Here is a 57,671-nt window from a genome sequence, read left to right as displayed (position 1 = left end):
ACGTGCGCGGCAAGGTGGGCGATGCGCTGCGGGCCAATCTGTCTGCCGTCCTGACCAACCGGGAACTGACCGAGTTGGTGCGCGACGTCGATCTGCCTGCCGGCCCGGAGGAACTCGCCCTCGCCGGCTGGGATCGCGAGCAGATCCACAAGCTCTTCGACGACCTCGAGTTCCGGGTGCTGCGCGACCGCCTGTTCTCCACCCTGTCCTCACCGGAACCGGAGGCGGATTCCGGGTTCGACCTCGACGGCGAGGCGCTCGCGCCCGGAGCGGTTCGCGCCTGGCTCGACGAGCATGCGCGCACCGGGCGCAGCGGAGTGATGATCAGCGGACCGCAGCGAGTGGTCGACTCCGACGTCGAGGGCGTCGCGATCGCCGCGGCCGACGAGGTCAGCGCATTCATCGACCCGACGACCATGACGCCCGACGACGAGCAGGCGCTGGGCGAATGGTTCGCCGACCCGTCGGTCGACAAGGCCCTCCACGACGCGAAGTGGGCGTTTCACGCGCTCCGCGGGCGCGGCTGGAAGCTCGCCGGCGTCAGCAGCGACACCGCTCTGGCGGCCTATCTCGCACGACCGGGACAGCGGAGCTTTAACCTCGACGATCTCGCCGTGCGCTACCTGCGCCGCGAACTCCGCGTCGACGCCGCCGTTCCCGACGACGGCCAGCTGTCCCTGCTCGACGGCGAGGAGAACGACTCGAAGCGGGCCGACGAGCAGATGCTCGCCGCGCGCGCGATCGCCGAACTCGCCACCGCTTTCGACGCCGAGCTGGAGCGCATCCACGCCCGCGACCTGCTCGCCGACGTCGAGTTGCCGTTGCTGTTCGTGCTCGCGGACCTTGAGGCCGTCGGCATTGCCATCGACACCGAGCATTTGGAGACGTTGGAGGCCGGGTTCGCCGAGCGGGTGCGCTCGGCCGCCGAGGCCGCCTACGACGTCATCGGCGAACAGGTGAACCTCGGCTCGCCCAAGCAGTTGCAGGCGATCCTCTTCGACAAGCTGGAGATGCCGAAGACGAAGAAGACCAAAACCGGCTACACGACGGACGCCGACGCGTTGCAGGGGTTGTACGAGAAGACCGGGCACCCGTTCCTCGAGCATCTGCTCGACCACCGGGATGCGACGCGACTGAAGGTCACCGTCGAGGGACTGCTGAAGTCGGTGGCACCCGACGGCCGGATTCACACGACCTTCCACCAGACGATCGCGGCGACCGGCCGACTCTCGTCGACCGATCCGAACCTGCAGAACATCCCGGTGCGCACGCCGGCCGGCCGGCAGATTCGCGGCGGGTTCATCGTGACCGGGGGTGGGGATCCCGACGCCGAGTTCGAGTGCCTGATGACGGCCGACTACAGCCAGATCGAGATGCGGATCATGGCCCACCTCTCCGAGGACGAGGGGCTGATCGAGGCGTTCAACACCGGCGAGGACCTCCACAATTTCGTCGGGTCGCGGGCTTTCGGCGTGCCGATCGACGGGGTGACGGCCGAGATGCGCCACCGCGTGAAAGCGATGTCGTACGGGCTGGCGTACGGGCTGTCGGCTTTCGGTCTCGCCGCTCAGCTCGGCATTAGTCGCGACGAGGCGAAGGAGCAGATGGAGGCGTACTTCGCCCGCTTCGGCGGGGTGCGCGACTACCTGCACAACGTCGTCGACGTCGCCCGTCGCAACGAGTACACGGCCACGGTCTACGGGCGTCGGCGATATCTGCCCGACCTCAACAGTGACAACTGGCAGCGGCGGCAGGCCGCCGAGCGCATGGCGCTCAACGCGCCGATCCAGGGGAGTGCCGCCGACATCATCAAGGTCGCGATGATCAACGTGCACCGCCGCCTCCTCGAGGAGAAGTTGCGCAGCCGCATGCTGTTGCAGGTCCACGACGAACTGGTGCTGGAGATCGCGCGCGGCGAGCGGGACACCGTGGAGAAGGTCGTGCGCGACGAGATGGGGAGCGCGATCAGCCTGTCGGTGCCCCTGGACGTGTCGATCGGCTACGGCCGGTCCTGGGACGACGCGGCGCACTGATGAATCGCGTCCGGCGGGTGGGCGGTCTAGCCGTCGCGGCATTGCTCGCCGTCGGAGTCATCGCGTGTACCAACGACGAGTCGGCGCTCGACACCAAGCCGATCACGGTCGACGTCGCCGCGCAGCCACAGATCGCGGCGCAGCTGCCCGCCGGTGTCCGCGACGGTGGTGTGCTGGTCGTCGGCACCAATCCGCCGTACCAGCCGAACGAGTTCAAGAACCGCGACGGCGAGATCATCGGCTTCGACGTCGACCTCGTCCGGGCGTTGAGCAAGGTGCTGGGTCTGCGGGTGCGCCTGGTCGAGTCGGAGTTCGCGAAGATCATTCCGGCCGTCCAGGCAGGCACCTTCCACGTCGGCATGTCGGCCTTCACCGACACCCTCGAGCGCGAGAAGCAGGTCGACTTCATCAGCTACTTCTCCGCCGGCGTGCAATGGGCACAGCGATCGGGTGACGCGATCGACCCGGACAACGCGTGCGGCAAGCGGGTCGGCGTCAAGTCGACGACGGTGCAGGACACTCAAGAGGTGCCCGCCAAGTCCGCGGCGTGCGACGCGGCGGGCAAGGAACCGATCCGCAAGATCAAGTTCAACAGCCAGGACGAGACCGTCAACGCACTGCTCCTCGGGCAGGTCGACGCGATGTCGGCCGACTCGCCGGTCACCGCCTACGCCATCAAGAAGACCGACGGCCAGCTCGAGCCGGTCGGCCCCGTGTACGACGCCGCCCCCTACGGAATGCCTGTCGCAAAGGGTTCCGGCCTGGCTCAACCGTTGCGCGACGCGATGCAGTACCTGATCGACAACGGTCAGTACGCGACGATTGCCCAGCACTGGGGCGTCAGTGCTGGAATGATTCGCACATCGGTCATCAACGGCGCAAAGGAGTAGCACCCTTGGGGCAACCCGCTGAACCAGCCGAACCGGACCCCGGCGACTCGGCGACGATCCGCGCGGTGCCGCTGCGCCACCCGGGTCAGTGGGTGGCCGCGGCCGTGGTGCTCGGTCTCGTCGGATTGTTCCTCTACGGCGCGGCGACGAACCCGGCGTATCGCTGGCACACCTACGCGGCCTATCTGTTCGACACCAGGATCCTGGCCGGTGTCGGCTACACCCTGGCGCTGACCGTGCTGGCCATGGCGATCGCCGTCGTCCTCGGTGTCGCGCTGGCGGTGATGCGGCTGACCGACAATCCGGTCCTGCGGTCGTGTGCCTGGGTCTACATCTGGATTTTCCGCGGCACGCCGGTGTACGTCCAACTGGTGTTCTGGGGTCTATTCGGATCGATCTACAAGCGGATCGACATCGGCATCCCGTTCGTGACGCAGTTCGCGCACATCGACATTCAGGCACTCAACGCGGCATTCTTCTTCGCCGTCATCGGCTTGGGTCTCAACGAGGCGGCGTATATGGCCGAGATCGTGCGTGCGGGCATCTCGTCGGTGGGCGACGGACAGACGGAGGCGTCGACGGCGCTGGGCATGTCGTGGGCGCAGACGATGCGACGCACGGTGCTGCCGCAGGCGATGCGCGTGATCATTCCGCCCACCGGCAACGAACTGATCAGCATGCTGAAGACGACCAGCCTCGTCGCGGCGGTGCCGTTCAGCCTCGAACTGTACGGCCGGGCGCGCGACATCTCCGGCGTGAACTTCCAGCCCATCCCGATGCTCCTCGTCGCGTCGACGTGGTACCTGGTCGTGACGAGTGTGCTGATGGTCGGCCAGCACTACCTGGAGAAGCACTTCAGCAAGGGCACGAGCAGGTCGGGAGTGCAGTGATGACCGCGATGGTGTCCGCGCAGGCGGTCGGGAAGTCGTTCGGGTCGCTGCGGGTCCTCAACGGGGTGTCGCTGGAGGTGCAGCGCGGCGAGGTGGCGTGCCTCATCGGACCGTCGGGGTCGGGAAAGTCTACGTTCCTGCGGTGTGTGAACCACCTGGAGCGGATCAACTCCGGCCGTCTCTACGTCGACGGGGAGCTGATGGGCTATCGCGAGCGGGGCGACAAGCTCTACGAGCTGAGTCCCAAGCAGGCCGCGCGCCAGCGCCGCGACATCGGCATGGTGTTCCAGCATTTCAACCTGTTCCCGCACCGAACGGCCCTGGAGAACGTGATCGAGGCGCCCGTGCTCGTGGCCGGCGTGTCCAAGTCGGAGGCCGTCGAGCGGGCCCGCGGCCTCCTCGATCAGGTCGGGCTGTCCGACCGTGCTGACCACTATCCCGCGCAGCTCTCCGGCGGGCAGCAGCAGCGCGTCGCCATCGCCCGGGCGCTAGCCATGGAACCGAAGCTGATGCTCTTCGACGAGCCGACGTCGGCCCTCGACCCGGAATTGGTGGGGGACGTCTTGGCGGTCATGCGCAAGCTGGCCGACGCCGGGATGACTATGCTGGTCGTGACGCACGAGATGGGCTTCGCGCGGGAGGTGGCCGACCAGTTGGTCTTCATGGACGCCGGTGTGGTGGTCGAGGCGGGAGACCCCCGCGAAGTGCTGGCCAACCCCCAGCACGAGCGGACGCAGGCTTTCCTAGCGAAACTGCTGTGAGTCGCGACGGAGATCCCGCACGAATCGACAGATCCCGACGAAGTAGCGTCGGGATCTGCGGGTTTCTGCGGGAGGAAGCTCTGACAGGAGGCAAGACGTGGCGGCTGACGTCCGAATCGGAATGATCGACGGCGACGGAATCGGGCCAGAGATCGTGCCGGTGGCAGTGGCCGTCGCCGGCGCTGCCGCCGCGCGCGTCGGGCTCGACGTCGAGTGGGTGCCGTTGTCCATGGGACAGTCCGCCATCGCGAATCATGGCGATCCACTGCCCGAGCAGACGGTCGCGGCCCTGGACGGACTGGACTGTTGGGTGCTGGGCCCGCACGACTCGGCCGGGTATCCGGAGGAGTTCCGCGGCCGCCTGACGCCGGGGGCGATCATTCGCAAACGGTATGGCCTCTACGCGAACCTGCGGCCGGCGCGCGCCTATCCGGGAGTGCGGGCGGTGCGGCCCGACATCGATCTATTGATCGTCCGGGAGAACAGCGAGGGGCTCTACGCCGATCGCAACATGGCCGTCGGATCGGGCGAGTTCATGCCGACACCCGATGTCGCGCTCGCCGTCGGCGTAATCACGCGCGCCGCGTCGGAGCGCATCGCCCGCATCGCATTCGAGCAGGCACAGACTCGACGCGGCCGGGTGACGGTGGTGCACAAGGCGAATGTTCTCGCCATGACGACGGGCTTGTTCCGCGACGCCTGCTTCGACATCGCGCGGGAGTTTCCCGATGTCGCGGTCGATGAGCAGCACGTCGACGCGATGGCAGCGCAGCTGGTCCGACGGGCAGGTGATTTCGACGTCGTCGTGACCGAGAACCTCTTCGGTGACATCCTGTCCGATCTGGCCGCCGAACTCGCCGGTTCGCTCGGCCTCGCGGCGTCGATCAACGCCTCCGACGTCAAAGCGATGGCGCAGGCCGCGCACGGTGCCGCGCCGGACATCGCGGGTCAGGACCGGGCCAATCCGGTCGCGTTGATCGAGTCGACGGCGATGCTCTTCGACTGGTGGGCACGACGATTCGACGACGAGCGCGGACGGGAGGTCGCGTCGCTGATGCGCACGGCTCTCGGCGATGCGCTGAGCGCCGGTGAGGCGACCCCGGATCTCGGCGGTTCGGTCGGGACCGCGGAGTTCGGACGGCGGATCCTCGCCCGGATCGCTGCGACGTAGACGACGTGGCTGCCCACTCGGTGAAGGTGAGGTGCCCACTCGGCGTAGGTGAGGTGCCCAGTCGGCGGGGGTGAGGTGCCCACTCGGCGGGGGTGGGGTGGGGTCGGTCAGGCGGGTTTGCGGCAGCTGAAGATCGCCGTGCCCGGGAAGTAGGCTCCGCGCAGCGGCGACCACTGACCCCATTCCTGCTCGAAGCCCTCCGGCCATTCCGGTTCGATCAGATCCTCCAGAACCAGTCCGGCAGAACGGATCTCGCGGATCCGATCGCCCATCGTGCGATGGTGCTCGACATAGGTGATCTCACCCGCGTCGTCGCGTTCTACGTACGGAGTCCGGTTGAAGTAGGGGATGGAGACCGTCAGCCCGGCAGGCCCCGGGTCGTCGAGGAACATCCACCGCATCGGGTGATTGACCGAGAACACCCAGCAGCCGCCGGGACGCAGCACGCGGGCGACCTCGGCCATCACGCCGGCGGAATCGGCGACGAACGGAACCGCGCCGAAGGCCGAACAGGCGAGATCGAAAGACTCGTCGGCAAAGGGGAGGTGCTCCGCGGTCGCTTGCACGAGTGGCACGCGTCGCTCGTCGCGGGCCATGGCGGCGACACCGTGGGCCAGCATGCCGCGCGACAGATCGATGCCAATGGGCGAGGCCCGCTGCGCGGCCAGCCAGCGCGAGCACGGCGCCGACCCGCACCCGACCTCGAGCACTACCTTTCCGGCCACATCGCCCAGCAGACCGATATCGGCTTCGCGCAGGTTCTCCGGGCACCAGACGAAGTCGCCCGCGGTGTTGTCGACGCCGAGGAAGCTCCCGTGCTCGTCGTGATAGGAGTCCGCGTCGGCGTCCCACCAGCCGCGGTTGGCACGGTCGCTGGTCGCCGAGTCGACCGGCCCGAGGATCGCCGGTGGCCGGGTTGGTTCGCTCACGTCGCCTCGTTTCGTGTGCGAGGCGCGCCGACCTCGTGGGACATCAGCACGCCCGGCCGGGAAGCACTGTCTCGGACTTCGTCTCGCCGTCCCATCGTCGAATCCCGGCGACGACGACATCGCGGTCGCGCTCGCCGGCGAGAAAGTCGATCGCCGCGGCGACTTGCTCACCGGACAAGCGGCGGGCGAGTGTCACGTGCGGCGACCACGATCCCGGACGGCTGTGGGCCAGCTCGCCGTCGATGTGGTCGGCGGCCAAGCGCACGACGGTGGCGTGAATGCCGAGCAGATCGGTCGACGGGACGACCGAGCGCGCGAGCACGTGGCCGCCGTGCGCACCCGCGGCGCCGTGGGAGAACACGATCGGGGCACCGAGGCGCACCGTGATCGGGAGCCGTTGGGCCACCGGCGCGAGGACGCTGAGCGCGGACTCGTCAACCGCTCGCGCGGCGACCAGGGTGATGTGCGGTCGCTGGTCTCGGTGCGGGTTGCGCAACCCGGCCGCGGCCAGGCGGTTCACCTCGGCGATCACGGCGGCGTCGGCCTCGTCGTCGAGGACGAGTTCGAGCGAGTGGACCACGGCGGACCCTTCCCTTGGGGGCGGAGGTGCATTTGTGCAGGACAGGGGCCCTGGCGTAGTGTTAGAAGCGCGTGTGGCCAGGGTTAGCTCAGCTGCCAATGCCACATTGTTGACCAGCAGGTTTGTGAAACATCCTGCCCGCTGGATGACCGCAAACCACAACCTGTACCTACTAGATACCTGTCCGGAGCAACCCAACACATGTCGTCCCCCACTATCTCCTCGCCGCAAGTAGCCGTCAACGACATCGGCTCGGCCGAGGATTTTCTCGCCGCCATCGACTCCACGATCAAGTACTTCAACGATGGTGACATCGTTGAAGGGACGATCGTCAAGGTCGACCGCGACGAGGTCCTGCTTGACATCGGCTACAAGACCGAAGGTGTCATCCCGTCCCGCGAGCTTTCCATCAAGCACGACGTCGACCCCAGCGAGGTTGTCAACGTCGGCGATGAGGTCGAAGCCCTGGTCCTCACCAAGGAGGACAAGGAAGGCCGCCTGATCCTGTCCAAGAAGCGCGCCCAGTACGAGCGCGCCTGGGGCACGATCGAAGAGCTCAAGGAGAAGGACGAGGCCGTCAAGGGCACCGTCATCGAGGTCGTCAAGGGCGGCCTGATCCTCGACATCGGCCTGCGCGGCTTCCTGCCCGCGTCGCTGGTCGAGATGCGTCGCGTCCGCGATCTGCAGCCGTACATCGGCAAGGAGATCGAGGCCAAGATCATCGAGCTCGACAAGAACCGCAACAACGTGGTCCTGTCGCGTCGCGCTTGGCTGGAGCAGACCCAGTCCGAGGTGCGCAGCGAGTTCCTGCACCAGCTGCAGAAGGGCCAGGTCCGCAAGGGCGTCGTGTCCTCGATCGTCAACTTCGGCGCTTTCGTCGATCTCGGCGGCGTCGACGGCCTGGTGCACGTCTCCGAGCTGTCCTGGAAGCACATCGATCACCCGAACGAGGTCGTCACCGTCGGCGACGAGGTCACCGTCGAGGTTCTCGACGTCGACCTGGACCGCGAGCGCGTCTCGCTGTCGCTCAAGGCGACCCAGGAAGACCCGTGGCGCCAGTTCGCCCGCACCCACGCGATCGGTCAGATCGTGCCGGGCAAGGTCACCAAGCTCGTTCCGTTCGGCGCGTTCGTCCGCGTCGAGGAGGGCATCGAGGGTCTGGTCCACATCTCCGAGCTGGCCGAGCGCCACGTCGAGGTGCCGGACCAGGTTGTCGCCGTCGGCGACGATGCCCTGGTCAAGGTCATCGACATCGACCTCGAGCGTCGTCGCATCTCGCTGAGCCTCAAGCAGGCCAACGAGGACTACACGGAGGAGTTCGACCCGTCGAAGTACGGCATGGCCGACAGCTACGACGAGCAGGGCAACTACATCTTCCCCGAAGGCTTCGACGCTGACACCAACGAGTGGCTTGAGGGCTACGAGGAGCAGCAGAAGGCTTGGGAGGCGCGCTACGCCGAGGCAGAGCGCCGTCACAAGATGCACACCGCTCAGATGGAGAAGTTCGCGAAGGCGGCCGCCGAGGCGGAGAACGCGCCGAGCGACTACTCCTCGTCGACCGACGAGGCCAAGGGTGGCAGTGCTCCGGCACCGAGCACCGGCGGCTCGCTGGCCAGCGACGAGCAGCTCGCCGCACTGCGCGAGAAGCTTGCCGGCAACGCCTAGCACTCGCTAGAACCGCGAACAGCTCCCCGGCCCGTGAGGGCCGGGGAGCTGTTTTCTTTGGTGGGAAATCTGTCCCGAATCAGCCGTGACGTTAGGAATCCCTATCGTCGCGTAGCCTAGCCAACGTTCTCTTAGTAGAGGCAATCTTTGCTGGTAGAGGCCATTTTTTGCACCTATCATCGAGCCTATGAAAATGACAGCAGGGCTTGAAAAGGCATTTATCAAGCAAATCATCAAGGAATACGAATCGGCAGTGCTTTACCGGCAGCTGGCCATCGAACTCGAGCTGATGAACCTGCCCGGTATCTCGAAGTGGCTCAAGAGCCAGTCGGCTGAAGAGCTCACCCACGCGGACAAGCTCATCAAGCACTTGACCGACCGGGACAACCACCCCGTCATCGGCGACATCAAGACGCCCAAGGTGAAGGTCACCAGCGTGACCGAGACCTTCGACGTCGCTCTGGAGGCCGAGCGCGATGTGTCGGCGTCGATCCGCGAGCTCTACGCCGCCGCGGACGAAGCGCACGACATCGACTCCCGCTCGCTCCTGGACTGGTTCGTCTCCGAGCAGATCGAAGAGGAAGCCACCGTGAGCGAGATCCTCGGCCGGGCCCGCCTGGTCAACGAGGACGGCTCGGGCATTCTCCGCCTCGACGCCGAGCTCGGCGCCAGCGCCTGAACCCCCTGAAATAGCCCTCAGGACAGTCGGCCCGCCGCATTCCACCCGGAGTGCGGCGGGCCGCCGCATTCGCCGGCCGCGCCTACCATTGGCCCTATGACGAGCAAGGCGCTGATCATCGTCGACGTCCAGTACGACTTCTGCGAGGGCGGGTCACTCGCCGTCGCCGGCGGGCTCGACCTCGCCGAGCGTTTGCGGTCGGCACTGCGCGACGAGCGGTTCCTCGCCGAGTACGACCTGGTCGTCACGACGCAGGATTGGCATATCGATCCGGGCGAGCATTTCGCCGCCGAGGGAGTCGAACCCGACTTTCGGACCTCGTGGCCGGTGCATTGCGTCGCGGAATCGGACGGGGCGCGCATCATCGACGACCTCGAAGACGAACTCGGCCGCATCGATTCCGTTCCGGTGATCCGGGTCTTCAAAGGCCACTACAGCGCCGCGTACTCCGGCTTCGAAGGAATCACGCCCGACGACGAACTGCTCGTCGAACGGCTGCGGGCGCACGGGATCACCGACGTCGACGTGGTGGGGATCGCGACCGACTACTGCGTGAAGGAGACCGCCCGGCAGGCGGCGGAAGCCGGTTTCCGCACCACCGTCCTCGAGAACTACGCCGTCGGCATCGACGAGGCCGCCGTGCGCGAGCTGTACGCAGGCGGATTCGCCGAACTCGGGGTCGCGGTGCGCTAGGCCCGGTCCGTCGCCGTCGCGATCGTCGTCTCCGGCCACAGACAGTTGCAGGCAATGCCGCGATCGGCCCATTCGGCCGCGAAACCCAGGGTCAGCAGCGACATCCCAGACAACCGATCCGTGCTTGTGCTCGGAGCACAACCGGGAAAGCCGGCGCGGGCATGCCACACTGGTGGGCGTGATTCGAGTGGGATTGACGGGCGGAATGGGTGCGGGGAAGTCGACGGTGGCGAAGACCTTCGTCGACCGCGGGGCGTACCTGATCGACGCGGACAAGGTCGCGCGCGAGGTGGTCGCCGCGGGCACACCGGGACTGGCGGAGTTGGCGCAGGCGTTCGGCGAGGACATCATCGGGCCCGACGGGGAACTGGATCGCCCCGCGCTGGCCGTACGGGCGTTCGCCGACGACGAGTCGCGAGCTACGCTGAACTCGATCACGCATCCGCTGATCGGCGCCCGCACCAACGAACTGTTGTCCGCTGCTCCCGCCGATGCGATCGTCGTGCAGGACATTCCGCTGCTCGTCGAGAACCACACGGCGCCGTTCTTTCACGCCGTGGTGATGGTGAACGCCGACGTCGAGCTGCGCGTGCACCGCCTCGTGACGTCTCGCGGCCTCGACGAGGCGGATGCGCGGGCGCGAATCGCCGCGCAGGCGACCGAAGAGCAGCGGCGTGCGGTCGCCGACGCGTGGCTGGACAACTCCGGGACGGAGATAGACCTCACCCGCAGAGCCATCGATCTATGGGATCAACGTCTCGTCCCCTATGAGGTCAACGTGCGCACCGGAGTCGTCGCCAAACCGGTTCCCGAGCTGATTGCCGCCGACCCCAACCCGGCGGCGTTGCCGAGCCGGCTGACCAACCGGCTCTGGGCAGTGGCAGGGGAGAAGGCGTCCGCGGTCGAGGTGGCGGCGGCCGACCCCATCCCGGAGTTGCGGATCACCGCGCGCGACGAGCAGGCGGCGGCCGAGCTTCCCGACCTCCTGTGCGCGGGCGGCTTCCCCCCGGAGGGGGACGGGACGTTCGCGGCCGCGGATCCCGGACGCCCGGCGCGCGTCAGCATCGTCGCGCCCTGATCGGCCGCGGTCAATGCAGCCAGGTGAGGGGTTCGCCGACCTCATCGTCGAGCCACGCCTGCACCCGATGACCGCGCCCGGCCGCCCCGACGAGCGCGCGCATGGCGATCTGCACGGCCCGTTCGCACTCGGCGGTGGTCAGATACCCCGCGGCTCGCGCGTCGAAGACCTCGTCGACGTCGACCAGCTCCAACGGCTTCCCGGGCACGTCGATCAGGTCCAGGTACCAATCGGTCGCGTGCCAACGGCCATCGGCGTCGGGACCGGAGAACTCGCCGACGTCGAGGTAGAGGCGCTGGCCGGGCCGGTAGTCGGCGTCGCGGAAGTGGAAGATGTTGGCGCGGAGGCCGAGCGACGGCAGCAGCCAGGTCTCCAAGTGGCCGAACCTGGGGTGATCGGCGGTGCGGGACATGTAGAGGCCGTAGTCGGTGACGCGGTATTCCTCGACGGGGCGAACGAATCCCTTGTTGTCGGTGTTGGTGCCCGCCGGGACGTCGAAGACCTCGATTTTCGGCCGGTGCGCGACTTCGCTCATGTTCTCAAACTAGCGTCGAGCCCCGTCGTTCGTGGTCGCCAACCGCTCCCGACCGACGTTGTCGGGGGGCGAGCCTATCCTGTCAGGTATGGCGTTTCCCGCAGAGAAACCAGTCCTCGCGCATTCCGAGTTCCGCCCGATCGGCGAGATCGAGCGGGCCGACGGACGCTTCGAAGTCGTCAGCGAGTACGAGCCCGCAGGTGACCAGCCGGCGGCGATCGAAGACCTGGAACGCCGGATCAACGAAGGGGAGCGCGATATCGTGCTGCTCGGTGCCACCGGCACGGGCAAGTCGGCGACCACCGCGTGGCTGATCGAGCGAGTCCAGCGCCCGACGCTGGTCATGGCGCCGAACAAGACTTTGGCCGCCCAGCTGGCCAACGAACTGCGCGAGATGCTGCCGAACAACGCGGTCGAGTACTTCGTCTCCTACTACGACTACTACCAACCCGAGGCGTACATCGCGCAGACCGACACCTACATCGAGAAGGACTCGTCGATCAACGACGATGTCGAACGCCTGCGGCACTCGGCGACATCGAGCCTGCTATCGCGCCGCGACGTCGTCGTCGTCGCGTCGGTGTCCTGCATCTACGGCCTGGGCACGCCGCAGTCCTATCTCGACCGCTCGGTGGAGATGTCGGTCGGTGACGAGATCGACCGTGACGCGCTGCTGCGCCTTCTCGTCGACGTGCAGTACACCCGCAACGACATGTCGTTCACCCGCGGCAGCTTTCGCGTGCGCGGCGACACCGTCGAGATCATCCCGTCCTACGAAGAGCTGGCCGTGCGGATCGAGTTCTTCGGCGACGAGGTCGAAGCGCTCTACTACCTGCATCCGCTGACCGGTGACGTGGTCCGGCAGGTCGACAATGTGCGGATCTTCCCCGCGACCCACTACGTCGCCGGTCCCGAACGCATGGAACGGGCGATGAAGGGGATCGAGTCCGAACTGGAGGAGCGGCTCGCCGAGCTGGAGGGCAAAGGCAAGCTCCTGGAGGCGCAGCGCCTGCGGATGCGGACCACCTACGACTTGGAGATGATGCGCCAGGTCGGCTTCTGCTCGGGCATCGAGAACTATTCGCGTCATATCGACGGTCGCGGGCCCGGCTCGGCGCCGGCGACGTTGATCGACTACTTCCCGGACGACTTCCTACTCGTCATCGACGAGTCGCATGTGACCGTGCCGCAGATCGGCGGCATGTACGAGGGCGACATGTCCCGCAAGCGCAACCTGGTCGACTACGGCTTCCGGCTGCCCTCGGCGGTCGATAACCGCCCGCTGACCTGGGACGAGTTCGTCGACCGGATCGGGCAGACCGTCTACCTGTCGGCCACCCCGGGACCCTATGAGCTGGGCCAGACCGGCGGTGAGTTCGTCGAGCAGGTCATTCGCCCGACCGGGCTGGTCGACCCGAAGGTCGTGGTGAAACCGACCAAGGGCCAGATCGACGACCTGGTGCATGAGATCCGGGAGCGCACCGAGCGCGACGAGCGGGTGCTGGTCACGACGTTGACCAAGAAGATGGCCGAAGACCTGACCGACTATCTGCTCGAGTTGGGGATCCGGGTGCGGTACCTGCACTCGGAAGTGGACACGCTGCGCCGCGTCGAACTGTTGCGGCAGCTTCGCCTCGGCGAGTTCGACGTGCTCGTGGGCATCAATCTGCTGCGCGAGGGCCTCGACCTGCCCGAGGTGTCGCTCGTCGCCATCCTCGACGCGGACAAGGAGGGCTTCCTGCGCAGCACGACATCACTGATCCAGACGATCGGCCGCGCGGCTCGTAACGTCTCCGGCGAAGTGCACATGTACGCCGACAAGATCACCGACTCCATGCAGAACGCGATTGATGAGACCGAGCGCCGCCGGGAGAAACAGATCGCGTACAACACCGAGATGGGCATCGATCCGCAGCCGCTGCGCAAGAAGATCGCCGACATCCTCGACCAGGTCTACAGCGAGGCCGAAGACGAGGTGACGGTCGGCGGATCGGGCCGCAACGCCACCCGCGGCCGACGTGCCCAGGGCGACAATCCGAAGGGGTCGTCCAGCGCCGGAGTCATTGAGCGCCGGGACATTTCGGCGATGCCGCGTGCCGAATTGGCCGATCTCATCAGCCAGCTCACCGATCAGATGATGTCCGCCGCCCGTGACCTGCAGTTCGAACTCGCCGGGCGGCTGCGCGACGAGATCGCCGACCTCAAGAAGGAATTGCGGGGAATGGATGCGGCGGGAATCAAATAGCGGCCCGACAGTGGCGGTGAACACCACCGCGCGAACTCAGACCCAGCCGGACCGAGAATCCGATAATGTGCTTATCGCACAAGCGAAATCTGGAGGGAATTGTCAATGGCTGCATACAGCACCGTGGTAGTGGGGACCGACGGCTCGGAATCCTCGATGAAGGCGGTGGAACGCGCCGGTGCGTTGGCCGGTGAGAACGCGACGCTGGTAATCGCCTGCGCCTACTTCCCGAACGAGGGCCGCGACATCAACGCGATGTCCGACGTTCTCAAGGACGAGGCCTACCAGGTTCACGGCTCCGCGCCCACCGAGGAGATCCTCCGCACCGCCAAGGAGCGCGCGACGGCGGCTGGCGCCAAGGTGATCCAGCAGCGCCCGGTCAAGGGTGCCCCGGTCGACGCGCTGCTCCAGCTCGTCGTCGACGTGAAGGCCGATCTGCTGGTCGTCGGTAACAAGGGTCTGAACACCCTGTCGGGTCGTCTACTCGGTTCGGTCCCCGCCGACGCGGCCCGCAAGGCCGATGTCGACGTGCTGATCGTCCACACCACGTAGGACAACACCGCGGCGCGAGAACTGTCAGCGCTGCTCCGCTTGCCACCCGGGTAGGTCCGCCAACTCGGGTGGCAAGTCGCATTCTGCGACCACGACGAGCCGCTGGGTTGCTCGTGTCAGGGCCACGTACAGGTCGTTGAGCCCGCGCGGCGACGCCGCGATGATCGTCGCCGGCTCTACGACGACGGTGTTGTCGAACTCCAGTCCCTTGCACCCGTTGACCGTGTGCACCACGATCTCCGGATGATCGGCTAGCGCGTCGACGGCCAGCTCGTAGTCGCCGTCGGCGACGATCAGGCCGGTGAGGCCCTCCCACCCGGCACCGACGGCGAGATCCACCGCGTCGAGAACGGCCCGGCCGAACGGAGCGCGCACCGCTCGCGGTTCCAGACCGTTCGATCGCAGCGATGTCGGCGGACTGAGCTCCGGGTTGATCCGGGCCAGCAGCCGCGCCGCGTACCGCATGATCTCGGCCGGAGTCCGGTAGTTGACCGTGAGTTCGTGCAGGCGCCACCGCTTCTGGACATACGGTTCGAACACCGCGCCCCACGAGGTGGCACCGGCCGGCGCCGACGTCTGCGCGGTGTCGCCGATGACCGTCATCCACCGGTTCGGGATGCGGCGCATCACCATCCGCCAGGCCATCGCCGACAGTTCTTGCGCCTCGTCGACGATGACATGGCCGAAGGTCCACGACCGGTCGGTATGGGCCCGCTCGGCGGTGGTGCGGTACTGGGTGACGGTCTGCCGCGCGGCCAACTGTTCGGCGTCGATGAGGTCGTAGGCCATCAGGATTTCAGGGTCGATCTCATCCTCGAGGTCCTGCGGAGCCGATCCCGTCAAGATGTCCAGCGCCTCCTGCGCTTCGGCGAGCTTGGCGCGCCAACTCGCCTCCTCGGCGGCCTTGTCGTCGGCGGTTCCCGCACCGATCAGCTCGGCGATCTCGTCGAGTAGCGGAACGTCGCCGACCGTGATCGGTTCGTCCGGGGAGCGTTCCAGGGCAGCGCGGTCGCGATCATCCCAACCGTGACAGGCGCGGCGGATCGCCGAGGACGAGGTTAGTAGATCGGTGAGGACCTGGATCGGTTCGAGCCGCGGCCAGAAGCTGAGAACCGCGCGGACGAGATCCTCGTCGTCGCGCATCTCGTCGCGGATATCGGCGATCTCGGAACTGCTCAGCATCTGCGACCCGTCGAGCAGCGACGAGCCGATGCGGCCGGCGTAGGCGGTGGCGAGGCCGTACAGCGCGGCCCGGAGAAACTCGCGCTGAGCCTGGTTGTGTGCTCGTCGGGTGCTGCGCGCCTTGGCGCGGGCGGACTTGACCAGATTCGAATCGATCGTCAGCGGGTAGCCGTCGAACTCGACGGTGACCGGGCCCTTCGGCAGCGACTGGTAGGCGCGCACATGCCGTTTGAGAACGTCGATCATCGTCAACGAGCCCTTGAGCGCCGCGGCGGCCGGGGGATCGACGGCGTCGGTGCCGACGCCGGGAAGCAGGTTGCCGATCGTCGAAAGGAGCACCCCGGTCTCGCCCAGCGAGGGGAGGACCTGCGAGATATAGCGGAGGAACTCGTCGTTCGGCCCGATGATGAGCACACCGCTGCGGGCCAGGATGTCGCGGTGCGTGTACAGCAGGTAGGCGGCACGGTGCAGCGCGACAGCTGTCTTTCCGGTTCCCGGACCGCCCTGCACGACGCTCACGCCGCGATGTGACGAGCGGATGATCAGATCCTGTTCGCGCTGGATCGTCTCGACGATGTCGTTCATCTCGCCGGTGCGAGCGGCGTTGAGTGCCGTGACCAGTGCGGCCTCGTTCACCACGTCGCCACCGGTCGCCGTGCCTTCGCCGGTTTCCGGAACCACCGACCCGTCGAGCACCTCGTCGTTGATCGCCTTCACCCGCCGGTTGCTGGTGCGGATGTGTCTGCGCACGTGGACCCCGTCGGGATCGGCGGGCGTCGCGAGGTAGAACGGGCGCGACAGGGGCGCGCGCCAATCGAGCAGGAGGGTCGTATCCTCGTCGTCGTCGTCGAGCACTCCGATGCGCCCGATGCGCCTGGTCTCCATCGTGCCGTCGCCGTCGCCGTCGACGTCGAGCCGTCCGAAGTACAGGTTGTGCTCGGCGGCATCGAGTTTGGCGAGGTCCTCGACGTAGAGCCGCTCGTAGGATTCCCGCTCGGATTGGGCCTGAGGAGTACCGCCGCTCTCGGCGAGAGTCTCGCGCAGCCGGCGGTTGGTCGTCGACCGCATCCGGTCGACGCGCCCGTAAACCGCGTCGAGATGCTGCTGCTCGTCGGCCATGCGGGAATCAGGATTCACAGTTGATCCAGTGTACGCGGACAATGCGGGTCCGGCTGGCCGGCGAACGGGCCCTCGGCTGCTACCAGCCGCGCGTCCTCCACTCGGCCAACTGCGGCCGTTCCGCGCCCAGGGTCGTGTCGCTGCCGTGGCCCGGGTACACGGCGGTGTCGTCGGGATAGACGTCGAAGAGCTTCGTCGTGACCCCGTCGAGGAGACGCTCGAAATCACCCGGCTGCCAGGTTTTGCCGACGCCGCCGGGGAAGAGGCAGTCCCCGGTGAACAGTTGCACCGAGATCGGTCCCGCCGCGTCGTCGCTGGGGTCGAGCAAGGCCAGGGCGATCGAGCCTTCGGTGTGCCCGACGAGGTGGATGGCGCGCAGGACAAGGTTGCCGACGGTGATCTCGTCGCCGTCGTCGAGCAGGCGGTCCGGGGTGACGGGCAACTCTTTCGTATCGTCGCGGCCGGCCAATGTCGGGACGCCGGTGGCCTTGGCCACTTCCTGCAGCGCCTGCCAGTGGTCGAAATGGCCGTGCGTGGTGACGATGCTCCGCAGTGTTCCGGGGAGTTCGCCCAGGAGCGCGAGAATCGCCGGGGCGTCGTTGGCCGCGTCGATCAACAGCTGGTCGCCGGTCTCCGTGCAGGTGAGGACGTACACGTTGTTGTCCATCGGGCCGACGGACATCTTCGTGATGGTCGCGCGGGCGGTGGTGCGGCGAATGGGCTGGTGCGGACCGGCAACCGTGCCGGTGTACGTGTCATCGACGGGGCTGATCGTTGCCATGCCTCCACGGTAGCGGCGCCCGGCGGCACATAGGCGACGCGGCATAGAATCGAGAAAGTGTCAGAGGTCGCCGGTATATGTGGACGCGACTGTCTCGACGAGGCGCCGGACAAGCTGGGCGTCGCAGAACCGTGAGGATGCTTTGCTGTGGTTGATCGCTTGATCGTGCGCGGTGCGCGCGAGCACAACCTTCGTGGGATCGATGTCGATCTGCCGCGGGATTCACTGATCGTTTTCACAGGACTGTCCGGGTCGGGGAAGTCGTCGCTGGCATTCGACACGATCTTCGCCGAGGGGCAGCGCCGCTACGTCGAGTCGCTCTCGGCCTATGCGCGCCAGTTCCTCGGTCAGATGGACAAGCCGGACGTCGACTTCATCGAGGGTTTGTCGCCCGCGGTGTCGATCGACCAGAAGTCGACCAACCGGAACCCACGATCGACGGTCGGCACCATCACCGAGGTCTACGACTACCTGCGGCTCCTGTACGCGCGCGCGGGCACCGCGCACTGTGCGCAGTGCGGGGAGAAGATCGCCAAGCAGACGCCCCAGCAGATCGTCGACCAGGTGCTCGCCATGGATGAAGGCACCCGGTTCCAGGTGCTCGCACCCGTGGTGCGGTCGCGCAAGGGCGAGTTCGTCGACCTGTTCGCCGACCTGCAGACCCAAGGGTTCGCGCGCGCACGCATCGACGGAAAGGTCTATCCGCTCACCGAGCCGCCCACGCTGAAGAAACAGGAACGCCACGATATCGACGTCGTCGTCGACCGGCTCGCGGTGAAATCCTCGGCGAAGCAGCGGCTCACCGACTCCATCGAGACGGCCCTGCGGCTGGCCGACGGCATCGTCGTCCTCGACTTCGTCGACGTCGATGAGAAGGATCCGAACCGCGAGCGGCGCTTCTCCGAGCGGATGGCCTGCCCCAACGGGCACATCATCGCGATCGACGATCTGGAGCCGCGTTCGTTCTCCTTCAACTCGCCCTACGGCGCCTGCCCGGTCTGCGACGGCCTCGGCGTCAGCAAGGTGATCGACGAGGAACTCGTCGTCCCGGATCCCGATCTGAGTCTCGCCGAGGGCGCGGTGGCACCGTGGTCGGCCGGGCACAATGCCGACTACTTCCTGCGGCTGCTGTCAGGGCTCGCCGACCAGATGGGTTTCGACCTCAACACACCGTGGCGGAAGCTGCCCGCGGCGGCGCGCAAGGCGATTCTGAACGGCAGCGACCACCAGGTCCACGTCCGCTTCCGCAACCGCTACGGCCGCACGCGCTCGTACTACACGGAGTTCGAAGGGGTGATGGCCTTCCTGTCGCGCCGCTCGGAGCAGACCGAGTCCGAGGCGATGAAGGAGCGCTACGAGGGATACATGCGCGACGTCCCCTGCGCGGCGTGCGGCGGAGCGCGACTCCGGCCGGAGATCCTGGCGGTGACCCTCGACTCGGCGAAGTTCGGCCCGAAGTCGATCGCCGACGTCAGCGCCCTGTCGGTGGCGCAGTGTGCCGAATATCTCGACGGTCTCAAGCTCGGCGCACGCGAGGAAGCGATCGCCGGCCGGGTGCTCAAAGAGGTCCAGGCGCGGATCAGGTTCCTGCTCGACGTCGGACTGGAGTACCTGTCGCTCGCGCGGGCGGCCGGATCGTTGTCCGGCGGCGAGGCGCAGCGCATCCGGCTGGCCACACAGATCGGGTCGGGGCTCGCCGGCGTGCTGTACGTGCTCGACGAGCCGTCGATCGGACTGCACCAGCGCGACAACCGGCGGTTGATCGACACCTTGATCCGGCTTCGCGACCTGGGCAACACGCTGATCGTGGTCGAACACGACGAGGACACCATCCGTTCCGCGGATTGGATCGTCGACATCGGCCCGCGGGCCGGCGAGCACGGCGGTCACGTCGTGCACAGCGGCAGCTACGAAGGGCTGCTGGCCAACCCCGACTCGATCACCGGCGCCTACCTGTCGGGGCGTGAGACCCTTCCGGTCCCGGAGATCCGGCGGCCGGTGAGCAAGCGCAAGCAGCTCGCGGTGGTCGGGGCCAACGAGCACAACCTCAAAGACATCGACGTCAACTTCCCCCTCGGCGTGCTGACCGCGGTCACCGGCGTGTCCGGGTCGGGCAAGTCGACATTGGTCAACGACATCCTCGCGACGGTGCTCGCCAACAAGCTCAACGGCGCGCGCCAGGTGCCGGGGCGGCACAAGCGCGTCAAGGGCCTCGACCAGCTCGACAAGCTGGTGCAGGTCGACCAGTCGCCGATCGGCCGCACGCCGCGGTCCAACCCGGCGACGTACACGGGCGTCTTCGACAAGATTCGCACCCTCTTCGCCGCGACGACCGAGGCGAAGGTGCGCGGTTACCAACCGGGGCGGTTCTCGTTCAACGTCAAGGGCGGGCGCTGCGAGGCGTGCACCGGCGAGGGCACGATCAAGATCGAGATGAACTTCCTCCCGGATGTTTACGTGCCGTGCGAGGTCTGTCACGGCGCGCGGTACAACCGCGAAACCCTGGAAGTCCACTACAAAGGCAAGACGATCGCCGAGGTCCTCGACATGCCGATCGAGGAGGCCGCCGAGTTCTTCGAGGCGGTCACTTCGATCCACCGCTACTTGAAGACCCTGGTCGACGTCGGGCTCGGTTACGTTCGGCTGGGCCAGCCCGCGCCGACGCTGTCCGGGGGCGAGGCGCAGCGCGTCAAGCTCGCGGCTGAGCTGCAGAAGCGCTCGACCGGGCGTACGGCCTACATCCTGGACGAACCCACGACGGGCCTGCACTTCGAAGACATCCGCAAGTTGCTGGCGGTGATCAACGGCCTGGTGGACAAGGGCAACACGGTGATCGTCATCGAGCACAACCTCGACGTGATCAAGTCCGCCGACTGGATCATCGACATGGGACCCGAGGGCGGCGACGGCGGCGGCACCGTGGTGGCCACCGGGACGCCGGAGGAGGTGGCCGCGTCATCGCAGAGCCACACCGGACGGTTCCTGGCAGAGGTGCTGGAGCCCGAACGGGTGGCCGACGCGGGTTAGTCTTCCCGCTCGCCCATCGATTTGCGGATCTCGTCCAGCTTCTTGCGGGCGGCCTCGTTGCGCTCGTCGAACTGCTCCTGGACGGTCCGCCCCTCGGGCGACTCGGCAGCAAGCTCTTCGGAGCCGATCGCGGTGGCAGCGCGCTTCTCGATCTTCTCGCGGACCTCGTCGAAGGTGGGCGTGCCGCTGTCGTTGGGCTCGGTGCCGGTCATGTCCCCACTGTAGGCGCGACTAGGGTCGATGTCTGTGGACTTCGACGCCGACGCGCTCGTCGGGGCGTTGCGCGCCGCCGGCTGCGTCTTCGCCGAAGACGAAGCGCGAATCCTGCGCCATCGGGCGGTCGGCGAGGGGCAGTTGAGCGAGTGGCTGCGCCGCCGCATCGCCGGTGAACCGCTGGAGCAGATCGTCGGTGCGGTCGAGTTCGCGGGACTGGATCTTGCCGTGGGCGCCGGAGTGTTCGTCCCGCGTCAGCGCACGCGACTGGTCGCGGCCATCGCGAGCGATGAGGTCGGGGCCGCGCTCGCCGCGGATCCGTCGGGGACGGTCTTCGTCGAACCCTATTGCGGTGCCGCGCCGATCGCGGCTCACGTCGCGCGCGACCATCCGGCCGCAGCGATCGTCGCCACCGATATCGACCCGGTCGCACTGGCCTATGCCGAGCGCAATCTGAGTTCGCCGGCGATCGTGCGCCGGGGGAGCGGACTGGCCGGTCTGCCGCAAGGGCTGCGCGGTCGAGTGTCGGTGACCGCCGCCGTACCGCCGTACGTCCCCGACGGGGAACTGGATCTGATGCCCGGGGAAGCTCGTGGATTCGAACCAGTGAGCAGCCATTCGGCGGGCGCGGCGGGTCTCGACGAGGTCTCGCGGTTGCTGCGCGAGGCGCGCGAGTGGCTGCGGCCTACCGGCGTCGTCGCCCTCGAACTCCACCGGCGCCAGGCAGATGCTGCTGCGCGGATAGCCGTCGACGCCGGGTTCCAGCCCACCGTGCGAACCAGCCACCGTTCGTTCTCCGACGACGGGCACACCGCCGTTCTCCTCCTGAGGGATCCCGCGGGCGACGAAGACGTCATTGACAATATGCTGACAAAATGACAGCATAATGTCATGACTCGATACGTGAACATCGCCCTGCTCGACACCCTGGCGGATTGGGAGATCGGCTACCTCACCTCCTACGTCAACGATTCCGAATTCCAGCGCGAACCCGGCTCGGTCCGCATTCGCACGGTCGGCACGACCGCGGAACCCATTCGCACCAAGGGCGGCCTCGCCGTCACGCCCGATGTCGTACTGGCCGACCTGAGCCTCGACGACAGCGCGATGTTGGTTCTGCCGGGGGCCGATACCTGGGCTGAACCCGACAACGCGGTCTGGCTGGAGCAGGTACGGCGATTCCTCGATCACGGCCTGCCGGTCGCCGCGATCTGCGGCGCGACCTACGCCCTCGCGGCGGCCGGCTTCCTGGACGATCGGCCGCATACCGGCCCGGCCAAGGAGTTCCTCGCTTCGAGCGGGTACGGCGGGACCGAGCATTTCGTCGACGAGCCGGTCGTCGCCGACGGCGATCTCATCACGGCGAATCCGGTCGCCCCGGTCGAGTTCGCCCGAGCGGTGTTCGAGCGCCTCGGCCTCTATCGCGATGAGACCCTCGCATCCTGGTACAAGCTGTACGGTCGTCAGGACCCGCAGGGCTTCTACGAACTGATGTCGTCATGACGAGCCAGGGGCAGCCCGAGAACGAAGACCAGCGGTTGCTGTCGGACGCTGCGCTGACCACCTTCCGGCTCAACGGTCAGTTGCTGGGCGTGGCCGAACGGCTGGCGCGGCCGGCCGGTCTGACGGCAGCCTGGTGGCAGGTCCTGGGGGCGGCGCTGGGGGAGCCGCAAACCGTGTCCGGCATCGCCCGTGCCATGGGGTTGACCAGGCAGGCCGTCCAGCGGATCGCCGATCTGCTCGTCGAGCGTGGTCTCGCCGAGTACCGGGAGAATCCCGCGCACCGGCGGGCGAAGCTCTTCGCGCCGAGCGAGGCCGGGCGCGCGGCGGTCGCCGACATTCATCCGGCCCATCTGGCGGCTTCGCGTGCGCTCACGGCGCAGATGGGCGCCGACCGGTTGGCCGAGGTGCTCGTCGGCATGCACGAGCTGTCGGCGGCACTCGACCGGATCGAGGCGAGCGCCGATTAGACGAGCTTCTCGCCGGGCCCCTCGCCGGGCTCGTCGGGATAGGCGCTCGCCTCGCGGAACGCGGCCTGCAGGCCCTTGACGCCGTCGCGGATCGGGTTGGCGTGCAGCCCGAGATCGCGGCGTGAGGCGTCGAACAGTCCGGCGAGCGCGGTGATCAGCTTGCGAGCCTCGTCGAGGTCGACGTCGTCGGCGGTCGCCCCTTCGGCGAGGCCGAGCTTCTCAGCCGCCGAACTCATCAGCATGACGATGGCCTTGGTGATGACCTCGATGGCGGGGATATCGCCCAGGTCGCGGACATCCGCGGGGGATTCAGGCTGGTCGCGGACATCCGCGGGGGGTTCGGGCGTCGAATAGGACTCCTGGGACATGACTGTTAGACTGTCACAGTGCGACCGCTCCGGGTAACCGGGGCAGGCAAGTGGAGTTCCGCCTCCCACCGTGCGACGCAACCGCCATAGTGCAACCGCAGTTTCACGGTCCGACGCGCGCCGGACGAACCCGTTCGTTCCCGGTCGTGCTGTTCGGTCGGCATCGGAGCCCCTCGGGACTGGTTCGAAAACCAGCACCGGTGGGCTTTCTTGTTGAGGCGGTGGCTCCCCTCGAACCCGTTCTCCGTGGCGGTCGGACCAGATACCGACCTACCTAGGAGGCCCCATCAGCACTGAGACTCGCATCAACGAGCGCATCCGCGTCCCGGAGGTCCGACTTGTCGGACCGAACGGTGAGCAGGTGGGCATCGTGCGCGTTGAGAATGCGCTCCGACTGGCCGAGGAAGCCGATCTGGATCTGGTGGAAGTCGCGCCCGACGCCCGTCCACCGGTCTGCAAGATCATGGACTACGGCAAGTTCAAGTACGAAGCAGCGCAGAAGCAGCGCGAGTCGCGTCGCAACCAGCAGATGACCGTAATCAAGGAGCAGAAGCTCCGCCCGAAGATCGACGACCACGACTACGAGACCAAAAAGGGTCACGTGATCCGCTTCCTGGAAGCCGGATCGAAGGTCAAGGTCACGATCATGTTCCGCGGGCGCGAGCAGTCGCGTCCCGAACTCGGGTTCCGGCTGCTGCAGCGCCTGGGCAACGACGTCGCCGAGTACGGCTTCGTCGAAACCTCGGCGAAGCAGGACGGACGCAACATGACGATGGTCCTGGCCCCGCACAAGGGCGCCAAGACCCGCGCCAAAGCCGCGCAACAGTCCAACGCGAGCGCCCCGGCAGAGCAGACCTCTGACGAGCCCGCGGGCAAGGACTAGCGGCCGGCCGCGAAGTAACAGACCTCAGCGGCACCGCCACCACGGCGGGCCGACGATCCCGGGTGCGAACCCGGGCGGACGAACAGGAATATCCACATGCCAAAGGCAAAGACCCACAAGGGCACCGCGAAGCGCTTCAAGGTGACCGGCAGCGGCAAGATCGTGCGGCAGAAGGCGAACAAGCGCCACCTTCTGGAGCACAAGTCGTCGCACCGCAAGCGCCGTCTCGACGGGACGACCGTCGTCGCCGAAGCCGACGCGCCGCGCATCAAGCGACTGCTCAACGGCAACGGCTAGTCAGCCCCATCCGACCAACCAGACCGAAGTAAAGAGGATCAGACATGGCACGCGTGAAGAGGGCGGTCAACGCCCAGAAGAAGCGCCGGACGACCCTGGAGGCGTCGAAGGGGTACCGCGGGCAGCGCTCGCGCCTGTACCGCAAGGCCAAGGAGCAGCAGCTCCACTCGATGACCTACGCCTACCGTGACCGTCGCGCGCGCAAGGGCGAGTTCCGCAAGCTGTGGATTTCGCGCATCAACGCCGCGGCCCGCGCCAACGACATCACCTACAACCGCTTCATCCAGGGCCTGAAGGCCGCTGGCGTCGAGGTGGACCGCAAGGTGCTCGCCGAGATCGCCGTGAGCGACCCGCAGGCTTTCACCGGCCTCGTCGAGATCGCCCGCAAGGCCCTGCCGGACGACGTCAACGCGCCTGCCGCCTGACGCGGCTCGAACGCCGACACAACCCGCGATGGATGTTCTGACCGAACGCTCGTCGCGGGTTGTTTCGTATGGCAAATTGCACCGCGCGGCGGCGCGACGAGAACAGCAACGCTTCCTCGTCGAAGGGGCGAACGCGGTCGGCGCGGCGCTGGAGACCGGGCACGCACTCGTCGTCCTGGTGGGGGAGACCGACGCCGCCCGGCACCGCGACATCGTCGACGCCGCTGCCGCTCGTGGCATCGAAGTGGTCGCGCTGACCGAGCGTGCGGTCGCCAAACTGGCCGATGCCACCACACCGCCCGGCATCTTCGCGGTGTGCTCACCACTCGACGCCGATCTGGCCGCTGTGCTCGACTGTCGTCCGCGATTGCTCGCCGTCGCCGTCGAACCGCGGGAGCCGGGCAATCTCGGCACGATCATCCGCTGCGCCGACGCGATGGGCGCGGGTGGCGTCGTGGTCCTCGGGGACGCCGTCGACCCGCACAACGGAAAATGCGTGCGAGCCAGCGCGGGCAGCGTCTTCCATCTGCCCATCGCGCGGGATCGCGACATCGGCCACGGCCTCTCCGCGTTGCGCGACGCCGGGATGGCCCTGCTGGCCGCGACGGCCGACGGGGAGACGCCGATCGGCGGCTCGGGCGATGGACCGGACGACGACTTCCTCGCGGCGCCGACGGCATGGCTGTTCGGCAACGAGGCACACGGCCTGCCCGCCGAGGTGGCCGCGGCCGCCGACCGTCGGGTCTCGATCCCGATCCGCGGCCGCGCGGAGAGCCTGAACCTCGCCACCGCGGCGGCGATCTGCCTCTACGAGAGCGCTAAAGCGCAGGGCTGAGCCCGACCTGGATCAGAAGGGTGGATCGCTGTCGTCGGGCGATTCCTCGGCGAGTCGTCGCCGGCGGTTGGCTTCGCGTTCGGATCGTCGTCGAGCGTGTTTGGCGCGGAGGCGGTTGCGGCCCCGCTTGGGTGGACTTTCCGATGACGGTTCTTGTGGAGGTGATGACGGGTCGCGCCAGGTGATGGTTGCCAATGCGGGAAAAGGTCTTGGTTCGTCTCGGCCGGGCCGGAAAATCGTATGCCTTCGGGCGAGACGACTTCGCTGACGAGGCGGCCGTCGCGATCGCGGTATTGATCGTCGAGCCAGTCATCGGCGAAGGTCTTGAGGTTGTGGTGCATGCGGCACTTGGCAGCCAAGCCGTCGGGGGTGGTTTGTCCACCCGTGCTCGGGTTGTCGTGGTCGTATTCGGTGACGTGGTCGACGTCGCAGCGCCAGGCGGGTTGGTCGCACCCGGGCATGGTGCAGTAGCCGTCGCGGGAGCGGACGAACGTGTCGAGTGCGGTAGAGGGGCGGTAGGCGTCGGAGGGCCGGTGTGTCGGCAGTGAGACGTCCGCGGATTCGGGGTTGAGGGGGCGGACCGTGCTATCGCCGCGGGTGAGGAGATCACGCAGGTGGGCAGCGGAGATGACGCCGTGCCCGTCCATAAAGGCGGGTTCGTCGTTTCGGCCGTCGACCGTGGCCTGGTCGGCGATGACATGCACCAGCACGCGTCCCTTGACGACGGCCGCATCTTCGCGGGCGCGCAGCCAGGCGGCGAGCGCATCGGGTTCGGGGATGGTCGCGGGGCAATCCGGTTGGCCGCAGTCACATTCGAATGCCGTTCCCGACAGCAATGCGAAGAGGGCGTCGCTGCTGCGGGCATCCGGAGAACGGGTGTCAGCGGGGCAGACGAGGTTGGCCAGCGTGACCATCGCGGAGTAGGCGATCACGGCGTTCTCGGCGGTCATCGTCGCCCCGACGGTGGCCATCCCGTCACTGCCGGAAAGGATCCAAGCGGTCCGATTCTCCTTGGCCTTCTCCCGCCGGCGCCGTACCGAGTCGGGGTCGTGGCGGAAGATGATCCGATCGACCATGTCGGACAGCCGCTTGGTCGACCACGCTCCAGCCCCGCTGCGTCGGGCCAGGACCGCGGCGATCGCGACGTCGACCTGCGGTGCCCAATCTTGGTCATCGATCAACTCGGTGCGTGACACGATCAGCCGGAACTGCCGCGGCGTGATCGCAGAATCGCGCAACTGGCGGCCCACCTGCGGCAGGCGGTCACGCATCGCAATCGCCTCCGACAGCCACTTCTCGGCCTGGCGCTGCGACAGGCCCTGGCTCATCGCGATCCGGGCGGCGCACTGCATCTCGATGTCGAGCATCCGAACTCCTCGCGCCGACGGCTCCGGCTTCCCGAACGTCGCGAGATAGGTGTGCATCGCACCGATCTCCCGATACTCGGTCCAGGCGATCATCGCGTTGGCCTTGGCCGCGTCGGCGAGCACCTCCACGGTCCAGCCCGGCTCGCCGACCGTGACCGCCATCGCAGCGTCGAGTGCGACTGCCCGGTCCTGCCACAGGCTCGCGTCGCTGTCGGTCAGGTGTGCGTCCTCGCCGTCGAAACCCGGGTCTTCGCCATCGTCGCGGATGGCGATCGGTTCCATCGCCGCCTCGCGCTGCGCAGCCGCCACCGCCCCGGCGAGATCGATCGGAAGATCGAACCCCGCGTCCGGATCGGTGATGGTTGGCATAGCGCTAGTTTATACGTATATCAGTTCGATAACAAGGGTAAAGCTGCAGTTGAGAGCACATCTCACCGCGTGTCAGGTGCGGTTGATATTGTCCGACTCGAAGGTCAATTCATCTGACTCCACGACCTCGAAGGACTCGAAGCGGGCGTCGGACAGGATTTCGTCGATAAGGGAGCGCGTCCCGCCGACCAACGTCCACGCCCAGTCGACCTCGGTGGCTACGACCCAGGCGTCCCCACGCGGCCAGACCAGTGCGGGCACCGGGCCCCACCCGAAGCGATGATCCCAACCGATTCCGCTCCGGTAGCCATACTCCGGGTCACCCAACTCCTCGAGCGAGGTGGCAAAGACGAGCATTTCGCGTCCGGGCCAGTCGAGGAAGGGGCCATCGGTGGTCGCCCGGGTGACGGCGGGGTCCAGGAGGCGGGTGCTGACCGCCTCCGGCCGCGGTCCGGCTTGCTCACTCACCGGGCCGTCCGAAGCAACGAGGTAGAGCGTGGCGTCCGGGCCGTGCAATTCGCCCCAACCGGCCCAAATGGCGGCAAACAGGCCTGTCATCGGATCGATGTGCGCGGCGAGCAGTGTGGTCAGCTCAGCCATGATCGCCGGATCCAGCCGTCCCTCAAGGTCGACGGTCAGCTGCCACCCGTTGGGCAGCGTCATCGAATAGCAATCGGTCGCCTCGGCCGGCGATCGGCCCGCGACCGCCCACCATTGCACTTGGGGATGCATCTGTGCGCCGGTAACCGCGGCGACATCGCGCCATGCCATTCGCCGACTGGCGCCGTGCTCGTCGGTGACATCGACCGGGTGGAGAATTCGCGCGTAGGCCTCGAAGCCGGTTCCGGCGACACCGCCGACCGTCGCCCAGTCGCCGACGCGTCGGAGTAGGGCGCCGCCGGCACTTTCGATGTAGCCGGAGTCGGTGATCAGCTGCATGGCGTGCGATCGTACCGGCCGACCGAGTAGTTTTCCCGCCCGGAAGATCGCTGTACGAGAGCGCACGGATGCACCTCGCGGTGAAACCCGCGGGTCTGCGGAAGGCGCGACACCGCAGACCCGCGGGAGCTCAGGGGGCTATTCGCTGTGCCGGATCACGCCGCGGATGTTCTTTCCGTCGCGCAGATCCTGGTAGCCCTGGTTCACTTCGTCGAGCGAGTACTCTTTGGTGACCAGCTCGTCGAGCTTGAGCTCACCGGCGTCGTAGAGACGCAGCAGCCGGACGATGTCGTACTGCGGGTTGGAACCGCCGAACAGCGAGCCCTTGATCGTCTTCTGGTTCAGCGTCAGATCGCAGCCCGAAACGTGCACCGTCAACTTCGTCGGGTCGGCCAGGCCGGTGATGACGACCGACCCGCCCTTGCCGATGACCGCCGTCGCCGCCGAGACGACCTCCTCGTCGACGGTCCCGACGAGGATCAGCGCGGCGTCGGCGCCCTGTCCCCAGGTCAACTCGGTGACCTTGGCCTGGGCCTCCTCGGCGGTCGCGAAGGCGTGGGTGGCACCGAACTTGATCGCGGCATCCCGCTTCATCGGGACCGGGTCGACGACGACGACATACTTGCAGCCCGCGGCCACGGCACCTTGCACGGCGTTGATGCCCAGGCCGCCGATGCCGTAGATGACGGCGGTGTCGCCGGGGTGGAGATTGCCCGCGTAGACGGCGGTTCCCCAGCCCGACGGGACGCCGCAGCCGACGAGGACCGCCTTCTCCAGCGGCAGCCAATCGTCGACCTTCACCACCGAGTGCTGGCTGATCGTGGCGCGTTCGGAGAACGTGCCGAGCATGCACATGGCGCCGAAGTCCTGGCCGCCGCCGTGGAAGCGGAAGGTGCCGTCGGGGAAGGAGCCTTCCAGGATCGTGGCACCCATGTCGCACAGGTTCTGCCTACCGGTCGAACAGTAGCGGCAGGTGCCGCAGTTGGGGATGAAGCTGCAGACGACGTGATCGCCCGGCTTGACCTTGGTGACGCCCGCCCCGACCTCCTCGATGATGCCGGACCCCTCGTGTCCGCCGACGATGGGATACCGCGGCGGCAGGTCGCCGTCGGTGAGGTGGAGGTCCGAGTGGCACAGCCCCGCCGCGGTGTACTTGATCAGGACTTCGCCGGGTCCGGGCCCGTCCAGGTCGAGCTCCATCAGCTCGAAGGGTTTGCCGGGTTCCAGCAGGACCGCTGCTTTGGTTTTCATGTGATTCTCCGTTCTCGGTTGGGTGATCGGGGGGATGGGGTTGATTCAGAGCGCGACGTTGACGGCCTTGGTCTGCGTGTACAGATCGAGTGCGGAGTCGCCCAGTTCGCGGCCCCAGCCCGACTGCTTGTAGCCGCCGAAGGGCAGCGCGGTGTCGAAGCCGTTGTACTGGTTCACCCAGACCGAACCGGCCTTGAGCCGCGCGGCTGTCTTGTGCGCCTTCGAGATGTCCTTGGTCCAGATGCCGGCGGCGAGTCCGTAGATCGAGTCGTTGGCCGCCTCCGCCGCCTGTTCGGCGTCGTCGAACGGGAGCGCCGCGACCACCGGGCCGAAGATCTCCTCCTCGACAATCGAGAAACTGGGCTCGACGTCGACGAAGACGGTCGGCTCGATGAAGAATCCCTCGGTGCCCCAGCGTTTGCCGCCGGTGAGGGCTCGTGCGCCGTCGGCGAGGCCCTGCTGGATGTATCCGTTGACACGGTCGAACTGCTCCTGGGAGACGAGCGGTCCGAGTTCGGTGGCCGGATCGAGGCCGGGCCCCATCTTCGCCTTCGACGCCGCGTCGGCGACGGCCTGGGTGAACTCGTCGAAGATCGGCCGCTCGACGAAGAGCCGGGTGCCCGCGACGCAGCACTGGCCGTGGTTGAACATCCAGGCCGCGACCGAGCCGGCCACGGCCGATTCGATGTCGGCGTCGGCGAACACGATGTTGGGACTCTTGCCGCCCAGTTCCAGCGAGACCTTCTTCAGATTGCCCTTGGCCGCGTCGACGATCAGCTTGCCGACCTCGGTGGATCCGGTGAAGGCGACCTTGTCGACGTCGTCGTGGGCGGCGAGCGCGGCACCGGCGTCGCCGAAGCCGGTCACGATGTTCACCACCCCGGGCGGGAAGCCGGCCTCTTCGAAGAGTTCGCCCAGCAGCAGCGCGGTCAGAGGTGTTTGTTCCGCCGGCTTGAGGACGACGGTGTTGCCGGCCGCCAGTGCAGGGGCCAGCTTCCACGTCGCCATCAGCAGCGGGAAGTTCCACGGGACGATCTGACCGCAGACGCCGAGGGGCTCCCGCAAGGTGTACGCGTGGAACTGGCCGCCGGGAGCGAACGGCATCGAGACGTTGACGGTGCTGCCGCCGATCTTGGTCGCCAGCCCGGCGTTGTACCGCCAGACGTCGGCCGACCAGCCGGTGTCGACGGCCGTGGCGATGGTGGCCGCTTTCCCGTTGTCGAGCGCCTCCAGTTGCCCGAACACTTCGGCCCGCTCGCTCAGCAGGTCGCCGACCCGCCACAGCAGCCGTTCGCGTTCGTTGGGTTTCATGCGCGACCACGGGCCTTCCTCGTAGGCGATCCGGGCGGCTTTCACGGCCTTGTCGACGTCGGCGGCACCGCCGTGGGGGACGCTGGTGATGCGATTGCCGGTTGCCGGGTCGATCGTGTCGAAGGTGCGTCCGGAGTCGGCCGCGACCCAGGCGCCGCCGATCAGCATCGTGCGGTCGCGTGATACGAAGTCGGCGACGGCGGGGAGCAGGACGGGGTCTACAGCGGTGGTCATGGTGCCCTCCAGGCGAGTGACGGTGCGAAAACTGTGTGAGGCAAGCCACAGTGGGCCGCCTATGTCATTTCTCGCATGTATCGCCGATGGCGGACTGTTCAGAAACTGAACAGCGGGGTGTACAGGGGGAGGCGGATCGCCGCGTTACTCAGGTCCGGATGCCCAATGCGCGGATCCGCGCATAGAGCGTCGTGCGGCTGACACCGAGCGCTTTCGCCGCGTGCACCTTGTTGTTGTCGGCGGCGTCGAGTGCTTCGATGATGGCCTGGCGTTCGGCCTGTTCGCGGCCGGCCAGCCGGGCCGCGCGGGTGATTGCCCGGTACTGCGGCGGCAGATCCTCGATGTCGACCTGCCTGGCCGCCCGTTCCAGGGTCGTGGCCGCCGCCTGGTCCACCACCACCGACAGCTCGGACAGATTGCCCGGCCACTGGGCGGAGGCGAGCGCGTCCGCGGCGGCCGCGGACAGGTCCAGCCGCTGGTCGATCTCGGCGAGCAGATCGTGCGCCAGCGAGACGATGTCGCCCGGGCGCTGCCGGAGGGGGAGCAGGTCGACGCGGCTACGGCACATCGAGACCAGAGCCTTGACCGACGGTCGTGCGGCCGACGCCGGACCGGTCACCACGACGATCGGCGGTGCGGCCCGGTCGGGCTCGGCGATCACTTTCCGGAGCAGGTGGATCGACGCCTCGTCGAGCATGTCCGCGTCGTCGACGACGAGGGTCACCTCGGCGTCGCGAGCCTCGCCGACGAGTCCGGCGAGGTCGAGCCGCCGGCCGCTGAGCAGGCATTCGGAGACGTCGGCGACGAGATGTCTCCCGGCTTCGGCGCGGGCGGCCCGACTGCGCCCGGTACCCGGCTCGCCGGTGATCGCGGTCGACGAACCGGTGCGCGAGGGCCGGGCCGGCGCTGCGGCCACCGGTCTCGGCGCGGACGCGCCCGTCGGCCGCAGCCGGAAGATCGCGGCCCGGCGAACGCCGGGGATGCGCTCGGTGACGACCTGGACGACCGCGCCCGAACTTAGCGTCAGCATCGGCATCTCGGCGGCGGGCTGTTCGGCGGCCAGCATGCTGAGCGTCCCGAAATCGGCCGGGCTGAGCAGTGCGGCCGCGAGCGAGTTGGTGAGCTGCAAGTCGTCGCCGATCGCGGCGACGGCGACGTCGCGACGCGGCGCCGCCCGTCCGAATGCATCGATGACCGCCCGCTGTTCGGCCCGCGATCGGTCGAGCAGGCGGTCCTGGATTCCGGTGACGAGCCGGTTCACGAACGGCACCGACAGGGGATTCGCCCGCGGGCTGATCTCCGTCAGACAAATGATTCCGGCGAGCCGCCTGGTCGCCGGGTGGACGATGGGCCGGCCGAAGCAGCTGAGACTCTTGAACTGCTCCAAATAGTGCTCGGACCCGTTGACGGTGACGCCGCCGCGGATCTCGGCGGGAGTGCCGAGCGCCGTTGTGCCCATCACGTCTTCGCCGAACAGCGCGCCGGTGGTGACACCGAGGCCGTCGAGCGCTCGTTCGACGGCGACGCCGGAGGCCACCCGCGACACCAATTGGCAGTCGTGGTCGACGAGCAGTAGCGCCGTGCCGGTGTCGTTCAATTCGTCGGCCGCGCGCTGGAGTACCGGCCGGGCCGCGTCGAGCAGCGGATCGGCGGAGACGATGTCGGTGATGATCGGCGTCGGACGGTCGTCGGGCGCCAGGCCGGACATCTCTGAGCGGCGCCACGATGCGGCGATGACGTTGCGGTCGGGATGGGACTTCGACATGGGTGAGCGCTGACCTCCGCCACCACTGTGGCACAGATCACGAACGGGTGGGAAGGCCGCCCGAGGCGAATTGAGTAGTTCTCCCGACGCGCAACGTGCGCGGTGCCGGTGAGGATCGACGTATGACTGCTGATGCTGCGCAGACCCCGCGCGCCCTCGACCCGGCCGAGTTGGACCGCCTCACCGGTGACCGTCGCGACCGGGCGGTCGATGTGCTGCGCCTGGCGAGCCTGATCGTCGTCATCGCCGGGCACTCGATCATGCTGACCGTGGCGCCTCCCGGTCCGGGCGGGGATCGCCTCGTGCTCGGCAACCTGCTCGGCGATTACCCGTTTCTGCAGGTCGCGACGTGGTTGCTGCAGGTACTCCCGTTGTTCTTCTTCGCCGGTGCCGCCGCTGCCGTCTACGGTTGGCGGCCGGACGTCGACGGGGTGGCGCCAGCCCCCGGGCACTGGCTGCTCCGCCGGGCTCAGCGTCTGCTGCGCCCGGTCTTCTGGTACCTGCTGGCGGTCGGCGGCGCACTCGGCGCGGTCGCGTCGGCCGGGAGCGCGGCGGGCGTCGACGTCATCGCCCGTCTCGGAGTGCAACTGCTCTGGTTCCTCGGCGCCTACTTGGTGATCCTCGCGACGGTCGCTCTTCTGCAAGGCATTTCGCGGCCAGCGCACCTCGCGATCGCGGTGGCCTCCTGCTACGGCGTGACGGCCGTCGCCGACGTCGCCCGACTCCACAACGGTTCCGGCGAGACGCCGCCGTGGACCATGGTGACCTTCGCGACGGCCTGGATGATCCCCGCCATCCTCGGCATCGGTTACGCCAAGAAGCTCATCGGCGCCCGCGCCGCGGCGATCGGCGCGGCGCTCATGCTGATCGTCGACACGGTGCTCGTCCTCGCCGGGCCGTACGACGTGTCGATGGTGACGGTCCCCGGTCAGCGTCTTTCCAACATGAGCCCGCCGAGCCTGTTGCTGGCCGGTCACGCCATCGTGCTCTGCCTGCTGGCGATCGCCTGCGCGGGCGCGATCGGCCGCTGGGCCCGACGCCCTCGGGTGTGGTGGTGGGTGGCGCTGGGCAATCGCGGGGCCATGACGCTGTACCTGTGGCACCTGCCGGTGCTGGGGCTGATCATCGGCGTCGGTGCGCTGGCCGGGTTCACGCGCGACGAACCGGCGTCCGGCTCGCATCTGGCGATCGTCGGCGTGCAGACGCTGCTACTGCTCGTGTTGATGGTCCCGGTGGTGGCCGTGTTGTCGCCGCTGGAAAACCGCCCCCTGCCCTGGTGGGACGATGCCCGCGCGACACGACTCACCGCCACACGCGTGCACAACGCCGTCGACGGCACCGTGCTGGTGTTGCTCGTCGTCGCAGGCGGGGCGATCCTGATGTTCGCCCGGGACGGGATGGTCGTGGGCGCACCCGTGCTGGCGGTGGCCGTGGCAGCCGCGGTAGCCGCGCGTCTGATCAGCGTCGGGACCGGTCAACCCGCAGGTCAACACCGGTAGCCGATCGACTACTCTTTAGTGTCGTGGCCAACCGAAACGACGACACCGGCATCGACTCTTCCGCCCTGGAACCCGCTGCGCTCGGCGCCGCGGCACAGGCGGCGTCGGCCGCATTCGCCGCCGCAACCGACCTCGAAGCGTTGGCAGCGGCCAAGACCGAGCACCTGGGCGAGAAGGCCCCGATTTCGCTGGCGCGCCGCGCACTGGGCAGCCTGCCGGGCGACCAGCGCGCCGCCGCGGGCAAGGCCGTCAACGCCGCGCGGACCCGGGTTACCGATGCGTTGGCACAGCGGACCGCCGAGCTGGAGGCGCAGCGAGACGCTGCCGTGCTGGAAGCCGAGTCCATCGACGTGACCCTTCCCAGCGGACGGCGGCGCGTCGGTGCGCGGCACCCGATCACGGTGATCGCCGAGCAGATCGCGGATGTCTTCGTCGGCATGGGCTGGGAGATCGATGAGGGCCCCGAGGTCGAGGCCGAGCACTACAACTTCGACGCCCTGAACTTCCTGCCGGATCATCCGGCGCGGTCGATGCAGGACACGTTCTACGTGGCTCCGGCGCCCGGTGCCGAGCGAGACGGCCACGACGTCACCGAAGGGTCACGGCAAGTGCTGCGCACACACACCTCGCCCGTGCAGGTGCGCGCCATGCTGACTCGCGACCTGCCGATCTACGTCGCCTGCCCGGGGCGGACGTTCCGCACCGACGAACTCGACGCCACCCACACGCCGGTCTTCCATCAGATCGAGGGCCTCGCCATCGACCGCGGCCTGACCTTGTCGCACCTGCGCGGCACGCTGGAGACGCTGGCGCACGCGTTGTTCGGTCCCGATACGACGACGCGCATGCGGCCGTCGTACTTCCCCTTCACCGAGCCGTCCGCCGAGGTCGACGTGTGGTTCCCGGCCAAGAAGGGCGGCGCCGGCTGGGTCGAATGGGGCGGCTGCGGCATGGTGAACCCCAACGTGCTCCGCGCGAGCGGCATCGACCCCGAGGAGTACAGCGGCTTCGCCTTCGGCATGGGCCTCGAGCGCACCCTGCAGTTCCGCAACGACATCCCGGATATGCGCGACATGGTGGAAGGCGACATCCGCTTCACCGTCCCCTTCGGCCCAGCGGCCTGACGCCGCCGATCCGCTTCAACCACCGGCCATCTCGAACCGACCCGAAAGCAGCAATCCATCGTGCGTGTCCCGCAATCCTGGTTGACCGACGTACTCGACATCGACGCCGAGCCCACCGCCGAACAGATCGATGAAGCCTTCGTCCGTGTCGGCTTCGAGATCGAGGACGTCGAGCCGTTCGGCCACATCGCCGGCCCCCTGGTCGTCGGCCGCGTCGAGACCATCGAGGAACTCACCGAGTTCAAGAAACCGATCCGCTTCTGCCTCGTCGCCGTCGGCGAAGACGCGCCGCGCGAGATCGTCTGCGGCGCACGCAACTTCACCGAGGGCGACCTCGTCGTCGTCGCGCTGCCCGGTACCACGTTGCCCGGCGGATTCGAGATCGCCTCGCGCAAGACCTACGGCAAGACCTCCGACGGCATGATCTGTTCGGTCACCGAGCTCGGCGTCGGCGACGACCACACCGGGATCCTCGTGCTCCCGAGCGGCTCCGCCGAGCCCGGCGACGACGCGCGTACCGTCCTCGGTCTCCCCGACACCGCGATCGACGTGAACGTGACCCCCGACCGGGGCTACGCCTTCTCGGTACGCGGCCTGGGCCGAGAGCTCGCGGGCAGTCTCGGCGCGGTCTTCCGCGAACCGGGCGGGGACATCGATCCTGGTGTGGCAAGCGACGGCGGATGGCCGGTTGCCATCGACCCGGCGACGGGATCGACGCGCTATACCGCGCGCGTCGTCGAGAGCGTGGACCCGACGGCCGCATCGCCGTGGTGGCTGCGCAAGCGGTTGCTGGTGGCCGGTATCCGGCCGATCTCGGCGGTCGTCGACATCACCAATTACGTGATGATCGAACTCGGCCAGCCGCTGCACGCCTTCGACGCCGACCGGGTGCGCGGGGATATCGCCGTGCGCAACGCGAAGGCGGGGGAGAAGCTGACCACCCTCGACGGGGTCGAGCGCGCCCTCGACGCCGAGGACGTCGTGATCGCCGACGACAGCGGCCCGATCGCGCTGGCCGGCGTGATGGGCGGCGCGGTCACCGAGGTCGGCGACGAGACGACCCGGGTCCTGCTGGAATCGGCGACCTTCGACCCGGTCCGCGTCTTCCGGACCGGCAAGCGCCACAAGTTGACCTCGGAGGCGTCGAAGCGCTTCGAGCGGACCGTCGACCCCGAGATCACCGCCGTCGCTTCCGCACGTGCAGCGCAACTCATCGTCGAGATCGCCGGCGGTGCCCTCGCGCCCGAGTGGACCGATGTGCGGCTTCCCGGCACGCCGACACCGGTCATCGATTTCGCCGCCGACGCCCCCGACCGCACCGCGGGCATCGAGTACCCGGCCGGTACCTCGGCCAAGCGGCTGCGCGAAGTGGGGTGCCTCGTCGAGGAGTCCGGCGACCGGCTCCTGGTGACCCCGCCGTCGTGGCGGCCCGACCTGCGGCAGTCCGCCGACCTGGTCGAGGAAGTGCTGCGGCTGGAGGGGTTGGAGGACATCCCCGCCGTCGTGCCGCGGGCACCGGGCGGGCGCGGCCTCACTCCGGCGCAGCGGCGCCGCCGCAGCATCGGCCGGGCCTTGGCGCTCGACGGGTTCGTCGAGGTCCTCCCGTATCCGTTCATGCCCGCCGGCGTGTTTGACACGTGGGGACTGGACGAAGACGATCCGCGACGCGCGACCGTCAAGGTACTCAATCCGCTGGAAGCCGATCGGCCGGAGCTGAACACGACGCTGTTGCCGGGGCTGCTGGAGATGGCCGGTCGCAACATCGCCCGCGGACAGCGCGACCTGTCGTTGTTCACGATCGGCCAGGTCGTTCTCGGGGGGCCGCCGACCGAGGTCGTCGGGCCGTTCGACGTGACCAAGCGTCCCACGGACGAGGAGTTGGCCCGCGTCGACGCCGCGCTGCCGGAGCAGCCGTTGCACGTCGCGGTCGTGCTGACCGGCCTGGCCGAGCCCGCCGGACCGTGGGGGAACGGTCGGCCATCGGAGGCCGCCGACGCCTTCGAGGCGGCGCGGTCGACCGCGCGCGCCGCCGGTGCCGACGTCGAGTTGGTGGCCGACGATCATCTGCCGTGGCATCCGGGACGCTGCGCGAAGGTCGTCGCCACCGATGACGCCGGTCAGAAGGTCACGGTCGGCTGGGCCGGCGAGCTGCACCCGGCAGTGTGCGATCGCGCCCACCTGCCGAAGCGCACCTGTGCCGTCGAACTGTCCATCGACGCCCTGCCGCTGCGCACCGCGCTGCCCGCACCCAGCCTGTCGGTGTTCCCCGCTGTGCTGCAGGACGTGGCCGTCGTCGTCGATGACACGGTGCCCTCGGCGACGGTCGCCGCCGCGTTGCGAGAGGGAGCCGGTGAACTCCTGGAGTCCCTGGATCTCTTCGACGTCTACACCGGCGATCAGGTCGGCGACGGGAAGAAGTCACTGGCCTTCGCGCTGCGCTTCCGTGCGCCGGACCGCACCCTCACCGAAGACGAGGCCAGCGCCGCCAAGTTGGCCGCGGTCGAGCACGCGGGAAGCGCGGTCGGCGCCCGCCTGCGGTAGCGACGTCGATACACGTCTGACAACGGAAAGGCCCGCCTGTGGTCGTCATCATCGCCGCGATCGTCGGCATCACCTTCGTCGCGCTGTCGGCGTACTGGCTGCATCGGCGCCTCGTCGTCGCGACCGGGCTGAGCGGACGGTGGGCGGTCGCCGCTGACGCGCTTCTGGTGGTCGGCTCGCTGGTGGGTCTGCCGGCCGTGCTGGTCGGCCGCACCCTCGATCCCGCCTGGGCGCGGCCGATCGGGTTCGTCGGATTCACCTGGTGGGCCTTCGTGTTCTACCTGTCGCTCGGGGCAGCGGTGATCGGTCTGGTCGCCCTGGCGGTCCGGCTGATTCGCGGCTCGCCGGAGAAGCCGCGCCGGTGGGTGGGCGCCGCGACCGGAGTCATGGTCGTCGCGGCGGTGGGCGCGGTCGGGTTCGGGTTGGTCGAGGCGTCGCGCCCGGCAGTGACCGAGGACAGTGCGGTCGTGGACCGGCTGCCCGCCGAGTTCGACGGCCTGCGCGTCGCCTTCGTCACCGATCTGCACGTCGGTCCCACCCGGGGTGCCGATTTCACCCGGCGCGTGGTCGCTCAGGTCAACGACGCCAAACCCGACGTGGTGATCCTGGGCGGAGATCTCGCCGACGGCACCATCGTCAACGTCGGCCGCGACTTGGCGCCGCTGCGGGACTTGCGGGCGCCGCTCGGTGTCTACGGGGTCAGCGGCAACCACGAGTACTACTCCGACGACGGCGGTTCGTGGCTCGACTTCTGGGAGACGCTGGGCGTCCGTCCGCTGCGCAACGAACGAGTCGAGCTGCGCCGCGGCAACGCCGTCATCGACCTGGTCGGCGTCTATGACGCGACCGCCCCTGAGCCGTATCGGCCCGATGCGGAGAAGGCATTCGCCGGTCGCGACCGGAGCCGTGCGCTCATCTTCGCCGCGCACCAGCCGAAGCAAGCCGACGACGCGCAGGGACGGGGAGTGGGCTTGCAGGTCTCCGGTCACACCCATGGCGGTCAGATCTGGCCGTTCGGATACGCGGTGCGGCTACAGCAGCCGATCGTCGCGGGCTTCGGAAACGTCGGGGACGTGGCGGTTTACGCGTCGCGCGGGGCCGGCGCGTGGGGCCCGCCGGTGCGCGTCGGTGCGCCTCCGCAGATCTCGGTGCTGACCCTCACCCGCTAGCTCGACAACCCGGGTTCGCTTTCACTCCCGACCCGTCGTTTGCAAAATAGGTAGACCGGTCTATTATCGAGCTATGACGGATAAGACGAAGGGCGAAGCGACCAGCGCAAGGATGGTCGACGCGATGCTGTCGCTGATGCAATCGAAGGGCTACGCGGGAACGGGCGTCAACGCGGTGCTGGAGCAGGCGCAGGCGCCCAAAGGCTCGTTCTACTTTCACTTCCCGCGAGGCAAAGAGGAGCTGGGCGTGCGCGCCGTCGAGTCGGCGGCCGACCAGTACGCCGCGGCGATCGCGGCGGCCGTCCAAGCCGGCGGCGACCCCGGTGAGGTGATCGCCGGCGTTGTCGATCTGGTCGCCGGGATCGTCTCCGAATCGGGGTTCGAAGCGGGGTGTCCCGTGTCGGTGGTCACGCTGGAGGCGGGAGCCCACAGTGAGCCGTTGCGGTCGGCGTGCGACGCGGCTTTCGGGTCGTGGATCGGACTGATCGCCGACTATCTGGCCACGCAAGGGGCATCGAGGCAGGAAGCGACGGTCCTCGCGGAGACCATTGTGAGTACCGTCGAGGGCGCCCTGATCGTGAGTCGCGCACGCCGCGACCTGGCTCCGCTCCGCAGCGCTCGGCAGGTGCTGTCCGAGTTGCTGTCGTCGCGATTCGACCGTTCGGGCTCTCGCGATTCGGAGGTCGGACGATGACCCGCCGCGCTCTGGTGCTGGGCGCCACGGGCTTCCTCGGCCGGCACCTTGTCGCGACGCTGCTCGACGAAGGGGTCGACGTGCTAGCGGGTTGCCGTACCCAGCGCTCCTACGACGAGCTGGTCGAATGGCTCGTACGGCACGAATCGCCGGGCCGGCCGGCGCTCGCCGTGGTCGACTTCACCGCGCCCGGCCTCGGCATCGCCGAGGAGGTCCGCACGGGGATCACCGAGATCTACAACTGCGCTGGCGCGTACCGCTTCGGAATGTCGGAGGCGCAGGCCCGTGCCGGCAACGTCGACACCGCCCGGGCCGTGGTCGACGTCGCGGCGGGGATCAGCGGGCTGCGCCGGGTGGTGCACGTATCCGGCTATCGGGTCGATCCGCACAGTCCGGCCGAACCGGAGTGGACCGACGACCGCAGAGCGTCGACGTATCGCCGGCTCGGGCCCTACGAAGCGTCGAAGGTGGAGGCCGACTCGGTCTTCCGCGCCGAAGCCCAAAGCCGGGGAGTGCCATGGACCGTCGTCAATCCCGCGACGGTCAGCGGGGTAGCCGCGACCGGCGAATCAGACCAGTACCTCGGGCTGGCGGGCACACTCGCCGACCTGTGGCACGGTCGGCTGGCGGCGATACCGGGCGACGACTCCACCTTCGTTCCGGTCGTTCCGGTGGACTACGTCGCGCGATTCATGTCGGTGCTCCCCACCGACGAGTCGACCGCGGAAACGTCGTACTGGATCCTCGACGACGCCACGCCGCCGTTGCCCGAATTCGTCGGGCTCGTCGGCCGCCATCTGCAGGTGACGGTGCCCCGGTTGCGCATTCCCGTCGGCCTGGTCAAACGGCTGCCCGCGGCGCTGACCAAGGCGGACCCGGAAACCGTGTCCTTCCTCTCGTCGGATCGCTACCCGGTTGACCCGGCTCAGGAGGTGGCCGCCCGACACGGGATCGAGATGCCGCCGACCGTCCCGGCGATCCTGCGGTGGGCCGACCATCTGGCCGCACACCGGTTCGGGGAGGCCGCGGTCGGCCCGCTCGATCGCGGATTCGTCGACATCGGCGGGGTACGGACCTTCACCGCACGGGCGCCGGAAGCCGACCGGACGGGCGACGATGCCGTCGTCCTCCCCGGGCTCCCGGTCAACGCCGACACCTGGGCCGCGGTGGCACGGTCGCGGGCGGGACTCACCGTGATGGATCTGCCCGGGCTGGGACTCAGCTCCGGCGACCTGTCGGACTGGGACAGGTGGTCAGACGCCGTCGCCGGGCAGGCCCCGCACCTCATCGGCCACTCGATCGGCGCGGCGCTGGCGGTCGAGGCAGCCGACCGTGCTCCCGGCGCCGTGCGACGACTCACGCTGGTCGCCCCGTTCTTCCTCCAGCCGGTGGCGGCGCGCCGTCCGCGGCGGCACCCGCTGGCCGTCGCCGCGTACCTGTCTCGGATCGATGCACCGGATCTCTCCCGCCGCCTCACCGGTTCGGCCGACGCCGCCGAACTACTGCGCAGCAGCGTGGCGGATCTGCGCCGCAAACCGGTGGCGCGAAACGTCGGCCGGCTGGTGCGACGCGCGGAGGATCCACGGTGGCGAGCCGGCCTGGTCGAGAAGCTCCTCGGATTCCCCGGGCAGGTGGACATCGTCGTCGGTGCTTACGATCCGTTCGATCCCGCCGCGATCGAGGCGCTCGGCCCGCTCGGCGATCGGCTGCGAATCCATCGCATCGAGGGGGCCGGGCATCATCCCCAACTGACCCATCCGGACGAGGTCGCCCAGGCGGCGAAGGACGTGCGCGTCGGTTAGGGTCATCCGATGACGAGCACGCCGCCGCCATCGGGGGAGATTCCGGAGAACAAGCCGTATCGGCCGTCCGGTCCGCAGTGGCTGGCGGTGGGATTCCTTCTCGCGTTTGGCACCGGATTCCTGATCTACCACGCGCTGAAGGACAACGGGCTGCACCAGTCGGCGGCGCTGTACGTCGGGATACCGGTGGTTCTCGCCGTGATCCTCGTCCTGACCGCGCCCTCCGAGCGGGCCACCGGCACCGCCATGAAGGTCACGACCATTCTGTTGCTGCTGTCGATACCGGTGCTCGGCGAAGGCGCGTGCTGTGTGCTGATGGCGGCGCCGATCTTCTACCTGTTCGTCTACCTCGCCGCGGCCGGCTTCGACAATGTGCGTCGGCGCGGTGGCGACGATCGGCCGACGGCGTTCGCCCTCGTCGTTCCCGCACTTCTCCTGCTGATGGCGCTGGAGGGGACGATGCCGATGCTGACCTCGCGGGCCGATGAGGCCTCGACGGCGACGCGCATCGTCGACCTGCCGTCTTCGGAGGTCGCGGCCGCGCTCGCTCGGCCGCTGAAGCTCGATGTGCGGCGCACCGGGATCCTCGCGATCGGGTTCCCGACGCCCCTGCGCGACAGTGGCGGGCTGACGGTCGGCGCAACGCGCACCATCGAGTTCGACGGCGCACACCACCGCAGCGGTCCCACGGCCCAGCACCACTGGGGGACTGCGGCGTCGGCGCTGGTCCTGCGCGTGGAGAACGTGACCCCCGATTCGGTCACCTTCGTCCCCGTCGGCGACACCACCCCGATTGCGTCGTGGCTGCGATGGGAGCGCATCGACGTCAGCTGGCGAGCGGTGGATCGCGACCGCAGCGAGATCCGCTGGCAACTGCACTACACGCGCTTGCTCTCACCGGCCTGGTACTTCGGGCCGATCGAGCGGATCGTCACGACGCGGACCGCCGACTATCTGATTCGTGCGGTCGACATCGACGGCGCCGGGATGCCCCACCAGCACGGCCACACGGACTGATGCCCGAGATCGACGCCGAAGCGCTGCGGCCGCTGCTCCTCTTGGTGCCGACCGTCGTCGCCGGTGGCTTGTGGATCGCGGTGACCGACCCGGTGCGCCGCGGTGCGGCGACGCTCGCCCTGCTGTGGAACCTGGTCGGACTGACGGCGGTGAACGCGGCGGCGCTCGCCGTGGGCTGGTGGGGATTCGGCGATCCGGGCCCGGCGATCGTCGGCGTCCCGATCGACCTGCTCGTCGCGTGGGCACTCCTGTGGTCAGTCATCCCGGTGCTGGCCGCCAAGTGGATTCCGATCGCCTACCTCGTCGTGGGGCTGGTCCTGCTGGACCTCTACGCCATGCCGGCACTCGAACCCGTCGTCGGATTGCGCGGCGACTGGTGGTGGGGCGAAGCGGTGGCCGTCGCCGCCTGTCTGGTCCCCGGCGTGGTCCTCGCCGACTTGACGGTGCGGCGAAAGCACCTGCCGGTACGCGTCGCGTTGCAAGTCGTCCTGTTCACCGCGGTGCTGTTCGTAGCCGTCCCCGTCCTCGCTCGTGCCGCGGCGGAGCACGGGCCACTCGTGGATCGCATGACGGGGTGGGATCCGAGCGTCGGCGGGTTCCTGGATGCCGTGACCATTCAACTAGCCGGCGTCGTCGCCATCGTCGCATTGGCCGCCGTGGTGGAGTTCTACCGTGCGGGCGGCACGCCGTGGCCGTGGGATCCGCCGACCCGACTGGTCGCCGCGGGACCCTACGCGTACGTGGCGAACCCGATGCAGCTCGCCGGAACGGTGCTGGTCGTGGCGATCGCCGTCGTGCTGTCCATGCCGATCCTGCTCGTCGCGGCGGCCGTGGTCGCGTCGTTCTCGGCGGGTCTGGCCGCCTGGGTCGAGAACGATGCGCTCGCCGTCCGATTCGGAGCGCAGTGGTCGGACTACCGCAAGAGCGTGCGCGCCTGGGTGCCGCGATGGCGCCCGATCGCGAGCGCCGAACCCGCACGGGCCTATCTCGCCCGCGGCTGCGACCCGTGCAGCGAGCTGGCCGCATGGATCGTCAAGCGGAATCCCGTCGGGTTGCTGGTCGAAGATGCCGAGAACTACCGTGCCGACGCGACAGGCGAACTATGGCGAATGCGGTATGAGAGAGCCGACGGCCTCCGATTGGACGGCATCAGGGCGCTCGGTGCCGTCCTCGTCCACCTGAATCTGGCGTGGGCGATCGCCGGATGGGTGGTCGCGACGCCGGGAATCTCGCACGTCTTGCAGATTCTGGTCGACGCCTGCGGCGGCGGACCGCGCCGCGTGGTGCGCGACGACCGCCCGGGGAACCGGGTTAAGAATAGACTTGCGCCGTAGTGCATAATAATTCTATGACGATTTCCGTGGCCGTCGCCGGTGCCTCCGGGTACGCGGGCGGCGAGATCCTGCGCCTGCTGCTCGGGCATCCCCGCGTCCAGTCGGGGGAGGTGACCATCGGTGCGCTCACCGCGGGCGGAAACGCCGGCTCACCGCTCGGCGTTCACCACCCCAACCTGCTTCCCCTGGCGCAGCGCGTTCTCCAGGAGACGACCCCCGAGGTTCTCGCCGGACACGACGTCGTCTTCCTCGGCCTGCCGCACGGCACGTCGGCCACGATCGCCGACGCGCTGCCGCCGACGACGCTGATCATCGACTGCGGGGCCGACTTCCGGCTCACCGACGCCCACGAATGGGAGACCTACTACGGCGGCGAGCACGCGGGGACCTGGCCTTACGGCTTGCCGGAACTTCCCGGCAACCGGGAGAAGCTCGAGTCGGCGAGCCGGATCGCCGTCCCCGGCTGCTACCCGACGGTGTCCATCCTCTCGCTGCTGCCCGCGCTGACCAACGGCCTCGTCGACCCGCATGTCACGGTCGTCGCGGTCAGCGGGTCGTCCGGCGCCGGCCGGTCGCTGAAGGTGGACCTCCTCGCGTCCGAAGTCATCGGATCGGCCCGGGCATACGGCGTCGGCGGTGCCCACCGGCACACCCCGGAGATCACCCAGGCGTTGTCGGAGGCGGCGGATTCGCCGGTCTCGGTCTCGTTCACCCCGGTCCTCGCGCCCATGTCGCGGGGGATCCTCGCCACCTGTACCGCGCGCACCGCCGCCAGCGAGTCGGAAATCCGCTCGGCATACGAGAAGGCCTATGCCGACGAACCCTTCGTCCACCTGCTGCCCGAGGGCCAGCTGCCGGCGACCTCGTCGGTGATCGGATCGAACGCCGTCCAGATCTCCGTCTCGGTCGACGACCGGGCGGGCACCCTCGTCGCGGTGGGGGCGGTTGACAACCTGACCAAGGGCACCGGGGGAGCTGCCGTGCAGTCGATGAACCTCGCCCTCGGATTCGCCGAGACCGAGGGGCTGACGACCGTGGGAGTGGCACCGTGACCGCATCGACGAACGACCACGAAGCGGTGCACCGGCTGCTGCGCACGCAGGGCGTGACCGCGCCACTCGGATTCCGGGCCGCCGGGATTCCCGCCGGGATCAAGGCGAACGGGAACTTCGATCTCGCCCTCGTGTTCAACGAGGGCCCCGAATACGCCGCCGCCGGCGTGTTCACGGCCAACAAGGTGAAGGCCGCGCCCGTCCTGTGGAGCGAGAAGGTGCTGGAGAGTCGGCGGCTGCGGGCCGTCATTCTGAACTCCGGCGGCGCCAACGCCTGCACCGGACCGGAGGGCTTCGCCGACACGCACCGGACGGCCGAAGCCGTGGCGGAGGCACTGTCGAACTGGGGCACGGAGACCGGCGCGATCGAGGTCGCGGTGTGCTCGACCGGGCTCATCGGTGACCGGCTCCCGATGGACAAGCTGTTGCCGGGTGTCACCGAGATCGTCCACGAGATGGCCGGCGGGCTTTCCGGCGGCACTGACGCCGCCTACGCGATCATGACGACCGACACCGTGCCGAAGCAGGCCGCGGTGCACCATCGGGACGGCTGGAACGTCGGCGGGATGGCCAAGGGCGCCGGCATGCTCGCCCCCGCGCTCGCGACCATGCTCGTGGTCCTGACGACCGATGCCCTGGTGAGCGCCGACCAATTGGACCTCGCGTTGCGGCGGGCGACGGCGCGCACGTTCGACCGCCTCGACGTCGATGGCGCCACCTCGACCAATGACACCGTCTTGCTGTTGTCGTCGGGCGCGAGTCAGATCGTCGTCGACCAGGAGGATCTCGACGCCGCCGTGTTCGCGGCCTGCGACGATCTGGCAGCGCAGCTGATGGCCGACGCGGAGGGCGTCACCAAGCGGGTGATCGTCGAGGTCGTCGGCGCGACCAGTGAAGAACAGGCCCTCGTCGGCGCCCGGACCGTGGCCCGGGACTCGCTGGTGAAGACGGCGCTCTTCGGCTCCGACCCCAACTGGGGGCGCATCATGGCGGCGATCGGCATCGCGCCGATCGACCTGGATCCGGACAAGATCGCGGTCTCCTTCAACGGCAGCGAAGTCTGCCGCGACGGCGTGGGGGTGCCCGGCGCGCGCGAAGTCGACCTCTCCGGCGAGGACATCCACCTCGTCGTCGACCTCGGACTCGGCGACGGCGCGGCATCGATCCGCACCACGGATCTCTCGCATGCGTACGTCGAAGAGAACTCGGCGTACTCGTCATGAGCGCCGCATTCGAACGGGCCCGGCTCCTCGCCGAATCGCTGCCCGCGCTGCAGGAGCTGCACGGCGCGGTCGTCGTCGTGAAGTACGGCGGCAACGCCATGGTCGACGAGAACCTGAAGTCGGCTTTCGCCGATGACATGGTCCTGCTGCGGGCTTGCGGCATCCATCCCGTCGTCGTCCACGGCGGCGGCCCGCAGATCTCGGCCATGCTGTCGCGCGTCGGGCTCGAAGGCGAGTTCCGGGGCGGCTTCCGGGTGACCACGCCGGAGGTGATGGACATCGTCCGCATGGTGCTCTTCGGCCAGGTCGGCCGCGAGCTGGTCGGGCTGATCAACTCCCACGGCCCCTACGCGGTCGGCATCACCGGCGAGGACGCGCACCTGTTCACCGCCACCCGGCGGACCGTCGTGGTCGACGGCGAGGAGACCGACATCGGACTCGTCGGCGACATCACCTCGGTGAACACGTCGGCGGTCGACGACCTGATCGGCGCCGGACGGATCCCCGTCGTGTCCACCATCGCACCCGACCGCGACGGCGTCGCCCACAACATCAACGCCGATACCGCGGCCGGCGCACTGGCGGAGGCCCTCGGCGCGGCGCGCCTCGTGATGCTCACCGACGTGCCCGGGCTGTACACGGACTGGCCCGACCGGTCCTCGCTGACCTCGCATATCGGCGCGGCCGCCTTGGAGCAGCTGTTGCCGTCGCTGGACTCGGGGATGATCCCGAAGATGGAGGCCTGCCTGCGTGCGGTGCGGGGCGGGGTGGCCGCGGCGCACGTCATCGACGGCCGTGAACCGCATTCCGTGCTGGCCCGCCTGCTGACCCCCGGCGACGACGAGTCGCTGGGCACGACCGTCGACGACCGGTCGACTATCACCGAGGAGTCCTGATGACCGCGCAAACGGACAGCACCGCCGCCTGGCAGGAGCGGTGGTCGTCGTCGATGATGAACAACTACGGCACTCCCGCGGTGGCCTTGACCAGGGGCGAGGGCGCGACGGTCACCGATGCCGACGGCCGCGAATACCTCGACCTGCTCGGCGGCATCGCGGTGAACGCGCTCGGCCACGGCCACCCGGCCATCGCCGCCGCCGTCACCGAGCAGATGGCGACGCTGGGCCACGTATCGAACCTGTACATCGCACCGCCGGCGGTCGAATTGGCCGAGAAGCTGCTCGACAAGTTCGGCGTCGACGGGGCGCGCGCCTTCTTCTGCAACTCGGGCACCGAGGCCAACGAGGCAGCGTTCAAACTCGCCCGGCTGACCGGACGCGGTGAGATCGTCGCGGCCGAGAAAGCATTCCACGGCCGGACCATGGGTGCGCTCGCGATGACCGGCCAACCGGCCAAGCGCGCCCCCTTCGACCCGATGCCGCCCGGCGTCCGCTTCGTCCCCTACGGCGACGCCGAAGCGCTCGACGCGGCCGTCGGCGAGAACACGGCGGCGGTGATCCTGGAGCCGATCCTGGGGGAGAGCGGCGTCATCGTCCCCCCGGCCGACTACCTCGCGCACGCTCGGCGGATCACCGCCGAGCGCGGTGCGCTGCTCGTCTTCGACGAAGTGCAGACGGGCATTGCCCGGACCGGTGTGTTCTTCGCCCACCAGGCGGCCGGCGTCGTACCCGACGTGATGACCCTGGCCAAAGGGCTCGGCGGGGGGTTCCCGATCGGGGCGGTGCTCGCCGGGCCTCGCGCGGCGGATCTGTTCAAGCCGGGACTGCACGGCACGACGTTCGGCGGGAACCCGATGAGCGTCGCCGCGGCGCTGGCGGTGCTGGCGACGATCGACCGGGACGGCCTGGTCGACCACACCGCGGCCGTGGGCAAGACATTGGCTTCCGGAATCGAGGCGCTCGGGCACCCGCTGATCGACCACGTCCGTGGTGCGGGCCTCCTGCTAGGCGTCGTGCTGCGCGCCGACATCGCCAAGCAGACCGAGGCCGCCGCCCGCGCCGCCGGATTCCTGATCAACGCCCCCGACACCGACGTGTTGCGCCTCGCCCCGCCGCTGATCCTCACCGACGCCCAGGCGCAGACGTTCGTCGAGGCGCTGCCGGGGATTCTCGACGCCGCAAAGGAAGGAGAATCATGACTCGCCACTTTCTGCGCGACGACGACCTCAGCCCCGACGAGCAGGCGCAGGTGCTCGCGCTAGCGGCCGAACTCAAGGCGGATCCGTTCGCCCGGCGCCCGCTCGCCGGACCGCGCGGAGTCGCGGTGCTCTTCGACAAGAACTCGACGCGCACGCGGTTCTCCTTCGACGTCGGCATCGCCCAACTGGGCGGGCACGCCGTCGTCGTCGAAACCGGCTCGACGCAAATGGGCCGCGACGAGACACTCGCCGACACCGCGCGCGTGCTTTCTCGGTTCGTCGACGCGATCGTGTGGCGGACGTTCGGCCAAGAGCGTCTCGACGAACTGGCGGAATTCTCGTCGGTGCCGGTCGTCAACGCGCTGTCGGACAGCTTCCATCCGTGTCAGGTGCTCGCCGATCTCCAGACGATCATCGAGCACAAGGGCCGCGCGGCCGGTCTGACGATGACGTATCTCGGGGACGGCGCGAACAACATGGCGCATTCGCTGATGCTCGGGGGAGTGACCGCGGGCATGCACGTGCGCGTCAGCGGCCCCGACGGTTTCACCCCCGACGAGGCGGTGATCACCGCGACCGCCGAGCGCGCGGAACTCACCGGCGGTTCCGTCGCGGTGATCGGCGATCCGGTCGAGGCCGTGACCGGCGCGGATGTGCTGGTCACCGATACGTGGGTGTCGATGGGGCAGGAGGACGACGGGAAGGACCGCACCGCGCCGTTCCGCCCGTACCAGATCAACGACGCGTTGCTCGCCCGCGCCGCCGACGGTGCGATCGTGCTGCACTGCCTGCCCGCACACCGCGGCGACGAGATCACCGACGAAGTGATGGACGGCCCGGCCAGCGTCGTCTTCGACGAGGCGGAGAACCGGTTGCACGCGCAGAAGGCGCTGCTCGTCTGGCTGCTGGCGAACCAATGAGCGCCGAGCCCGTGAACGATCGGTCCCGGAGTTCCGACGCGCGCACCACGACGCGGGCGGGCCGGCACGCGCGCATCGTCGAGATCCTCTCGAACCGCGCTGTCGGATCGCAGACCGAGTTGGCCGCGTTGCTCGCCGACGAGGGCGTCGACGTCACGCAGGCGACGCTGTCGCGCGATCTAGAGGAACTGGGTGCGGTCAAGCTGCGCGGTGCCGACGGCGGGCCGTCGGCCTACGTCGTGCCCGAGGACGGTTCGCCGGTGCGAGGCGTCGTCGGCGGAACCGACCGTCTGGCCCGCCTGCTCGGCGAAATGCTGGTGGACACCGACGCGTCCGGACCGCTCGCCGTCCTGCGCACGCCACCCGGCGCGGCCGGATACCTCGCCAGCGCCCTGGACCGGGCCAGCCTGCCACAGGTGGCCGGCACGATCGCCGGCGACGACACCATCTTCGTACTCGCCCGTGAGCCGATGACCGGCGCTGAGCTGGCACAACACCTGGAGAATCTGGTGTAGAACCCCACTGGACCACCGCTGCCGACCAGGCAGCACAATAGAACCCGAGAAAACCGACCGGGCCGACGCCCACAGCGTGTCGTCCGCCGGTCAACGAAATGCGACGAGGAGCAAAATCCCATGGCCGAGCGCGTCATCCTGGCATATTCCGGAGGTCTCGACACCTCCGTGGCGATCAGCTGGATCGGCAAGGAAACCGGTAAGGAGGTCGTCGCGGTCGCGATCGACCTGGGCCAGGGCGGCGAGGACATGGAGGTGGTGCGTCAGCGCGCCATCGACTGCGGCGCCGTCGAGGCGGTGGTGGTCGACGCCCGCGACGAGTTCGCCGACGAGTACTGCCTGCCCACCATCAGCGCGAACGCGCTCTACATGGACCGCTACCCGCTGGTGTCGGCGATCAGCCGGCCGCTGATCGTCAAGCACCTCGTGACCGCGGCGCGCGACCACGGCGGCACCGTCGTCGCGCACGGCTGCACCGGCAAGGGCAACGACCAGGTGCGCTTCGAGGTCGGATTCAACACGCTCGCGCCCGAGCTGGAGGTGCTGGCCCCGGTGCGCGACTACGCGTGGACCCGGGAGAAGGCGATCGCCTTCGCCGAGGAGAACGCGATTCCGATCAACGTCACCAAGCGTTCGCCGTTCTCCATCGACCAGAACGTGTGGGGGCGCGCCGTGGAGACCGGGTTCCTCGAAGACCTGTGGAACGCGCCGACCAAGGACGTCTACGACTACACCGAGGACCCGACGGTCAACTTCAACGCTCCCGACGAGCTCATCCTCACCTTCGACAAGGGCCGCCCGACGGCCATCGACGGCAAGCCGGTGTCGGTCCTGCAGGCCATCGAGGAACTCAACCGGCGCGCCGGTGCGCAGGGCGTCGGCCGGCTCGACGTCGTCGAGGACCGCCTCGTCGGCATCAAGAGCCGCGAGATCTACGAGGCGCCGGGCGCGATGGTGCTGATCACGGCGCACGAGGAACTCGAGCACGTGACGCTGGAGCGCGAACTGGGCCGCTACAAGCGCCACGTCGACCAGAAGTGGGCCGAGCTGGTGTACGACGGCCTCTGGTACTCGCCGCTCAAGGGTGCGCTGGACACCTTCGTCGACCACACCCAAGAGCACGTGTCCGGCGATATCCGCCTGGTCCTGCACGCCGGCTCGATCATCGTTAACGGTCGTCGCTCCGCGGAGTCGCTGTACGACTTCAACCTGGCGACCTACGACGAGGGCGACACCTTCGACCAGTCCAACGCCAAGGGCTTCGTCCAGTTGCACGGCTTGTCGTCGAAGATCGCGGCCAAGCGGGACCTCGGTCTGTAGTCGACTGGGCACCCGCGAGGCGAACGAGGGAGAACACGGTGAGTTCGGACAAGGACACGGCGACCAATACCGGCGCCCTGTGGGGCGGCCGGTTCGCCGACGGGCCGGCCGCTGCCATGGCGGCACTCAGCAAATCCACCCAGTTCGACTGGGTGCTGGCCCCGTTCGACATCGAAGCCTCCAAGGCGCACGCGCGGGTGCTCGCACGGGCCGGGCTGCTCACCGGTGAGGACCTCGACGCGATGCTCGCCGGACTCGACCGGCTGGCCGCCGACGTCGCCGACGGCACTTTCGGGCCCGCCGACTCCGACGAAGACGTGCACGGCGCGCTCGAACGCGGCCTGATCGAGCGGGTCGGCGCGGAGCTGGGCGGTCGGCTGCGCGCCGGGCGCTCGCGCAACGACCAGGTGGCCACGCTGTTCCGGATGTGGCTGCGGGCCGCCTTCGGCCGAGTCGCCGCCGGCGTTCTCGACGTCGCCCAGGCCCTGACCGACCAGGCGGCGGCCCACCCCGATGTGGTGATGCCGGGCAAGACCCACCTGCAGGCCGCGCAGCCGGTGTTGCTGAGCCACCAGTTGCTGGCCCATGTGCACCCGCTTCTGCGCGACCTGGAACGCCTCGCCGATGCCGACCGGCGCACCGCGGTGTCGCCGTACGGGTCCGGCGCCCTCGCCGGATCCTCGCTGGGGCTCGATCCGGCGGCCATCGCGGCCGACCTCGGATTCGACGGGCCGATGGCCAATTCGATCGACGCCACCTCGTCGCGGGACTTCGCCGCGGAGGCGGCCTGGGTCTTCGCGATGATCGCCGTCGACCTGTCGCGGCTGGCCGAAGAGGTCATCGCCTGGAGCACGCCCGAGTTCGGCTACGTGACGCTCGCCGACGCGTGGTCGACCGGCAGCTCGATCATGCCGCAGAAGAAGAACCCCGACGTCGCCGAGCTGACTCGCGGCAAGAGCGGCCGGCTCATCGGCAACGTCACCGGGTTGCTCGCAACCCTCAAGGCGCAGCCCCTCGCCTACAACCGTGACCTGCAGGAGGACAAGGAGCCGGTCTTCGACTCGGTGGCTCAGCTGGAGATGCTGCTGCCCGCGATCGCGGGAATGGTGGGGACACTCACCTTTCACGCCGACCGGATGGCGGAGCTGGCCCCGGCGGGTTTCACCCTTGCCACCGATATCGCCGAATGGCTGGTCCGCCGCGGCGTTCCGTTCCGCGTCGCGCACGAGGCCGCGGGTGCCTGCGTGCGCGCGGCGGAAGAAGCCGGAACCGGACTCGCCGAACTCGACGACGCGACGTTCGCCGCCATCGACCCGGCGCTCACCGGTGAGGTTCGCGAAGTCCTCACCGTGCGCGGATCGATCGAGTCGCGCGACGCCCACGGCGGCACCGCGTCCTCGGCGGTCGCCAGACAGCTCGACGATGCGCGGGCCGGACTTGAGGCCCACCGGCACCGCTGGCGATAGGCGATCACCCCAGCGGTAGAGTGACCTGGATCACGATCGACACCAACATTGACGACACTTACAGGAGAGTGATGGTGGAGCTGCCGAAGGGGATTGGCGGAGCCGTCAACCGGGTTCTGGCGACCGCGCAGAACGGGCTTGAGGTCCTTCGCTTCGGCGGGCTGGAGACGGGAACGCAGCCCGCGCCCTACCAGGTCGTCGAGACCGAGAGGATGTTCCGGCTGCGCCGCTACTTCCCCGACGACCCGGGCACCGGACCGCATGTCATCCTCGTCCACCCGATGATGGTGTCGGCGAACATCTACGACGTGACCGAGGAGAAGGGCGCGGTATCGGTCCTGCACAGCCACGGCATCACGCCCTGGGTTGTGGACTTCGGTTCGCCGGACCGCGAAGAGGGCGGCATGGAACGCACCCTCGCCGATCACATCGTCGCCCTGTCGCGCATCGTCGACATCGTGCGCGAAAGCACCGGGGGTGACGTGCACCTCGCCGGCTACTCCCAGGGCGGGATGTTCGTCTACCAGTGCGCGGCGTTCCGCCGATCCGAGGGGATCGCCAGTGTCATCACCTTCGGCTCTCCGGTCGACGTGCTCGCCGCGCTGCCGCTGGGCCTGCCCGCCGGTCTCGTCGCGCCGGGAGCGGAGTTGCTGGCCGACAAGGTCTTTCCGCACATCTCGATTCCCGGCTGGCTGGCGCGCACCGGTTTCCAGCTGCTCGATCCGGTCAAGACCGCGCGCAGCCGCCTGGACTTCCTGCGCCAGCTGCACGATCGCGACGCGCTGCTGCCGCGCGAGGACCAGCGGCGCTTCCTCGAGGCCGAGGGATGGGTCGCGTGGTCGGGGCCGGCGGTGGCCGAGTTGCTGCGTCAATTCGTCTCGCACAACCGCATGATGTCGGGCGGGTTCGTGATCAAGGGCGACCTGGTGACGCTCGCCGAGATCACCTGCCCGGTCCTGGCGTTCGTCGGTACGGCCGACGACATCGGGCAGCCGGCGGCCGTGCGCGGCATCCTGCGCGCCGCCCCCAAGGCCGAGGTGTTCGAATCGCGGTTGCCGGTCGGCCACTTCGGACTGGTCGTCGGGTCGGTATCGGGTGCCCACACGTGGCCGACGACGGCCGAGTGGATCCGGTGGCGCGCCGGCCTCGGCGGCAAGCCCGACGAGATCGAACCCATGCACGACGCGCCGGCCGGGCCCGGCTCCGGGGTGACCCTGACCTCGCGGGTGCAGCACGGCCTGAACGCGGTCGCCGACGCCGGTGTGGCCGCCGGCCGCGAAATCGTCGATTCGGCGGTCTCGGTACAGCGCACGTCGCGGGCGATCGCCGCCGAGTCGGTGCGCACGGTTCCGCGCCTGTTCCGCCTCGGCCAGATCCAGCCGAGCACCCGGATCTCACTGGGCAAGCTGATGTCGGAGAACAACCGGCGCGCCCGGCACAAGGAACTGTTCCTGTTCGAGAACCGGGTCCTGACCCATGAACAGGTCAACACCCGCATCGACAACGTGGTGGCCGGTCTGATCTCCTGCGGGGTGCGACCCGGACAGCGCGTCGGCGTGCTGATGGATACCCGGCCCAGTGCGCTGGTCGTCGTCGCCGCCCTGTCGCGGCTGGGGGCCGTCGGCGTGCTGCTGACGACCGACCTGGGCATCGCCGAAGGCATCAAGCTGACCGAAGCGCGCGTCGTGATCACCGACCCGAACCACCTCGACGTCGCGCGGGAGCACTCGAACCGAGTGCTGGTCCTCGGCGGCGGCGACACCAGGGCGATCGACGCGGCCGACGGCGAAACCGTCGTCGACATGGAGCAGATCGATCCCGACGCCGTCGAGCTGCCCAGCTGGTACCGACCCGATCCGGGGCTGGCGGGCGACCTCGCCTTCATTCTGTTCACCCGCGGCGCCACCTTTGAGATGGTGCCCTGGCCGGTGACCAACCACCGCTTCGCGCTCGCGGCGTTCGGCGCGGCGTCGGCAGCCGGCCTCTCCAGCAACGACACGGTCTACTGCCTGCCGCCGCTGAGTCACCCGTCGGGCCTGCTGACGACCCTCGGCGCGACCCTGGTCGGGCGCTCGCGCATCGCGCTGTCCAACGGGGTCGACCACGAGACGTTCAGCACCGAGGTCCACCGCTACGGCATCACGGTGGTCTCCTACACGTGGACGATGATGCGGGAGGTCGTCCGGGCGCCGGGCTTCGAGATCAACCAGCACAACCCGATCCGCCTGTTCATGGGCTCCGGTATGCCCGCCGGGCTGTGGTCCGAGGTACTCGAATCCTTTCCCCGCGCGCACGTCCTGGAGTTCTTCGCCACCGCCGACGGGTCGGCCATTCTGTCCAACGTGTCCGGCGCAAAACTCGGTGCGATGGGCCGGCCGCTGCCCGAGACCTCGGCGGTGAAGATCGCCGCCGTCGACGCCGAGAGCGACACGCTGCGCGTCGGCAACGACGGGTTCATCGAGGAAGCAGGAGTCGACGAGGTCGGTGTGCTGCTCTCGGGCGCCCGGCACCGATTCGCGACGAACGGGCCGGTGTTGCGCGACGTCTTCACCCCCCACGATCGGTGGGAGGTTTCCAACCACCTGTTCCGGACCGACGCCGACGGCGACCTCTGGTACATGGGCGCGATTCCGTCGGTCATCGAATCCAAGGACGGTCCGGTGTACCGGCCGCCGATCGAGCAGGCGCTCTCGCTGGCCCGCGGTGTCGACCTGGTCGGCGTATATCGAGTGCAGGTGGGCGGGGGACTGGACGCCGGCGGCGACGAACTGGCTGTCGCGGCGATCACCGCGCGGGAAGGCAGCGAAGGTTCGATCACGGTCTCGACGCTGCGGGCCGCGCTGGGCGGGTTGCCCGCGGAGGAACGGCCCCATCTGATCCGGCTGGTGGACCGCATCGAGGTGAGCGAGTCCTACCGCGTACTGACCGCTGCCATGGCGGCCGAAGGGGTGCCGAAGCCGGGGGCCCGCGTCTGGTACCGCGATGACGACGGCCGCTACCGCCGCTACACGAAGACGGTGGCGGCCGAGCGCGGGTGGGCGTAGGCGACCGCACACTCGATAGAGTGGCTGGCGTCCCATAGCCGGTCTGCGAGAAAGGCCATCATGTCCCGCGCTGCTGAAATCGATCCGGTCGTCCGCGAACGGCTCGTCTGCCCGACCGACCACGGGCCGCTGCTCGATGCCGGCGACGAGTTGTACAATCCGCGGCTGCGCGTGGCGTACCGCATCGACGCCGACGGGATCCCGGTGATGCTCGCCAGTGAGGCACGTGCCGTCGACGACGCCGAGCATGCGTCGATCACCGGCGGAGCATCCCGGTGACCAAGACCGACATCGTCGACGAGCTGCAGTGGCGGGGCCTGATCGCGGCGTCGACCGACCTCGACGAGCTGCGTGAACACCTCGCCGCCGGATCGGTGACCCTCTACGCGGGCTTCGATCCCACAGCGGCGAGCCTGCATGCCGGACACCTCGTCCCGCTGCTGACGCTGCGCCGATTCCAGGAGGCGGGGCATCGCCCCGTCGTCTTGGCCGGCGGGGCCACCGGCCTCATCGGCGACCCGCGCGACGTCGGTGAGCGGACGATGAACACCCAGGACACCGTCGCGCAGTGGGCCGATCGCATCGGCGATCAATTGCGCCGGTTCGTGCGGATGGACTCCACGCCGGAGGCGGCGATCGTCGTCAACAACATGGAGTGGACCGGCGAGCTGACCGCCCTGGACTTCCTCCGCGACATCGGCAAGCACTTCTCCGTGAACGTGATGCTGGCCCGTGAAACTGTGAAGCGTCGCCTGGAGAGCGACGGCATCAGCTACACCGAGTTCAGCTATCTGCTGCTGCAGTCCAACGACTTCGTCGAGCTCAACCGCCGCCACGGGTGCACACTGCAGATCGGCGGTTCCGATCAGTGGGGCAACATCATCGGGGGTGTCGACCTGGCTCGCCGTCTCGACGGCACATCGTTGCACGCGCTGACGGTGCCCTTGGTGACGTCGTCGGACGGAAAGAAGTTCGGCAAGTCCACCGGCGGCGGGAGCCTGTGGCTCGATCCGGAGCTCACCCCGCCCTACGCCTGGTACCAGTACTTCGTGAACACCGCCGACGCCGACGTCATCCGCTACCTCAAGTGGTTCACCTTCCTGGGCAAGGAGGAGATCGCCGAACTCGAGGCGGTGACGCGGGAGAAGCCGCACCTGCGGCTGGCGCAGAAGCGCCTCGCCGCCGAGATGACGACGATGATCCACGGTGAGGCGCAGACCGAGGCGGTGCAGCAGGCGAGCGCTGCCCTGTTCGGCCGTGCCGAACTCGCCGGCCTCGACGAGCCCACGGTGGCGGCGGCGCTGGGGGAGACGTCGGTGGCCGACTACCCGCCGGGCACGCGTCCGACGATCGTGGAACTCCTCGTCGACAGCGGTCTGGCGGAGTCCAACAAAGCGGCCCGGCGGACGATCGGCGAGGGCGGTGCGTACGTCAACAACACCAAGATCGACGACGACGGCTGGACGCCGGGCGACGAGGATCTGCTGCACGGGCGCTGGCTGGTGCTGAGGCGGGGGAAGAAGACCTTCGCCGGTGCGCGTTTCGGCGAGTGAAGAAAGGTCTCTGACCAGCCGATTTGACCCGCGCATCGCACGTGTGTAACTTTCATATCGCGCCGCAGCGAGCAACAGTCCTCAAGCCGCCGAACAGCGATTTGAAGAGTGTCACCGCGCCTGGTAAAGTCGGTAATCCGAGTCGCTGAGACCGGTACCGGCAACGGGAAACGGATCAAGCGGCGCAAACCCCGAGAACGAGGTCGTAGTCATTGACTGCGCCCTGGGGAAGCTTCGTGAAACGAGCCGAGAGGCTACGCCGC

General features: G+C 68.5%; 50 protein-coding genes and 1 pseudogene (1 of these 51 running past the window's edge). 38 read left to right on the top strand and 13 right to left on the bottom strand.

All coding sequences use genetic code 11. The features are described 5' to 3' along the window. From polA to GOARA_RS13340, 5 genes are all read left to right on the top strand, one after another. Nucleotides 1–2,033, top strand: partial view of a DNA polymerase I gene (polA, locus tag GOARA_RS13360; protein WP_040523261.1) — the 3' portion only. Its footprint begins 718 nt before the window's first position; the window shows 2,033 of its 2,751 coding nt (coding positions 719–2,751); the start codon falls outside the window, past its left edge; the stop codon is at nucleotides 2,031–2,033. Continuing rightward, entirely contained in the window at nucleotides 2,033–2,923 is an 891-nt protein-coding gene (locus GOARA_RS13355; protein WP_007322926.1) for an ABC transporter substrate-binding protein, read from the top strand. Before polA ends, GOARA_RS13355 begins: the two co-directional genes overlap by 1 nt. Before the next feature lie 5 nt (nucleotides 2,924–2,928). After that, nucleotides 2,929–3,813, top strand: coding sequence for an amino acid ABC transporter permease (locus GOARA_RS13350; protein ID WP_007322925.1), 885 nt, complete (start codon nucleotides 2,929–2,931; stop codon nucleotides 3,811–3,813). An 8-nt stretch (nucleotides 3,814–3,821) separates the two neighbouring features. Next, nucleotides 3,822–4,574: an amino acid ABC transporter ATP-binding protein gene (locus tag GOARA_RS13345; protein WP_040523326.1), complete on the top strand. Its 753-nt coding sequence runs from the start codon at nucleotides 3,822–3,824 to the stop codon at nucleotides 4,572–4,574. Between the two features lie 97 nt (nucleotides 4,575–4,671). Next, a complete protein-coding gene (locus tag GOARA_RS13340; protein WP_007322923.1) occupies nucleotides 4,672–5,745 on the top strand; it encodes an isocitrate/isopropylmalate dehydrogenase family protein in 1,074 nt (357 codons plus the stop codon). A gap of 107 nt (nucleotides 5,746–5,852) precedes the next feature. On the opposite strand, the gene GOARA_RS13335 is transcribed toward GOARA_RS13340, so the two are convergent. Beyond that, the gene (locus GOARA_RS13335; protein WP_007322922.1) at nucleotides 5,853–6,674 is read right to left on the bottom strand and encodes a class I SAM-dependent methyltransferase; all 822 of its coding nucleotides are present in this window, start codon (nucleotides 6,672–6,674) and stop codon (nucleotides 5,853–5,855) included. Nucleotides 6,675–6,717: 43 nt separating this feature from the next. Further along, nucleotides 6,718–7,254, bottom strand: coding sequence for a 2'-5' RNA ligase family protein (locus tag GOARA_RS13330; RefSeq protein ID WP_007322921.1), 537 nt, complete (start codon nucleotides 7,252–7,254; stop codon nucleotides 6,718–6,720). Between the two features lie 201 nt (nucleotides 7,255–7,455). Between GOARA_RS13330 and rpsA the strand changes: the two genes are divergently transcribed. The 3 genes from rpsA (at nucleotide 7,456) to GOARA_RS13315 (ending at nucleotide 10,291) form a co-directional block, all read left to right on the top strand. Beyond that, nucleotides 7,456–8,919 (top strand): 30S ribosomal protein S1, encoded by a 1,464-nt coding sequence (gene rpsA, locus GOARA_RS13325; protein ID WP_007322920.1) that lies wholly within the window; start codon nucleotides 7,456–7,458, stop codon nucleotides 8,917–8,919. 187 nt (nucleotides 8,920–9,106) lie between these two features. Continuing rightward, nucleotides 9,107–9,598 carry a ferritin gene (locus GOARA_RS13320; protein WP_007322919.1) on the top strand — a complete coding sequence of 164 codons (492 nt, stop codon included), beginning with the start codon at nucleotides 9,107–9,109 and terminating at the stop codon, nucleotides 9,596–9,598. 96 nt (nucleotides 9,599–9,694) lie between these two features. Then, a complete protein-coding gene (locus GOARA_RS13315) occupies nucleotides 9,695–10,291 on the top strand; it encodes an isochorismatase family protein (RefSeq protein WP_007322918.1) in 597 nt (198 codons plus the stop codon). 11 nt (nucleotides 10,292–10,302) lie between these two features. On the opposite strand, the pseudogene GOARA_RS19900 reads toward GOARA_RS13315, so the two are convergent. Then, nucleotides 10,303–10,398, bottom strand: a pseudogene (locus GOARA_RS19900) (SDR family oxidoreductase); the annotation flags it as partial. 71 nt (nucleotides 10,399–10,469) lie between these two features. Between GOARA_RS19900 and coaE the strand changes: the two are divergent. After that, entirely contained in the window at nucleotides 10,470–11,369 is a 900-nt protein-coding gene (coaE, locus tag GOARA_RS13310) for a dephospho-CoA kinase (protein ID WP_040523324.1), read from the top strand. A 10-nt stretch (nucleotides 11,370–11,379) separates the two neighbouring features. Here the strand turns inward: coaE and GOARA_RS13305 are convergent, their stop codons facing one another. Beyond that, on the bottom strand, nucleotides 11,380–11,904 hold the full coding sequence (locus tag GOARA_RS13305; RefSeq protein WP_007322916.1) for a ribonuclease FAU-1 family protein: 525 nt from the start codon (nucleotides 11,902–11,904) through the stop codon (nucleotides 11,380–11,382). A gap of 88 nt (nucleotides 11,905–11,992) precedes the next feature. On the opposite strand from GOARA_RS13305, the gene uvrB reads away from it, so the two are divergent. Both uvrB and GOARA_RS13295 read left to right on the top strand, forming a co-directional pair. Beyond that, entirely contained in the window at nucleotides 11,993–14,149 is a 2,157-nt protein-coding gene (gene uvrB, locus GOARA_RS13300) for an excinuclease ABC subunit UvrB (protein ID WP_007322915.1), read from the top strand. 105 nt (nucleotides 14,150–14,254) lie between these two features. Beyond that, a complete protein-coding gene (locus GOARA_RS13295; RefSeq protein WP_007322914.1) occupies nucleotides 14,255–14,701 on the top strand; it encodes a universal stress protein in 447 nt (148 codons plus the stop codon). A 24-nt stretch (nucleotides 14,702–14,725) separates the two neighbouring features. On the opposite strand, the gene GOARA_RS13290 is transcribed toward GOARA_RS13295, so the two are convergent. Both GOARA_RS13290 and GOARA_RS13285 read right to left on the bottom strand, forming a co-directional pair. After that, the gene (locus tag GOARA_RS13290) at nucleotides 14,726–17,002 is read right to left on the bottom strand and encodes an ATP-binding domain-containing protein (protein ID WP_050947286.1); all 2,277 of its coding nucleotides are present in this window, start codon (nucleotides 17,000–17,002) and stop codon (nucleotides 14,726–14,728) included. Between the two features lie 79 nt (nucleotides 17,003–17,081). Continuing rightward, complete coding sequence (locus tag GOARA_RS13285) at nucleotides 17,082–17,783, bottom strand: MBL fold metallo-hydrolase (protein WP_007322912.1); 702 nt, start codon at nucleotides 17,781–17,783, stop codon at nucleotides 17,082–17,084. 147 nt (nucleotides 17,784–17,930) lie between these two features. On the opposite strand from GOARA_RS13285, the gene uvrA reads away from it, so the two are divergent. Next, nucleotides 17,931–20,810 carry an excinuclease ABC subunit UvrA gene (gene uvrA / locus GOARA_RS13280; RefSeq protein ID WP_007322911.1) on the top strand — a complete coding sequence of 960 codons (2,880 nt, stop codon included), beginning with the start codon at nucleotides 17,931–17,933 and terminating at the stop codon, nucleotides 20,808–20,810. Here the strand turns inward: uvrA and GOARA_RS13275 are convergent. Then, complete coding sequence (locus GOARA_RS13275; RefSeq protein ID WP_007322910.1) at nucleotides 20,807–21,022, bottom strand: hypothetical protein; 216 nt, start codon at nucleotides 21,020–21,022, stop codon at nucleotides 20,807–20,809. The genes uvrA and GOARA_RS13275 overlap by 4 nt on opposite strands. Nucleotides 21,023–21,050: 28 nt before the next feature. Between GOARA_RS13275 and GOARA_RS13270 the strand changes: the two genes are divergently transcribed. The 3 genes from GOARA_RS13270 to GOARA_RS13260 are packed head-to-tail and all read left to right on the top strand — an operon-like array spanning nucleotide 21,051 to nucleotide 22,993. Then, the gene (locus tag GOARA_RS13270) at nucleotides 21,051–21,902 is read left to right on the top strand and encodes a N5-glutamine methyltransferase family protein (RefSeq protein WP_007322909.1); all 852 of its coding nucleotides are present in this window, start codon (nucleotides 21,051–21,053) and stop codon (nucleotides 21,900–21,902) included. Nucleotides 21,903–21,914: 12 nt separating this feature from the next. Next, nucleotides 21,915–22,526: a type 1 glutamine amidotransferase family protein gene (locus GOARA_RS13265; protein WP_007322908.1), complete on the top strand. Its 612-nt coding sequence runs from the start codon at nucleotides 21,915–21,917 to the stop codon at nucleotides 22,524–22,526. Continuing rightward, nucleotides 22,523–22,993: a MarR family winged helix-turn-helix transcriptional regulator gene (locus GOARA_RS13260; protein ID WP_007322907.1), complete on the top strand. Its 471-nt coding sequence runs from the start codon at nucleotides 22,523–22,525 to the stop codon at nucleotides 22,991–22,993. Before GOARA_RS13265 ends, GOARA_RS13260 begins: the two co-directional genes overlap by 4 nt. On the opposite strand, the gene GOARA_RS13255 is transcribed toward GOARA_RS13260, so the two are convergent. Next, entirely contained in the window at nucleotides 22,990–23,361 is a 372-nt protein-coding gene (locus tag GOARA_RS13255) for a DUF1844 domain-containing protein (RefSeq protein WP_007322906.1), read from the bottom strand. The two genes, GOARA_RS13260 and GOARA_RS13255, sit on opposite strands and share 4 nt — an antisense overlap. A gap of 262 nt (nucleotides 23,362–23,623) precedes the next feature. On the opposite strand from GOARA_RS13255, the gene infC reads away from it, so the two are divergent. From infC to GOARA_RS13235, 4 genes are all read left to right on the top strand, one after another. Next, nucleotides 23,624–24,244, top strand: coding sequence for a translation initiation factor IF-3 (gene infC / locus GOARA_RS13250; protein ID WP_083834878.1), 621 nt, complete (start codon nucleotides 23,624–23,626; stop codon nucleotides 24,242–24,244). A 96-nt stretch (nucleotides 24,245–24,340) separates the two neighbouring features. Beyond that, nucleotides 24,341–24,541, top strand: coding sequence for a 50S ribosomal protein L35 (gene rpmI / locus GOARA_RS13245; RefSeq protein ID WP_007322903.1), 201 nt, complete (start codon nucleotides 24,341–24,343; stop codon nucleotides 24,539–24,541). 44 nt (nucleotides 24,542–24,585) lie between these two features. Next, complete coding sequence (gene rplT, locus GOARA_RS13240) at nucleotides 24,586–24,966, top strand: 50S ribosomal protein L20 (RefSeq protein ID WP_007322902.1); 381 nt, start codon at nucleotides 24,586–24,588, stop codon at nucleotides 24,964–24,966. Nucleotides 24,967–24,994: 28 nt separating this feature from the next. After that, on the top strand, nucleotides 24,995–25,801 hold the full coding sequence (locus GOARA_RS13235) for a TrmH family RNA methyltransferase (RefSeq protein ID WP_040523249.1): 807 nt from the start codon (nucleotides 24,995–24,997) through the stop codon (nucleotides 25,799–25,801). Here the strand turns inward: GOARA_RS13235 and GOARA_RS13230 are convergent. The 5 genes from GOARA_RS13230 to GOARA_RS13210 all read right to left on the bottom strand — a co-directional run bounded on the left by GOARA_RS13230 (nucleotide 25,774) and on the right by GOARA_RS13210 (nucleotide 33,037). Continuing rightward, nucleotides 25,774–27,537, bottom strand: coding sequence for an HNH endonuclease signature motif containing protein (locus GOARA_RS13230; RefSeq protein ID WP_007322900.1), 1,764 nt, complete (start codon nucleotides 27,535–27,537; stop codon nucleotides 25,774–25,776). The genes GOARA_RS13235 and GOARA_RS13230 overlap by 28 nt on opposite strands. A 72-nt stretch (nucleotides 27,538–27,609) precedes the next feature. Then, on the bottom strand, nucleotides 27,610–28,476 hold the full coding sequence (locus tag GOARA_RS13225; RefSeq protein ID WP_007322899.1) for a hypothetical protein: 867 nt from the start codon (nucleotides 28,474–28,476) through the stop codon (nucleotides 27,610–27,612). A gap of 138 nt (nucleotides 28,477–28,614) precedes the next feature. After that, nucleotides 28,615–29,727 carry an NDMA-dependent alcohol dehydrogenase gene (locus GOARA_RS13220; RefSeq protein ID WP_007322898.1) on the bottom strand — a complete coding sequence of 371 codons (1,113 nt, stop codon included), beginning with the start codon at nucleotides 29,725–29,727 and terminating at the stop codon, nucleotides 28,615–28,617. Nucleotides 29,728–29,772: 45 nt separating this feature from the next. Beyond that, entirely contained in the window at nucleotides 29,773–31,272 is a 1,500-nt protein-coding gene (locus GOARA_RS13215; RefSeq protein ID WP_007322897.1) for an aldehyde dehydrogenase family protein, read from the bottom strand. 148 nt (nucleotides 31,273–31,420) lie between these two features. After that, nucleotides 31,421–33,037, bottom strand: a complete 1,617-nt coding sequence (locus GOARA_RS13210; RefSeq protein WP_007322896.1) for a sigma-54-dependent Fis family transcriptional regulator — start codon at nucleotides 33,035–33,037, stop codon at nucleotides 31,421–31,423. 122 nt (nucleotides 33,038–33,159) lie between these two features. On the opposite strand from GOARA_RS13210, the gene GOARA_RS13205 reads away from it, so the two are divergent. The 19 genes from GOARA_RS13205 to tyrS all read left to right on the top strand — a co-directional run bounded on the left by GOARA_RS13205 (nucleotide 33,160) and on the right by tyrS (nucleotide 57,408). Continuing rightward, nucleotides 33,160–34,536: an acyltransferase family protein gene (locus GOARA_RS13205; RefSeq protein WP_007322895.1), complete on the top strand. Its 1,377-nt coding sequence runs from the start codon at nucleotides 33,160–33,162 to the stop codon at nucleotides 34,534–34,536. A 23-nt stretch (nucleotides 34,537–34,559) separates the two neighbouring features. Next, nucleotides 34,560–35,660 carry a phenylalanine--tRNA ligase subunit alpha gene (gene pheS, locus GOARA_RS13200; RefSeq protein ID WP_007322894.1) on the top strand — a complete coding sequence of 367 codons (1,101 nt, stop codon included), beginning with the start codon at nucleotides 34,560–34,562 and terminating at the stop codon, nucleotides 35,658–35,660. A 60-nt stretch (nucleotides 35,661–35,720) separates the two neighbouring features. Continuing rightward, the gene (gene pheT / locus GOARA_RS13195; RefSeq protein WP_007322893.1) at nucleotides 35,721–38,201 is read left to right on the top strand and encodes a phenylalanine--tRNA ligase subunit beta; all 2,481 of its coding nucleotides are present in this window, start codon (nucleotides 35,721–35,723) and stop codon (nucleotides 38,199–38,201) included. Nucleotides 38,202–38,248: 47 nt separating this feature from the next. Further along, nucleotides 38,249–39,370, top strand: coding sequence for a metallophosphoesterase (locus tag GOARA_RS13190; RefSeq protein ID WP_040523321.1), 1,122 nt, complete (start codon nucleotides 38,249–38,251; stop codon nucleotides 39,368–39,370). 73 nt (nucleotides 39,371–39,443) lie between these two features. After that, on the top strand, nucleotides 39,444–40,064 hold the full coding sequence (locus tag GOARA_RS13185) for a TetR/AcrR family transcriptional regulator (RefSeq protein ID WP_040523245.1): 621 nt from the start codon (nucleotides 39,444–39,446) through the stop codon (nucleotides 40,062–40,064). Continuing rightward, entirely contained in the window at nucleotides 40,061–41,866 is a 1,806-nt protein-coding gene (locus tag GOARA_RS13180) for an alpha/beta fold hydrolase (RefSeq protein ID WP_007322890.1), read from the top strand. Before GOARA_RS13185 ends, GOARA_RS13180 begins: the two co-directional genes overlap by 4 nt. 9 nt (nucleotides 41,867–41,875) lie before the next feature. Beyond that, nucleotides 41,876–42,883, top strand: a complete 1,008-nt coding sequence (locus tag GOARA_RS13175) for a hypothetical protein (RefSeq protein ID WP_007322889.1) — start codon at nucleotides 41,876–41,878, stop codon at nucleotides 42,881–42,883. After that, entirely contained in the window at nucleotides 42,883–44,217 is a 1,335-nt protein-coding gene (locus tag GOARA_RS13170; protein WP_007322888.1) for a methyltransferase family protein, read from the top strand. The genes GOARA_RS13175 and GOARA_RS13170 overlap by 1 nt, the downstream gene beginning before the upstream one ends. Nucleotides 44,218–44,231: 14 nt before the next feature. Then, on the top strand, nucleotides 44,232–45,269 hold the full coding sequence (gene argC, locus GOARA_RS13165) for an N-acetyl-gamma-glutamyl-phosphate reductase (RefSeq protein WP_007322887.1): 1,038 nt from the start codon (nucleotides 44,232–44,234) through the stop codon (nucleotides 45,267–45,269). 26 nt (nucleotides 45,270–45,295) lie between these two features. Continuing rightward, nucleotides 45,296–46,492 (top strand): bifunctional glutamate N-acetyltransferase/amino-acid acetyltransferase ArgJ, encoded by a 1,197-nt coding sequence (gene argJ, locus GOARA_RS13160; RefSeq protein ID WP_040523315.1) that lies wholly within the window; start codon nucleotides 45,296–45,298, stop codon nucleotides 46,490–46,492. Next, nucleotides 46,489–47,388 carry an acetylglutamate kinase gene (gene argB / locus GOARA_RS13155; RefSeq protein WP_007322885.1) on the top strand — a complete coding sequence of 300 codons (900 nt, stop codon included), beginning with the start codon at nucleotides 46,489–46,491 and terminating at the stop codon, nucleotides 47,386–47,388. The genes argJ and argB overlap by 4 nt, the downstream gene beginning before the upstream one ends. Then, complete coding sequence (locus GOARA_RS13150) at nucleotides 47,388–48,590, top strand: acetylornithine transaminase (protein ID WP_007322884.1); 1,203 nt, start codon at nucleotides 47,388–47,390, stop codon at nucleotides 48,588–48,590. Before argB ends, GOARA_RS13150 begins: the two co-directional genes overlap by 1 nt. Beyond that, a complete protein-coding gene (argF, locus tag GOARA_RS13145; protein ID WP_007322883.1) occupies nucleotides 48,587–49,510 on the top strand; it encodes an ornithine carbamoyltransferase in 924 nt (307 codons plus the stop codon). The genes GOARA_RS13150 and argF overlap by 4 nt, the downstream gene beginning before the upstream one ends. Nucleotides 49,511–49,521: 11 nt before the next feature. After that, nucleotides 49,522–50,025 (top strand): arginine repressor, encoded by a 504-nt coding sequence (locus tag GOARA_RS13140; protein WP_007322882.1) that lies wholly within the window; start codon nucleotides 49,522–49,524, stop codon nucleotides 50,023–50,025. A 120-nt stretch (nucleotides 50,026–50,145) separates the two neighbouring features. Continuing rightward, nucleotides 50,146–51,345, top strand: coding sequence for an argininosuccinate synthase (locus tag GOARA_RS13135; RefSeq protein ID WP_007322881.1), 1,200 nt, complete (start codon nucleotides 50,146–50,148; stop codon nucleotides 51,343–51,345). Between the two features lie 38 nt (nucleotides 51,346–51,383). Next, entirely contained in the window at nucleotides 51,384–52,811 is a 1,428-nt protein-coding gene (gene argH / locus GOARA_RS13130) for an argininosuccinate lyase (RefSeq protein ID WP_007322880.1), read from the top strand. 71 nt (nucleotides 52,812–52,882) lie between these two features. After that, a complete protein-coding gene (locus tag GOARA_RS13125) occupies nucleotides 52,883–55,855 on the top strand; it encodes an AMP-binding protein (RefSeq protein ID WP_040523241.1) in 2,973 nt (990 codons plus the stop codon). 57 nt (nucleotides 55,856–55,912) lie between these two features. Beyond that, complete coding sequence (locus GOARA_RS13120) at nucleotides 55,913–56,134, top strand: Trm112 family protein (protein ID WP_040523239.1); 222 nt, start codon at nucleotides 55,913–55,915, stop codon at nucleotides 56,132–56,134. Beyond that, nucleotides 56,131–57,408 carry a tyrosine--tRNA ligase gene (gene tyrS, locus GOARA_RS13115; RefSeq protein ID WP_007322877.1) on the top strand — a complete coding sequence of 426 codons (1,278 nt, stop codon included), beginning with the start codon at nucleotides 56,131–56,133 and terminating at the stop codon, nucleotides 57,406–57,408. The genes GOARA_RS13120 and tyrS overlap by 4 nt, the downstream gene beginning before the upstream one ends. Nucleotides 57,409–57,671 lie beyond the last annotated feature (263 nt).

It is taken from the genome of Gordonia araii NBRC 100433 (assembly GCF_000241265.1).
Lineage (GTDB): Bacteria > Actinomycetota > Actinomycetes > Mycobacteriales > Mycobacteriaceae > Gordonia > Gordonia araii.
The sequence above is the reverse complement of the archived record's forward strand: the minus strand, read 5'-3'. Positions and strand labels throughout refer to the sequence as shown.

Bases quoted from the DNA above. Each gene is read 5' to 3' on its own strand.
- GOARA_RS13260 (WP_007322907.1), top strand. From the start codon at position 22,523: ATGACGAGCCAGGGGCAGCCCGAGAACGAAGACCAGCGGTTGCTGTCG.
- GOARA_RS13150 (WP_007322884.1), top strand. From the start codon at position 47,388: ATGACCGCGCAAACGGACAGCACCGCCGCCTGGCAGGAGCGGTGGTCG.
- GOARA_RS13285 (WP_007322912.1), bottom strand. From the start codon at position 17,783: ATGGCAACGATCAGCCCCGTCGATGACACGTACACCGGCACGGTTGCC.
- GOARA_RS13270 (WP_007322909.1), top strand. From the start codon at position 21,051: ATGTCTGTGGACTTCGACGCCGACGCGCTCGTCGGGGCGTTGCGCGCC.
- GOARA_RS13305 (WP_007322916.1), bottom strand. From the start codon at position 11,904: ATGAGCGAAGTCGCGCACCGGCCGAAAATCGAGGTCTTCGACGTCCCG.
- GOARA_RS13180 (WP_007322890.1), top strand. From the start codon at position 40,061: ATGACCCGCCGCGCTCTGGTGCTGGGCGCCACGGGCTTCCTCGGCCGG.
- uvrB (WP_007322915.1), top strand. From the start codon at position 11,993: ATGGCGTTTCCCGCAGAGAAACCAGTCCTCGCGCATTCCGAGTTCCGC.
- GOARA_RS13175 (WP_007322889.1), top strand. From the start codon at position 41,876: ATGACGAGCACGCCGCCGCCATCGGGGGAGATTCCGGAGAACAAGCCG.
- GOARA_RS13255 (WP_007322906.1), bottom strand. From the start codon at position 23,361: ATGTCCCAGGAGTCCTATTCGACGCCCGAACCCCCCGCGGATGTCCGC.
- GOARA_RS13185 (WP_040523245.1), top strand. From the start codon at position 39,444: ATGACGGATAAGACGAAGGGCGAAGCGACCAGCGCAAGGATGGTCGAC.
- GOARA_RS13125 (WP_040523241.1), top strand. From the start codon at position 52,883: ATGGTGGAGCTGCCGAAGGGGATTGGCGGAGCCGTCAACCGGGTTCTG.
- rplT (WP_007322902.1), top strand. From the start codon at position 24,586: ATGGCACGCGTGAAGAGGGCGGTCAACGCCCAGAAGAAGCGCCGGACG.
- rpmI (WP_007322903.1), top strand. From the start codon at position 24,341: ATGCCAAAGGCAAAGACCCACAAGGGCACCGCGAAGCGCTTCAAGGTG.
- rpsA (WP_007322920.1), top strand. From the start codon at position 7,456: ATGTCGTCCCCCACTATCTCCTCGCCGCAAGTAGCCGTCAACGACATC.
- GOARA_RS13295 (WP_007322914.1), top strand. From the start codon at position 14,255: ATGGCTGCATACAGCACCGTGGTAGTGGGGACCGACGGCTCGGAATCC.
- GOARA_RS13170 (WP_007322888.1), top strand. From the start codon at position 42,883: ATGCCCGAGATCGACGCCGAAGCGCTGCGGCCGCTGCTCCTCTTGGTG.
- argB (WP_007322885.1), top strand. From the start codon at position 46,489: ATGAGCGCCGCATTCGAACGGGCCCGGCTCCTCGCCGAATCGCTGCCC.
- GOARA_RS13290 (WP_050947286.1), bottom strand. From the start codon at position 17,002: ATGGCCGACGAGCAGCAGCATCTCGACGCGGTTTACGGGCGCGTCGAC.
- GOARA_RS13225 (WP_007322899.1), bottom strand. From the start codon at position 28,476: ATGCAGCTGATCACCGACTCCGGCTACATCGAAAGTGCCGGCGGCGCC.
- GOARA_RS13265 (WP_007322908.1), top strand. From the start codon at position 21,915: ATGACTCGATACGTGAACATCGCCCTGCTCGACACCCTGGCGGATTGG.
- GOARA_RS13205 (WP_007322895.1), top strand. From the start codon at position 33,160: ATGACTGCTGATGCTGCGCAGACCCCGCGCGCCCTCGACCCGGCCGAG.
- GOARA_RS13320 (WP_007322919.1), top strand. From the start codon at position 9,107: ATGAAAATGACAGCAGGGCTTGAAAAGGCATTTATCAAGCAAATCATC.
- GOARA_RS13315 (WP_007322918.1), top strand. From the start codon at position 9,695: ATGACGAGCAAGGCGCTGATCATCGTCGACGTCCAGTACGACTTCTGC.
- GOARA_RS13345 (WP_040523326.1), top strand. From the start codon at position 3,822: ATGGTGTCCGCGCAGGCGGTCGGGAAGTCGTTCGGGTCGCTGCGGGTC.
- GOARA_RS13275 (WP_007322910.1), bottom strand. From the start codon at position 21,022: ATGACCGGCACCGAGCCCAACGACAGCGGCACGCCCACCTTCGACGAG.
- GOARA_RS13135 (WP_007322881.1), top strand. From the start codon at position 50,146: ATGGCCGAGCGCGTCATCCTGGCATATTCCGGAGGTCTCGACACCTCC.
- argF (WP_007322883.1), top strand. From the start codon at position 48,587: ATGACTCGCCACTTTCTGCGCGACGACGACCTCAGCCCCGACGAGCAG.
- argC (WP_007322887.1), top strand. From the start codon at position 44,232: ATGACGATTTCCGTGGCCGTCGCCGGTGCCTCCGGGTACGCGGGCGGC.
- GOARA_RS13210 (WP_007322896.1), bottom strand. From the start codon at position 33,037: ATGTCGAAGTCCCATCCCGACCGCAACGTCATCGCCGCATCGTGGCGC.
- GOARA_RS13355 (WP_007322926.1), top strand. From the start codon at position 2,033: ATGAATCGCGTCCGGCGGGTGGGCGGTCTAGCCGTCGCGGCATTGCTC.
- GOARA_RS13220 (WP_007322898.1), bottom strand. From the start codon at position 29,727: ATGAAAACCAAAGCAGCGGTCCTGCTGGAACCCGGCAAACCCTTCGAG.
- GOARA_RS13215 (WP_007322897.1), bottom strand. From the start codon at position 31,272: ATGACCACCGCTGTAGACCCCGTCCTGCTCCCCGCCGTCGCCGACTTC.
- GOARA_RS13235 (WP_040523249.1), top strand. From the start codon at position 24,995: ATGGATGTTCTGACCGAACGCTCGTCGCGGGTTGTTTCGTATGGCAAA.
- GOARA_RS13230 (WP_007322900.1), bottom strand. From the start codon at position 27,537: ATGCCAACCATCACCGATCCGGACGCGGGGTTCGATCTTCCGATCGAT.